Below are 47,259 nucleotides of genomic sequence, written 5' to 3'. Positions count from 1 at the left end.
CGACTAAAAGTTTAGTCTCTAAAGTTGCTTTTTGATAGCTTTTTTTTCGCCAGTGTTCATTTTGTGTTTTCATAAGTGACTGTAATTAATTGCTTAATTTTTAGTCAACCTATTTCAGGAAAGTTCAAATTATCAAACTGATGGTTACCAAGTTATACCTTGGACAGTTAATGCTAAAGAGGATATGAAGAAAATGATTGCTTGGCAAGTTGATGGTATTATCACCGATTACCCAAATAAGCTCATTGAGGTTCTGCAACTTTAAGAGTGGTCGTAATCTTGTTACTAAAACATTTGTCAAATAATCGCCAAAACGATGGTGTTTATTATTAGAATCCTCAATGCTATGTCTTTCGTGTTAGTTTGACGATTTTTAATTTTAATACTGGCATGAATAATATTAACAAACTTGAAAATCTTCAATAAAGTTTAATAAACAATTAATTATAAATTAAGTATTTACGTCGCATTTTTTTATAAGTTTCTAAACCACTTTGCCACGACGCTTTAATTTCATTTTCCGGTAATCCGGCTTCAATTTGCTGTTGTAATTTTTCTGTTCCAGCATGAATTGTGAAGTTTGAGGTATTAAAAACTTTGGACTTATCTTTAGCATGTTTATAGGCATCGATAATATGTTTTAATGTAAAAGAACGCTCAGCTTCAATATTAGATAAATCAGCACCATAACAAATTTCGTTTTTGTGTTTTGGATGCTTAGACCCGAAATTCGGTATTGGGGTATAGCTAAACTCAAAATAATTTTTATCTAAAAATGGAGCTCCATAACGTTGAAACTGAAATTCTGTTCCTCTACCAGCATTAATATTTGTACCTTCAAATAACCCTAAACTCGGATATAAAATTATAGACTGATTGTTAGGCAAATTTGGGGAAGGACGGATGGGTAAATTGTAAGTCAATTCATGATTATAATTTTTCAGTTCAACAATAGTTATGTTGCATTGAACTCCATCATTAAGCCAAGCTTCACCATTAATCATTTTTGCATATTCACCAATGGTCATACCATGTATTAAAGGAATCGGATGCATGCCTAAAAAACTACGGTGCTTTTTTTCTAATATAGGACCATCGACGTAATTCCCATTTGGATTAGGACGATCTAAAATAATAAGTGGCACATTTTGTTCGGCACAAGCTTCCATAACGTAATGTAATGTAGAAATATAAGTGTAGAACCGTACACCTACATCTTGAATATCAAAGATCACAATGTCTAAATCTTCGAGCTGTGTTTCTGTTGGTTTTTTATGTTTACCATGGAGTGAAAAAATATCTAAACCGGTTTTAGTGTCTTTACCGTTTTTTACCAATTCGCCTGCATCTGCAGTTCCTCTAAAGCCATGCTCAGGTGAAAAAACCTTTTTAACGTCAACATCTAAAAGTAATAATGAATCTACTAAATGAGTGTAATTTCTGTCTTCGGTAATTCCCTGGCTGTTATTAAAAATTACACTCGTTTGATTCGCCACTATACCGACGCGTTTTCCGTTTAATAGAGATAAATACAGTTCAGTACGATTTGAACCTACAATAATATTTTCTTTATTAGTGCCTTCAAGCTTTATGCTTTGGGGTTTAAGATCATTGCGTTTAAATTCTGCTTTTTCTAATCGGGTTTCAGACTTAACTTTATTTCCGCAAGAAAACGTAAGACAACATATCACAATAATTATCGAGAATAAAACTGTATTTTTGACATCCTTTAAAAGCATATAGTAGGTTTGAATTTTGAGTTATTTATAGCTAAACGTATAATTGGCAATAAAACGTATAAAAGTAGTGTTTCGGCACCAATAATTAAAATTGGTATCGCAGCAATTGCTGTTGGTATCATTGTAATGCTAATAGCCATTGCCACAGGGTTGGGTTTGCAACAAAAGATTAGAGATAAAGTTGTGGCATTTAATGGTCATATAGAAATTACCAACTACGATACTAATGCATCAGACGAATCTCAGGTGCCTATTTCAATCAACCAAGATTTTTACCCAAACTTTAATAGCGTTGATGGAATTAAACACATTCAGGCGGTGGCTACCAAATTTGCGGTCATAAGAACTGAGACCGATTTTGAGGGTGTTGTTATAAAAGGAGTAGGAGCAGACTATAAATGGAATTATTTTGAGGAATTTTTAGTTGAAGGCCGACTTCCAAATTACAAAAATAAACGTAATGAAGAGATTTTAATTTCAGAATATCTCGCTAATCGCTTAGGGTTTAAAATAGGTGATAAGTTCCAAACCTTATTCGGTGAGCAACTAGATAGATTGCCTCGAATTATAAATTTTGAAATTGTTGGAATTTATAATTCAGGTTTTCAAGAACTCGATGAAAAATTCTGTATTGCTGATTTAAGGCATATACAACGATTAAATAAATGGGAAGCTGACCAAATTGGTAATTTCGAAGTGTTTATTGACGATTTCTCTAAAATCGAAGAAAAAACTGAAGAGGTGTATAAGGTCATACCTTCTTTAATAAATGCCGTGCCAGTTACTAGAAAATACTATACGATATTCGAATGGATTAAAATTTTTGATAACAATACATATGGAATTATAGCCATTATGATAATTGTGGCTGGTATTAATATGATTACGGCATTGTTGGTTTTAATTCTAGAACGCACACAAATGATAGGGATATTAAAAGCTCTTGGAAGTTCTAATTGGACGATAAGAAAAGTATTTCTTTATAATGCTTCATACTTAATAGGTTTGGGGTTACTTTGGGGAAATACTATTGGATTAGGTTTACTGTTTGCTCAAAAGTACTTTAAATTATTTCCATTAAATCCAGACACTTATTATGTAAATAATGCGCCCGTCTATATCAGTTGGGATTATATTATAATGCTTAATCTAGGTACTTTTATAGCGTGTTTGTTAATGCTGCTAATTCCTTCTATAATTATTTCTAAGATTTCGCCAGTTAAGGCTATCCGATTTGATTGATAATGTGCCGTTAAATGTTTACAATTTGCAATTAACATTGCGATTATACTTTTTTAATAAAAGACATAGCCCATTGCGGAAAGACTGAACGGTATAATAACGAACTTTTAACTATATACTTTTAACTTTTCCCTTATTTTTGCAACTTCGAAAAAACAACTATGGATTACAAAGAAAATATACTTGGTACAATAGGAAACACACCATTGGTAAAGATGAACAAACTAGTGGAAGATTTACCGTGTTTAGTACTCGCAAAATACGAAACTTTTAACCCTGGAAACTCAGTAAAAGACCGAATGGCCTTGCAAATGATTGAAGATGCAGAAGCTGATGGCCGTTTAAAACCAGGAGGTACAATTATTGAAGGTACGTCTGGCAATACGGGGATGGGATTAGCATTGGCAGCCATTGTAAAAGGATACAAATGTATTTTTGTAATTAGTGATAAACAATCTAAAGAAAAGATGGATATTCTTCGAGCGGTTGGAGCTGAGGTGGTAGTATGTCCTACAGATGTAGAGCCAGATGATCCAAGAAGTTATTATTCAGTTTCTAAGCGTTTAGGAGAAGAAACACCAAATTCGTGGTACGTTAACCAATATGATAATTTGAGTAATACCAAAGCACACTATCAGAGTACAGGTCCAGAAATTTGGGAACAAACTGATGGTAAAATCACTCATTTTGTCGTAGGTGTTGGTACTGGTGGAACAATTTCTGGTGTTGGTAAATACTTGAAAGAGAAAAATCCGAATATTAAAGTTTGGGGTATTGATACGTATGGTTCGGTTTTTAAAAAATATCATGAAACAGGTGAGTTCGATGAAAATGAAATTTATCCTTATGTCACCGAAGGTATTGGTGAGGATATATTACCTAAGAATGTTAATTTTGATATCATAGATGGTTTTACTAAAGTTACCGATAAAGATGCTGCGGTTTATACGCAGAGATTAGCTAAAGAAGAAGGAATGTTTTTAGGAAATTCGGCAGGTGCTGCCATAAAAGGCGTTTTACAATTACAAGAACATTTTAAACCAGAGGATGTGGTTGTCGTGTTATTTCATGATCATGGGAGTCGCTATGTTGGAAAAATGTTTAATGACCAGTGGATGAAAGACATGAATTATATTGAATAGTTAAGAGTTTATGGCTTTATACAAGATACTAATCGTATTGAAGTTAAAATATAATTATGAATGTAAGTTAAAAAATCTTGAGTATTACTCAAGATTTTTTTGTTTTATATTTTCCTCGGGCAGTCGTAATTGGACTAATTTATTCAACAATCAAAATTAAACTATTAGCTGGTTAGGATTTGCTACGTAACTATAAAACTTGGTGCCCAAAGACCGTTAATATGCAAACTCTTTTAATTAAAATTAATCTTTGTGATATCAAATATTTGATATATTTTAGCTGAAATGCATATTTGTTCGTCAAAATGCTTTAATAAAATCCATCTAAATTTATAATGAAAGTAGAACAGCTATCTTTAAAAGATGCCACATGGGAAGGTTCTTTGTCTGAAATTAAGTTTATACCCAATATTTTTCTACTTTTTATTTCACCATTATTTAAGGAAAAGCGTGCTTTGGTCGACAAAATATTAGAGTGTTATCCAAATGCGACGATTTTAGGATGTTCTACTGCTGGTGAAATTTCTGGTATTAGTGTTTCTGATAAAACGGTATCTCTAACGGCTATAAAACTGGAAAAAGTAAATCACAAGTTAGTTAAAGAGCATGTGACGTCTATGACCGATAGTTCAAATGCTGGTATGGCTCTTGCCAATCAATTAAACGCAAAAGATTTAAAACATGTAATAGTGTTTAGTGATGGACTTAACGTCAATGGAGCAGAACTTGTCTCTGGTTTAAAAAGTGTTTTAAAGGACGTAAGTATTACAGGCGGGTTAGCTGGTGACTGTTCAGAATTTAAAGAAACATTTGTAGTTGCCAATAATACCATTACAGACAAACTTATTGTAGGTCTCGGTTTTTATGGCGATCAATTAAATGTAGGGTTTAGTTCTAAAGGAGGGTGGGACAGTTTCGGTATTGATAGACTAGTAACTAAATCTAATAATAATATATTGTATGAGTTAGATGGTTTGCCTGCATTAGAGTTATATAAATCTTATTTGGGTCATAATGCTAAAAATTTACCGAGCTCTGGCTTGTTGTTTCCATTAAGTATGCGTGTTAATGAGCACGATACCCCAGTGGTGAGAACCATTTTGGGAATTAACGAAGCAGATCAAAGTTTAACTTTCGCCGGTAATATTCCCGAAGGATCTTATGTAAGGTTAATGAAAGCAAATGTAGATAGACTTATCAGTGGTGCTGAAGATTCCGCCAGAAATGCAAACGACAGTACAAACGGCGGTACCGAATTAGCTATTTTAATAAGTTGCGTCGGGCGTAGGCTGGTTCTTAAACAATTGGTTGAAGAAGAGGTTGAAGTCGTACAAGATATTATTGGGAAAGCACCAAAAATAACTGGATTTTATTCTTATGGTGAAATAGCTCCTTTTAGCTTATTTTCTCCGTGCGAATTGCACAACCAAACAATGACCATAACTACACTCTCAGAATGATGATGTCTAATATGCACAGATTATTGCGTAGACAAATACGCAAAGCAAATTTTGACACTCAGGATTTAGAAAAATTCAATGATTTTTTTAATGTAATTAACGATGCCTATAAAAGTTTCGATGACGATGTAAGGCATATTGAATTAATTCTTGAAGAAAGTTCTAATGAACTATACAAATTAAATAAAAACTTAAGAACTGAAAAAGAAAGTGTAAAAAATGAATTAAACACCATTGTAAATACCATTGAAGGTGTAATATTTAAAACAGATTTAAATGGTGATTTTAAATATTTGAATAAGGCTTGGGAGGACGTTTTTAACATACCTATTGAAATTGCATTAAATAAGAATTATAAAGATTTATTGTTTAGTTCAATGGATCAAGATGCGTTAAGAGCAATGGAATTAGAAGCCATAAAGCAAACTGAATTCAATACATTATTTAAGCACACTACCTTTTCAAACAAAACCTTATGGATTCAGTTGCGTCTTTCTTTAACGTACGATGAAAGCGGCGCAGCAAATGGTTATATAGGAACATTTAATGATGTCACCCAATTAAAAGAAACTGAGATAAAATTAAATCGAGCTAATAAAACAAAAGACGAGTTTTTATCCACTATGTCGCACGAAATTCGAACACCATTGAACGCCGTAATTGGGATGTCCGATATTTTATTAATGGATAAATTTTTACCTGAACAATTAGAGAATTTTCAAGTTTTAAAATATTCGAGCGAACATTTATTAGCTTTAATTAATGATTTGTTGGATTTAAATAAATTTAAATCCCAAGAAATAAAAATTTCGGAAGAGGATTTTAATCTTTCAGAATTAGTACAAAACATACAACTTCATTTTAAGCAAGTTGCATTGAATAAAAAGTTAAGTTTTGAGACTATTATTGATAGTAGTATTCCCATGGTCCTTAATGGGGATAGTCTTAAGTTGTCTCAAGTTTTAAAAAATTTATTAAGTAATGCATTTAAATTTACTCATGATGGCGGAGTCGTGTTTAAAATTGAAAATATCCAAACCAAAGAGGAAACTGCTTCAATTAGGTTTAGTGTAAAAGATTCTGGTATAGGTGTGTCCTATGATAAGCAAAAGGATATATTTAAAAGCTTTGTACAGGCTAGTAATAATACGTCTACGATATACGGAGGCACTGGTTTAGGTTTGCATATTAGTAAAGAATTGTTAAATATTCAAAATAGTAATTTACATTTAGAGAGCAATATTGGTAAAGGATCTACATTTTGGTTTGATATTACTTTTAAAACTTCGAAAAAAGTCCTAACGGATGAGCACAACATTAGTTCGCAACGAGAGCAAATTGATTTAAAAGTGTTAATAGCTGAGGATAATAAGTTTAATGCTTTAATATTAGGAAAATTACTTAAAAATTGGAATGTGGATTTTGTGTTAGCAAAAAATGGGCAACAAGCTTTAGATATTTATTCAAGTCGAAATTTCGATGTTATTTTAATGGATCTTCAAATGCCAATTTTAGATGGTTATGATACCACAAGGATTATCAGAAAAATGGATGATAAAATTAAATCTACAATTCCTATAATCGCCTTAACAGCGTTTACTAAATCTGAAGTTAGTGCCAAAACAGAACGTTATAAAATGAATGGTTATATAAGTAAACCTTTTGATATTAATGAACTGCATAGCTTACTTAAACACTATAGTGAAAATAAACGGCATGTTGTATAGTTATAATCAATAGATATTTCCCTATTTTAGTACATGCAAGAAGATTTTCTTCACTACATCTGGAAACACAAAGCCTTCGATTCGTTTAGTCTAAAAACAACGAATGGAGATCTAATTAATATCGCTAATTTAGGGCGGCATAACCATAATGCGGGCCCAGATTTTTTCAATGCACAACTGAGCATTGCTGGGCAACTTTGGGCTGGCAATGTGGAAATTCATATTAAATCTTCTGATTGGTATTTGCATAATCATGAGAAAGATTCAGCTTACGATAATGTTATTCTTCATGTCGTTTGGGAGCACGACTCTGAAATTTTTAGAAAAAATAATACTCTAATTCCAACATTAGAATTAAAGCATTATGTCGATAAAAACTTACTTACTAATTATCATAGGCTTTTGCAATCGAAAACGTGGATAAATTGTGAAACTAGTTTCTCTGAAATAAATGATTTCTTATTGAATAATTGGTTAGAACGTTTATATATAGAGCGTTTGGAGCGGAAATCTGAAACGATTGAACAATTGTTGAAAAAATCTAATAACGATTGGGAGGCGGTATTATTTAAGATGTTAATGAAGAATTTTGGACTAAAAGTGAATGGTGAATCCTTTCTTAGTTTGGCAAATTCAATCGATTTTACACTCATAAGAAAACTGCAAGGAAATGTTTTAAATTTAGAAGCGTTACTTTTTGGACAATCGGGTTTGCTATCAGACGATCAGATAGAAGACGCTTATTACATAGATTTAAAGAACCGTTATGGTTACCTAAAACAAAAATTTAATCTCAATAATAACGGCGTTTCCCCTTTACATTTTTTTAGGTTAAGACCACCCAACTTTCCAACCATAAGATTATCTCAATTTGCCAACTTATACAGTTTAGAACAGCATTTATTTTCAAAAGTTATGAAGTTGAACACAAAAGACGAGATATACAATTTCTTTAATTTAGGAGTTACTGGTTTTTGGCGAACACATTATACCTTTGCAAAGTCCTCAAAAGTATCTAAAAAAGCGTTGACCAAATCGTTTATTGATTTGCTTATCATCAATACATTAATTCCGCTTAAATTTAGTTATGCGAAGTCACAAGGGAAATCAGTAGAAGATAGTATTTTTGATCTAATAAAGGAAGTTAAAATTGAGAACAACAGTATCGTAACTAAATTCTTGGGCTTAAAACCAATGGCTAAAAACGCATTGAACTCACAAGCTTTATTGCAATTAAAATATCATTATTGTGATAATAATAAGTGCTTACAGTGTATAGTTGGTAACAATTTAATTGTGAAAAATTAATTAAATACTATAACTTGCGCTAAGATATTACTATAGCTAAATTCGTTTGAGTTATACATGCGTAAATAACTTGTTTTATACGTTCTCAGCGCAATTCAAAATTATCTTTTAAAATTTAATATTTTAACTAATGAAATGGTTTTACAACCTCTTACTGTATTTTCAAAAACGAGGCTATTACGTTTGTCAGCGTATTGCTGACCGTTTGGGGATTAGAGCAAAAATTGTGAGAACGTCATTTATGTATCTCACCTTCGTAACTGTTGGCTTTGGTTTTGCATTGTATTTATTTTTAGCGTTTTGGATGCGAATTAAAGATATTGTTTATACTAAACGCTCATCTGTTTTCGACTTATAATAACCAATGGATAATCCACTTCTAAGACTTTACAGATCCAAGATATATACAGCAATAATGATGCTGGTCTTTTTATTGTGCGTCGGCGTGCTCGGTTATCGATTAATCTCAGGTTATGAGTGGTTAGATGCTATTTACATGACGGTTATTACCGTAACAACAGTCGGTTTTGCAGAAGTTATTCCACTCGATCCAACCTCTAAGATTTTTACTATTTGCTTAATCTTAACCAGTGTGGTCATCGTCGGCTACGCGATTTCAATAATTACCGATTATATTCTTAGTAGAAATAATTTTGAAGACATAAATCAACGTAAGATGCAGAAGAAAATTGATGCCATGACCAATCATATAATTATTTGTGGTTATGGACGTAATGGAAAGCAGGCAGCAAAAAAATTATTTGCCTATCAAAAACCGTTCGTCGTTATAGAACGCGATAAAGCTATTATTGACAAATATCAGGAAGAGGATATATCATTCGTATTTGGTAATGCTAACGAAGATGAATCACTATTTACAGCAGGCATAGAAAAAGCAAGCACGCTCATCTGTGCTTTGCCCAATGATGCCGATAATTTATTTGTAGTGCTTTCGGCCAGACAAATTAATCCTAGTCTGACTATTATTAGTAGGGCATCAGAAGAGACATCATATAATAAACTTAAGTTAGCCGGAGCGAACAATGTAATATTACCAGACAGAATAGGTGGTGATCACATGGCTTCGTTGGTGGTTATTCCAGACTTAGTGGAATTTATAGATAATTTGGGTATTGTTGGAGAACGCAATATTAATATCGAAGAAGTAAAAGTTGAACAACTTTATAACGCTACCCACGAAAAGACTATTAGAGACTTAGATTTACGAAAAAAAACAGGATGTACGGTTATAGGTTTTAAGGACGATAAAGGTGAGTATATTGTTAATCCAGAAGCAGATACAAAATTAGTTCCTGGTTCTAAAATTATAGTTTTAGGGCGTCCAGAACAAATCCAAAAATTAAATTCTGAATACAATATCGCTTAAGTGCCCTAATTATTTTAACGGTGTCAAACTTTAAAAACTCAATATTTTTTAGCATCTTGTCAACCTTAATAACAAAAACTAACTAATTACTACACTCATGAAGAAGTATCTTCTTATCCTTTTTGCATTTATTCTACCCTTATCAATTATTGCTCAAGAGCCTATTACCGAAGAAACAACTTCTCAAAAAATAGATAGAAACTTTAAAAATTATACAGGTTGGTTTGTCGATGGTATTTTTTGGGAAATCCCATTTGGTGAAATTGAAGAAAACGTAAAATTAAATACTGCATCAACAGACATTCAGGCGTTTAATAAAGAAATTAAAAATGATACGGTATATTTTAGTGAAATAAAAATGCCAAGTATTAAAATTGCAACAAATTTAACTGTACTATCGGGACAAAACGTATATGTTCAAGATGATGCGACGGTTGCAATACCACAACAATATATCAATGACAATCAAGAAATTGTTCTTTCTGCAAGAGCACCATATATTAGTATTCCTTGGGTATTAATAGTGTTAGTGGGAGGCGCCTTGTTTTTTACCATCTATTTTAAATTTATTAATGTCACTGGCTTCAGAATGGCAATAAAAGTTGTGAGAGGTCAATACGAAGATATTGAGAAGCATGGAGCGGATACGTTATATGGTGAAGATTCAACTACTATTGTTTCAGATGGTAAATTAATAGATACAGAAATAAAAGGGGCAGATACCTTATATGGGGATAGTACAAATAATGAAGGTGAAGATGTACTAGAAACTATCAGGGACGAAAGTGCAGAAGGTGAAGTGTCGCATTTTCAAGCTTTAACAGCAGCGTTGTCTGCAACCGTAGGTTTAGGAAATATTGCAGGTGTTGCTGTAGCCTTATCTATTGGTGGTCCTGGTGCTACATTTTGGATGATTGTAGCAGGACTTTTAGGTATGGCTTCAAAATTTGCTGAATGTACACTTGGTGTAAAGTATAGAGATGTAGGAGAAGATGGTACCGTTTATGGTGGGCCAATGTATTACCTTACTAAAGGATTAAAATCCAAAGGTATGGGAGGCTTTGGTAAAGTGTTAGCCGTATTATTTGCAATCTTCGTGATTGGAGGATCTTTTGGTGGTGGAAATATGTTTCAGGCCAACCAAGCTGCCGCACAATTTGTAAAGTTATTTGAATTAAATCCAGAATCTAATGCCGGCCTTTATTTCGGACTTGTTATGGCAGCACTAGTTGCGGTGGTTATTATTGGTGGAATTAAACGTATAGCTAAAGTTACTGAAAAAGTAGTGCCATTTATGGCTGGTATTTACGTGTTGGCGTCATTAATAATTTTAGGTGCTAATTTTACACTTATCGATGATGCGTTTGCTTTAATTTTCGAAGGTGCGTTTTCAGGATTGGGAATTGCTGGTGGTCTTATTGGTGTAATGATTCAAGGTATTAGAAGAGGGGCATTTTCAAATGAAGCCGGTGTAGGTTCTGCTGCAATTGCGCATTCCGCTGTACGGACAAAATATCCGGCATCAGAGGGTATTGTAGCACTTTTAGAACCATTTGTTGATACTGTGGTTATTTGTACAATGACGGCGCTAGTAATTGTAATCACCAATTTCGACGGTGGCTTTATGCAGTATGGTGTAGAGATTACAGAGGGTGTAGAAATTACAGCTACAGCCTTCGATTCTGTTATTCCTCATTTTTCAATTATATTAACGGTAGCAGTAATATTATTTGCATTCTCAACTATGATATCTTGGTCGTATTACGGTATGCAAGGTTGGGTGTTTTTATTTGGTAAAGGGAAAATTTCAGATTTAGCTTATAAAATATTATTTTTATTCTTCGTAGTAGTTGGTGCTTCCATTAGTTTAGGAGCCGTTATAAATTTCTCAGACGCCATGATTTTTGCGATGGTTGTTCCTAATATCATTGGTGTTATTATTTTATCACCAATTATAAAATTAGAATTAAAAAAATACTATAAAGCTATAAGTGTAAAAGAAGAAGCTATTGAAGATGGGGCAGAAGATCTCAATGAAATTTTATAACTAAAATTAACTTTATATGAAATCCCATTTCCAGTTTTCTAATCAACAACGGAATGGGATTTTTTTATTGCTGGCAATTATACTGATTTTGCAATGTGCTTATTGGTTTGCGCCAAAACTATTTGCTGGTTCAAAGAATGAACATCCTGAAAATAAAAAAGAGCTTGAGATCTTTAAACATGAAATCGATTCGTTACGCTTAGTTGAAATTGAGAATAAGAAACCTAAAATTTATCCTTTCAATCCCAATTACATTACAGATTATAAAGGATATACTTTAGGTATGACTAATGAAGAAATTGATAGGCTTCACAAATTTAGAAAAACAAATCAATGGATAAATTCCGCAAAGGATTTTCAATCGGTAACTAAGGTGTCAGATTCATTTTTAGCAACCATTTCTCCTTATTTTAAATTCCCTGATTGGGTAACTAATCCAAAACCAAAGACTTCTTATAGTAATTCATATTCAAATTCAGCAAAACCAAAAACGTATAATCAAAAGGTAGATTTGAATTTAGCAACGGCAAGTCAGCTGAAAAAAGTCTATGGAGTAGGCGAAAAATTATCAGAACGTATTATAAAATATCGAGATAAATTTAAAGGAGGTTTTGTGTCTAACGTACAACTAAGTGAAATATACGGATTATCACCCGAAGTTATTGAACGCATTAATTTTGATTTTACAGTAAAAACACCAAGAGCAATTGAAAAGTTTAATATTAATACGGCAACAAGAGATGAGTTGGTTACTATTCAATATATTGATTATGAAGTGGCCAATAATATAATAGAAGAACGCACTTTAAGAGAGGGCTTTAAATCTTTGGAAGAATTAACAAATGTTGAAGATTTTCCCATCAAGAAAATCGAGATAATTAAGCTATATTTGCATCTATAATAAACAACAATTTATGTCTAATTTATATTTTACAGAAGAACATCATTTATTCAGGGAAAGTCTTAGAGAATTCTTGAAAAAAGAGGTAGTTCCACATATTGATAAATGGGAAGAAACGGGTCATATAGAACGCTTCATTTGGAAAAAGTTTGGTGATATGGGCTATTTTGGTCTCGCCTATCCCGAAAAATATGGCGGACTCGATTTAGATTTATTTTATACCGTTATATTTTTAGAAGAATTACAGCGCATAAATTCTGGTGGGTTTGCTGCAGCGATGTGGGCGCATGCCTATTTAGCAATGACGCATCTTAATAAAGAAGGAGATGATGCTATAAAAGAAAAATATTTGGCCGATAGTATTGCAGGAGACCAAATTGGTTGTCTATGTATTACAGAACCATTTGGGGGAAGTGATGTTGCTGGGATGCGTACAACGGCCGTCAAAAAAGATGATACCTATATCATTAATGGTTCTAAAACTTTTATCACCAATGGCGTTTATAGTGATTATTTAGTAGTTGCTGCTAAAACCAGTCCAGAATTAGGAAATAAAGGCATCAGCATCTTTGTAATGGATAGAGATACTCCAGGCATTTCGGCAACCAAATTAGATAAGTTGGGATGGAGAGCTTCAGATACTGGGGAAATTGCTTTTGATAATGTGGTTATTCCGGCTTCAAATTTAATGGGTGAAGAAGGAAAAGGTTTCCCATATATTATGCAGCATTTTTCTTTAGAAAGATTGATTATGGGTGTAAATTCTCATGCTAGAGCTGAATATGCGTTAGAATATGCAAAACAATATATGTCCGAACGTACAGCTTTTGGAAGGACTATTGATAAGTTTCAAGCGTTAAGACATACTTATGCTGATTGCGAAACACAAATGGAAATTTGTAAACAATTTAATTATTATGTGGCAAAACGTTTAGATATGGGAGATTATGTTGTAAAAGAAGCCACGATGTCTAAATTACAATCTACAAAAATGGCGGATGACGTTATATATCAATGTCTCCAATTTTTAGGTGGATATGGTTATATGGAAGAATATCCATTGGCACGTATGTCAAGAGATAGTCGATTGGGGCCAATTGGTGGAGGAACTTCAGAAATCTTGAAAGAAATTATTGCTAAGCTCGTCATTGATAATAAAGATTATAAACCAGCTACTTAAAATGGTTTTTAATTTGATTAAAACTAGAATCCTGCTGTTACGCAGGATTTTTTTTGCTTAAAATGGAATAATAATAGTAGGGTTGAGTTATATTTATTGTCAATCAAACATACCGAATGAGTTTTAAAACCTTTTCAGAATATTTATTATTGGAAAAAAAATATTCCAAACATACCGTTTTAGCGTACACTCGCGATATAGAAAGTTTTCAATATTTTTTAAAACAACATCACAATTCTGAAAATGTAAGCGAAGTTGGTTACTCTGAAATTAGGCAATGGATTGTGGATTTAGTCGATAATAATATCTCTAACCGTACCATTAACAGAAAAATATCTTCGTTAAATACCTATTACAAATTCTTGCTTAAAACCGAAGACATTTTGGTAAATCCTTTAAAACAACATAAAGCTTTAAAGATAGGTAAGAAGGTTCAGTTGCCATTTTCGGAGACGGAATTAAAAACCGTTTTGGAAAATTCAATTGAAATCAACGATTTTAATAGTGCAAGAAATCAGTTTATAATTGAATTGTTTTATGCTACCGGAATTAGACGTATCGAACTCGTAAATTTAAAGGTGGTGGATGTAGATATGAATAACAATCAAATAAAAGTACTAGGGAAACGTAACAAAGAAAGATATATACCTTTAATAAGTTCATTATCGAAGTCGTTAAATGGCTATTTAGAATATCGAAAGCGTTTACCAGTAATAGAAGATTCTGAGTTGTTATTTTTAACAAAAAATGGTCTTAAAATTTACGAAAAACTTGTCTACAGAATAATAAATAAGTATTTTAGTGAAGCATCTACGAAAGCAAAATGCAGCCCTCACGTATTACGGCATTCGTTTGCAACACACTTGCTTAATCAGGGTGCGGACTTAAATACAGTAAAAGAGCTTCTTGGACATACAAGTTTAGCGTCTACTCAAGTTTATACACATAGCAGTATAAACGAATTAAAAAAAGTACATGCTAAATCACATCCTAGAAATCAACGATAATATAATTCGCCAAAGGTGTTTAGTTTTTTACGATCTAATACCTAGGTTAAATTTTAATATACTAAAATTTATGAAATATTAGTATCTAGTCAAATAAGAAGATTCTTTAAATACTAGAACAAATGTTACATATTATTAATTATAAACCATAAAAAATAATCACATGAAAGTAAACACTCAATCCGTAAATTTCACAGCAGATGGGAAGCTAATAGATTTTATTCAGAGGCGTATGGATAAATTAGATATGTATTATGATAAAATAATTCAATCCGATGTGTATTTAAAAGTTCAGAAAACTAGTGATAAAGAAAATAAATTATTTGAAGTTAAATTAAATGTTCCTGGAGATAGTTTCGTAGTGAAAAAACAATGTAAAACGTTTGAAGAGGGCGCAGATGCTGCGATTGCCTCTTTAGGAAGACAGATTCAAAAACGAAAAGAAAAATTAAGAGCACATAATTAGAGAATTTTTTTCAAAAAATGTTTTGATTAAATAAATAAAACATTACATTTGCAGTCCGTTAGAAATAGCGGACTTTTTTTGAGTCGATTTTCAACGATAAAAAAGTAAGAAAAAGCCGATGTAGCTCAGCTGGCTAGAGCAGCTGATTTGTAATCAGCAGGTCGTGGGTTCGAGTCCCTCCATCGGCTCTAATTTCCTGAAAGTTCAGGAAACTCAAATTTTAGATTTGAGAACGTTAATTGAAATTTTTTTTTGAAATTTTAAGTGTTATATTTGAAATTTCTAAAATGTTTGGGGAGATACTCAAGCGGCCAACGAGGGCAGACTGTAAATCTGCTGACTACGTCTTCGCAGGTTCGAATCCTGCTCTCCCCACAAATAATTCTTAATAAAGAGTTGTCAAAAGGTGACTTTTGTGAAGCTTTTTTTTAGAATTAATGGATCGGGTTTCTGATCCAGGATTACTGAGTGTAATAAGGCAGCTTTCGTTTTAAGTGTGTATTTAAAAGAAGGTTGATAAAAGCAAAGTGATCTAGAAATGAATTTGAAGTATTGATTACCTTTCAGAATGTAAAAATTTTGATAAAATGCGAGAGTAGCTCAGTTGGTAGAGCGTCAGCCTTCCAAGCTGAATGTCGCCGGTTCGAACCCGGTCTCTCGCTCAAAAACGAGATCGGACTAAAGAGTGATGATAAATGTAGTTGTTGTGAGTTTGGTTTTTCGTTCAAAAGTTCCTGCGAAGGCAGGAATCTCATTCTTTGCGATGGGGATGTAAACACTTTACGCCGGTGTAGCTCAGGGGTAGAGCGTTTCCTTGGTAAGGAAGAGGTCACGAGTTCAATTCTCGTCATTGGCTCTTTTTTCTGAGTTCAGAATAAGAAATAACAATTGAACACTAATATTAAATAAGATTAAAATAAATTAAACATGGCAAAGGCAACTTTCGATCGTTCAAAACCACACTTAAACATTGGTACTATTGGACACGTAGATCACGGTAAAACAACTTTAACTGCTGCTATTACTAAAGTATTAGCTGATGCAGGTTTATCTGAAGCAAGATCATTTGATCAAATTGATAATGCACCAGAAGAAAAAGAAAGAGGTATAACAATTAACACTTCTCACGTAGAATATGCAACTGCTAATCGTCATTACGCTCACGTTGACTGTCCAGGTCACGCGGATTACGTAAAGAATATGGTTACTGGTGCTGCTCAAATGGACGGTGCTATCTTGGTTGTTGCAGCTACAGACGGTCCTATGCCACAAACACGTGAGCATATCTTACTTGGTCGTCAGGTAGGAATTCCTCGTATCGTTGTATTCATGAATAAAGTGGATATGGTTGATGATGAAGAATTATTAGAATTGGTTGAAATGGAAATCAGAGATTTATTGTCATTCTACGAATATGATGGTGATAATGGTCCTGTAGTAGCAGGTTCTGCTTTAGGTGCACTTAATGGTGAGCAAAAGTGGGTTGATACTGTAATGGAATTAATGAAAGAAGTCGATGCTTGGATTGAAGAGCCTGTTCGTGATATGGATAAGCCATTCTTAATGCCAATTGAAGATGTATTCTCAATTACAGGTCGTGGTACTGTTGCAACTGGTCGTATTGAAACTGGTGTAGCAAATACAGGTGATCCTGTTGAAATCATCGGTATGGGTGCTGAGAAATTAACATCTACTATTACTGGTATTGAAATGTTCCGTCAAATCTTAGATAGAGGAGAAGCTGGTGATAATGCTGGTATCTTATTAAGAGGTATTGAGAAGTCTCAAATCTCTAGAGGTATGGTAATTACTAAGCCAGGTTCTGTAACACCACACGCTAAGTTTAAGGCTGAGGTTTATATCCTTAAAAAAGAAGAAGGTGGACGTCACACTCCATTCCATAATAACTACCGTCCTCAGTTTTACGTGCGTACAACTGATGTAACTGGAAACATTGCGCTTCCTGATGGAGTTGAAATGGTAATGCCTGGTGACAACTTAACAATTACTGTAGAATTGATTAACACAATTGCAATGAACGTAGGTTTACGTTTCGCTATCCGTGAAGGTGGTAGAACAGTTGGTGCTGGTCAGGTTACTGAAATATTAGACTAAACAATATAGTTGAAATAATTAATTAAGGTGTCTCGATATTTCGGGACGCCTTGATTATTGTTTACGGGTTTAGCTCAGTTGGTAGAGCACTGGTCTCCAAAACCAGGTGTCGTGAGTTCGAGTCTCTCAACCCGTGCAAAAGTATAAATGGATTATTTAATAGTCCTTAATAAAGATATTATCAAATGGCAGGATTAACAACATATATAAAAGAATCGTTTGAAGAGTTAAAGAATAACGTGTCATGGACTCCATGGCCAGAAGCTCAAAAATTAACGGTTATAGTTGCTGTGTTTTCAATACTATTTTCACTAGCTATTTGGGGAGTTGATACTGTTTTTAGTAAAGCGGTAAAAGCTTATTTCGATTTGATTCACTAACAATTATACAAGAGAAGAAGATGTCTGATAAAAAGTGGTATGTTGTTAGAGCGGTAAGCGGTCAGGAAAATAAAATCAAAAGCTATATTGAAAATGAAATTTCAAGATTGGGTTTAGAAGATTTTGTTGATCAGGTTTTAGTACCGACAGAGAAAGTGATTCAAATTCGTAATGGAAAGAAAATAAACAAAGAAAAAGTTTACTTTCCAGGTTATATAATGATTCAAGCCAATTTAAGTGGTGAGATTCCTCACATTATTAAATCGATTACAAATGTAATTGGTTTCTTAGGTGAAACAAAAGGTGGTGATCCTGTACCATTAAGAAAATCTGAAGTTAACAGAATGTTAGGTAAGGTAGATGAATTATCTGTTGAGGCTGATGCCAATGTAGCGATTCCATTTACAAAAGGAGAAACTGTTAAAGTTATCGATGGACCTTTCAATGGTTTTGATGGTACTATCGAAAAAATTAATGAAGAAAAGCGTAAACTAGAAGTAATGGTTAAGATTTTTGGAAGAAAAACACCATTGGAATTAAGTTATATGCAAGTAGAGAAAGTTTAATAATTGTTACATAAAGAGCGCTTATCTATGCTTCCAAATATAGATAAGCGTAATAAACATTAAGAAATGGCAAAAGAAATAGACAAAGTAGTTAAGCTACAAGTTCGGGGAGGTGCTGCGAATCCATCGCCACCGGTAGGACCCGCTTTAGGTGCCGCTGGAGTTAATATCATGGAGTTCTGTAAGCAATTTAATGCAAGAACACAAGATAGACCAGGTAAAGTTTTACCTGTGGTAATTTCGGTTTTCAAAGACAAATCATTTGACTTTGTAATCAAAACTCCACCAGCAGCAGTACAATTATTAGAAGCGGCCAAAGTAAAGAAAGGATCAGGAGAACCAAACCGACGTAAAGTAGCAAAAGTAACTTGGGATCAAGTAAAAGCGATTGCAGAAGATAAAATGGTAGATTTAAATGCCTTTGAAATCGGATCAGCTATGAAAATGGTTGCAGGTACAGCAAGATCGATGGGTATCACTGTTAAAGGAGGAGAAGCTCCAAACTAAATTTTTTAGAAATGGCAAGATTAACAAAGAAGAAAAAAGAAGCGCAAGCAAAGGTAGATAATAATAAAATCTACTCTCTAGAAGAAGCTTCAGCATTACTAAAAGAGATTACGTACACTAAGTTTGATGCATCAGTAGATTTAGCAATTAGATTAGGTGTAGATCCACGTAAAGCCAATCAAATGGTACGTGGTGTGGTTTCATTACCTCACGGTACAGGTAAGGATATGAAGGTTCTTGCGCTTGTTACTCCAGATAAAGAAGCAGAAGCAAAAGAAGCGGGTGCTGACTATGTTGGATTAGATGAGTACTTACAAAAAATTAAAGATGGTTGGACGGATGTTGACGTTATCGTTACTATGCCAAGCATTATGGGTAAGTTAGGACCATTAGGTAGAGTATTAGGACCAAGAGGTCTTATGCCAAACCCTAAAACAGGAACAGTAACAATGGATGTCGCTAAAGCAGTTGCAGAAGTTAAAGCTGGTAAGATAGATTTTAAAGTAGATAAGACAGGTATCGTACATGCGCCAATTGGTAAAGCATCGTTCAGTACTGATAAAATTATTGGTAATGCCAAGGAATTATTATCTACCATTATGAAGTTAAAACCAACTGCTTCAAAAGGTGTTTATGTAAAGAGCATTTATATGTCGAGTACAATGAGCCCTAGTATAGCAATTGACACAAAAATAGGATAGTAGTTAAACTTAGAACATTATGACAAGAGAAGAAAAATCCCAAGTAATTGAAGAGTTGACTGCTCAATTAGCAGATAATACAAATATCTATTTAACAGATATTTCAGGATTAGATGCCGTAGCAACTTCAAATTTAAGAAGAGCGTGTTTCAAATCTAACATTAAGTTAGCTGTAGTTAAGAATACCCTTTTAGAGAAGGCAATGGATGCATCGGAAAAAGAATTCGGTGAGTTACCAACGACTTTAAAAGGTAATACATCAGTAATGTATTCTGAAACAGGAAACGCACCTGCTAAAGTAATAAAAGAATTCCGTAAAAAATCTGAAAAACCTTTATTAAAAGGTGCATTCATTGAGGAGTCTATTTACATTGGAGATGATTTACTAGATGCATTAGTTGATATTAAGTCTAGAGAAGAACTTATTGGTGATATTGTAGGATTGTTACAGTCTCCAGCTAAGAATGTAATCTCAGCACTTAAATCTAGTGGTGGTACCATCGCAGGAATCGTTAAAACATTATCTGAAAGAGAAGGATAATCGATTAAGCACACACAATAGAATATTAAAATATAACACACAATTATTAAAATTAGAAAAATGGCAGATTTAAAAGATTTCGCAGAACAATTAGTTAACCTTACAGTAAAAGAAGTTAACGAATTAGCAACTATATTAAAAGATGAGTACGGTATTGAGCCTGCTGCTGCTGCAGTAGCTATGGCTGGTCCAGCTGCTGGAGGTGGAGACGCTGCTGAAGAGCAAACTGAATTTGATGTTATCTTAACTGCTGCAGGTGGTTCTAAATTAGCTGTAGTAAAATTAGTTAAGGAATTAACTGGTTTAGGTTTAAAAGACGCTAAAGGTTTAGTTGATGATGCACCAAGCCCAATTAAGGAAGGTGTAGCTAAAGACGAAGCTGAAGCATTAAAAGCTCAGTTAGAAGAAGCTGGTGCTGAGGTAGAGCTTAAGTAAGCTTACCCATCTACATTACAAGGTTTAGGTTTATCCCGCATTTTTTTGCGGGATAAGACTTAGACCATTTTGTGTATATAAACGTTATATGCATTTTTTAGTTTTTATTTATTAAAATCTCGTTCATAAATGTTAGCAAAAAAGGCTGAAAGAATTAATTTCTCTTCTATTGTAAATAGGACAGATTACCCAGACTTTTTGGATATCCAAATTAAATCCTTCCAGGATTTTTTCCAATTAGAAACGAAGTCAGAAGAAAGGGGTACTGAAGGTTTGTACAACACCTTCATGGAAAACTTCCCAATTACAGATACACGTAATCAATTCGTATTAGAATTCTTAGATTACTTTATTGATCCACCTAGATATTCTATTGAAGAATGTATCGAGAGAGGATTAACTTACAGTGTGCCTTTAAAAGCAAGATTGAAGTTGTATTGTACAGATCCTGAGCATGAGGATTTCGAAACTATTGTTCAAGATGTGTATTTAGGTACTATTCCTTACATGACACCTAGTGGTACTTTTTGTATTAACGGTGCAGAACGTGTAGTGGTTTCTCAGTTACATAGATCTCCTGGTGTCTTTTTTAGCCAGTCTTTCCATGCTAATGGTACTAAATTATATTCAGCAAGAGTAATTCCTTTTAAAGGCTCTTGGATAGAATTTGCTACAGACATTAACAGTGTAATGTATGCTTACATTGATAGAAAGAAAAAGTTACCTGTTACAACTTTATTCAGAGCTATCGGTTTTGAACGTGATAAAGATATTTTAGAGATTTTTGACCTTGCTGAAGAAGTAAAGGTGTCAAAATCTGGATTAAAAAAAGTTATCGGTCGTAAATTAGCAGCTCGTGTATTAAATACATGGCACGAAGATTTCGTTGATGAAGATACTGGTGAAGTAGTATCTATCGAACGTAACGAAATTGTATTAGATCGTGATACGGAAATCGATAAAGATAATATTGAGGAAATCCTTGAAGCTGAAGTAAAAACTATTCTTTTACATAAAGAAAGTGCACAACAAGGTGATTACGCAATTATCCACAATACCTTACAGAAAGATCCAACAAATTCTGAAAAAGAAGCTGTTGAGCATATTTACCGTCAATTACGTAACGCAGAGCCGCCAGATGAGGAAACGGCTCGTGGTATTATTGACAAATTATTCTTCTCTGACCAACGTTACTCTTTGGGTGAAGTAGGTCGTTACAGAATGAACAAGAAATTACAGTTAGATATCGGAATGGACAAACAAGTATTGACCAAAGAAGATATTATAACGATTATAAAATATTTAATTGAGTTAATTAACTCTAAAGCAGAGATTGATGATATCGATCACTTATCTAACCGTCGTGTACGTACAGTAGGTGAGCAGTTATCTTCTCAGTTTGGTGTTGGTTTAGCTCGTATGGCACGTACTATTCGTGAGCGTATGAACGTTCGTGATAACGAAGTATTTACACCAATTGATTTAATTAATGCTAAGACCTTATCGTCTGTTATTAATTCATTCTTTGGAACGAATCAGCTATCTCAATTTATGGATCAAACCAATCCTTTAGCAGAGATTACGCATAAGCGTCGTCTTTCAGCTTTAGGACCAGGTGGTTTATCAAGGGAAAGGGCAGGTTTTGAGGTACGTGATGTTCACTATACACACTACGGACGTTTATGTCCTATTGAAACGCCAGAAGGACCGAACATTGGTTTAATTTCTTCTTTATCTGTGTTTGCGAAAGTAAATGCTATGGGATTCATCGAAACACCATATCGTAAAGTGGAAGATGGTGTGGTTGATATTAAAAACACACCAACATATCTAAGTGCTGAAGAGGAAGAGGATATGTTAATTGCTCAAGCTACAATCAATGTAGATGACGATGGAAAAATATTAGCGGATAAGATTATCTCTCGTCAAGAAGGTGATTTCCCTGTAATTGATCCTTCAAATGTAAATTATACTGATGTTGCACCAAACCAAATTGCATCGATTTCAGCATCTTTAATTCCTTTCTTGGAACATGATGATGCCAACCGTGCATTAATGGGATCTAACATGATGCGTCAGGCCGTGCCATTATTACGTCCTGAAGCACCAATTGTAGGTACTGGTTTAGAACGTCAAGTAGCTTCAGACTCTAGAGTTTTAATTAATGCTGAAGGAGCTGGTACGGTTGAGTATGTTGATGCACAGAAAATAATCATCAAATACGAACGTTCGGAAGAAGCTGCTATGGTAAGTTTCGATAGCGATACTAAAGAATATCCTTTGGTGAAGTTTAGAAAAACGAACCAAGGGACCTCTATCAATTTGAAGCCAATCGTTGAGAAAGGTGATAAAGTGGCAAAAGGACAAGTACTTTGTGAAGGTTATGCTACTGAAAACGGTGAATTAGCCTTAGGTAGAAACATGAAAGTAGCCTTTATGCCTTGGAAAGGGTATAACTTTGAGGATGCTATCGTTATTTCTGAAAAAGTAGTTAGAGAAGATGTGTTTACATCTATTCATATCGATGAATACTCATTAGAAGTTAGAGATACAAAATTAGGTAATGAAGAATTAACTAATGATATTCCTAATGTATCTGAAGAAGCAACTAAAGATTTAGATGAAAATGGTATGATTCGCATCGGTGCGGAAATCAAACCGGGAGATATCTTAATTGGTAAGATTACGCCAAAAGGTGAATCTGATCCAACGCCAGAAGAGAAATTATTAAGAGCAATTTTTGGTGATAAAGCAGGTGATGTAAAAGATGCCTCTTTAAAAGCATCGCCTTCATTGAACGGTGTTGTTATCGATAAGAAATTATTTGCCAGAGCCGTTAAAGATAAACGTAAAAGAGCTCAAGACAAAGAAGATATCGAAAAGCTGGAAGATGCTTACGATAACAGATTTGATGATCTTAAAAATATCGTTGTTGAAAAATTATTTAACATCGTTAATGGTAAGACAGCTCAAGGAATTTATAATGATTTAGGTGAGGAGATTATTCCAAAAGGTAAAAAATACACCTTAAAGATGTTAAATGCTGTAGATGATTATACGCACTTAACTTCAGGAAAGTGGACGACAGACGATCATACAAACGAACTTGTTGCCGATTTAATCCATAACTATAAGATTAAGGAAAATGACCTTCAAGGATCGTTAAGACGTGAAAAGTTTACTATTTCAGTTGGTGATGAATTACCAGCAGGAATCATCAAACTTGCTAAAGTTTACATCGCTAAAAAGCGAAAACTTAAAGTAGGCGATAAGATGGCAGGTCGTCACGGTAACAAAGGTATTGTTGCACGTATTGTACGTCAAGAAGATATGCCTTTCCTTGAAGATGGAACTCCAGTTGATATTGTATTAAATCCACTTGGTGTACCTTCTCGTATGAATATCGGACAAATCTATGAAACTGTTCTAGGTTGGGCTGGTAAGGATTTAGGTAAAAAGTATGCCACTCCAATTTTTGATGGTGCTACATTAGATCAGATTAACGCGTACACAGATGAAGCTGGTATTCCAAGATTCGGTCATACTTATTTATATGATGGTGGTACAGGTGATCGTTTCGATCAACCGGCGACAGTTGGTGTAATCTATATGATTAAGCTTGGACACATGATTGATGATAAAATGCACGCACGTTCTATTGGACCGTACTCATTAATTACGCAACAACCACTTGGTGGTAAAGCACAATTTGGTGGACAACGTTTTGGTGAAATGGAGGTTTGGGCACTTGAAGCTTATGGAGCATCAAGTACACTACGTGAAATCTTAACCGTAAAATCAGATGATGTAATTGGTAGAGCAAAAACTTACGAAGCAATCGTTAAGGGTGAGCCAATGCCAGAACCAGGACTTCCAGAATCGTTCAACGTACTTATGCACGAGTTGAAAGGTTTAGGATTGGATATTAGATTAGAAGAATAAATTTATAGTTGACAGTCTCAGTTTACAGTAGGCAGACTTTGCTAACTGAAAACTGCGACTGCGACTGAATACTATAAAGAAATGGCAAGAAAACAAGATAAGAATACAGTACAGAAATTTAATAAAATTTCTATTGGTTTAGCGTCACCTGAGTCTGTTTTGGCAGAATCTCGTGGTGAGGTCTTAAAACCAGAAACTATTAATTATCGAACTCACAAACCAGAAAGAGATGGTTTGTTCTGTGAGCGTATTTTTGGTCCTGTAAAGGATTTTGAATGTGCTTGTGGTAAATATAAAAGAATACGTTATAAAGGTATTGTTTGTGATCGTTGTGGTGTAGAAGTAACAGAAAAGAAAGTTCGTAGAGATCGTGTTGGTCACATTAATTTGGTGGTGCCAGTTGCGCATATCTGGTATTTCCGTTCGTTACCAAATAAAATAGGTTACCTTCTTGGATTACCATCTAAGAAATTAGATATGATTATCTATTATGAGCGTTATGTGGTAATTCAGCCAGGTATTGCCATGAATGCTGAAGGAGAACCAATTCAAAAAATGGATTTCCTTACGGAAGAAGAGTATCTAAATATTTTAGAATCGATTCCACAAGAAAATCAGTATTTAGATGATACGGATCCTAATAAGTTCATCGCTAAGATGGGTGCGGAATGTTTAATAGACCTATTGGCAAGAATTGATTTAGATCAATTATCTTACGATTTAAGACATAAAGCGAATAACGAAACTTCTAAGCAACGTAAGACTGAAGCTTTAAAGCGTCTACAAGTTGTTGAAGCCTTTAGAGATTCAAATTTAAATAGAGAAAATAGACCTGAGTGGATGATCATGAAGGCTGTTCCTGTAATTCCACCAGAATTAAGACCTTTAGTGCCTTTAGATGGTGGTCGTTTTGCAACTTCAGATTTAAATGATTTATATCGTCGTGTAATTATTCGTAACAACCGTTTAAAGCGTTTGGTAGAGATAAAAGCACCGGAAGTGATTTTACGTAATGAAAAACGTATGTTGCAAGAATCAGTAGATTCATTGTTTGATAACACACGTAAATCATCAGCAGTAAAAACAGATTCTAACAGGCCCTTAAAATCATTATCAGATTCACTTAAAGGTAAGCAAGGACGTTTCCGTCAAAACTTACTAGGTAAGCGTGTTGATTACTCTGCACGTTCTGTAATTGTTGTTGGACCAGAATTGAAATTATTTGAATGTGGATTGCCAAAAGGAATGGCAGCTGAGCTTTATAAGCCTTTTATCATCAGAAAGTTGATTGAAAGAGGTATCGTAAAAACGGTTAAATCTGCAAAGAAAATTATAGATAGAAAAGAACCTGTAGTTTGGGATATCTTAGAGAATGTTTTAAAAGGACATCCAGTTCTTTTAAATCGTGCTCCTACGTTACACCGACTTGGTATTCAAGCGTTCCAACCTAAGCTTATTGAAGGTAAAGCAATTCAGTTACACCCATTAGTGTGTACGGCTTTTAATGCCGATTTCGATGGTGACCAGATGGCGGTTCATTTACCATTAGGACCAGAAGCTATTTTAGAATGTCAGTTATTGATGTTGGCTTCACATAATATTTTGAACCCAGCTAATGGTTCTCCAGTTACTGTACCTTCTCAGGATATGGTTCTTGGTTTATATTATATGACCAAGTTGCGTAAAACTGATGAAGACTATACTGTAAAAGGTGAAGGATTAACGTTCTATTCTCCAGAAGAAGTTACTATTGCTTACAACGAGAAACGTGTAGACTTAAATGCCGGAATTAAAGTAAGAACTTTCGATTTCAATGAAGAAGGCGAGCTTACTAAACAAATTATAGAAACGACTGTAGGTCGTGTACTTTTTAATGAAAAAGTACCTGCTGCAGCTGGTTATATTAATGAGGTATTAACTAAAAAATCATTAAGAGAAATTATTCATGGTATTCTTAAAAAGACAAGTGTACCTGAAACAGCTGATTTCTTAGATGAGATTAAAACATTAGGATACAAATTCGCCTTTCAAGGTGGATTATCATTCAGTTTAGGTGATATTATTATTCCAGCTGAGAAGCAAGGCATGATTGATTCAGCAAACAAGCAAGTTGATGGTATTATGGGTAACTATAATATGGGACTTATTACCAACAACGAACGTTATAACCAAGTTATTGATATTTGGACTTCAACAAATGCTGAATTGACAGAATTATCAATGAAACGTATCCGAGAAGATCAACAAGGATTTAACTCGGTGTTTATGATGCTTGATTCTGGTGCAAGGGGTTCTAAAGAACAAATTCGTCAGTTAACTGGTATGCGTGGATTAATGGCTAAGCCTAAAAAATCTACAGCTGCTGGTGGTGAAATTATTGAAAATCCAATTCTTTCTAATTTTAAGGAAGGTCTTTCAATTTTAGAATACTTTATTTCTACTCACGGTGCACGTAAAGGACTTGCAGATACGGCTCTTAAAACTGCCGATGCAGGTTACTTAACACGTCGTTTAGTAGATGTATCTCAAGATGTTATCGTTTATGAAGAGGATTGTGGTACTTTAAGAGGGATTGAAGTTTCTGCACTTAAGAAGAATGAAGAAATTGTTGAAAAATTAGAAGCTAGAATTGTTGGTAGAACATCTTTAAATGATGTTTACAACCCATTAACTGAAGAGTTATTGGTAGAAGCTGGTGGCCATATTGATGATATTATCGCTAAGAAAATTGGTGATTCTCCATTAGATTCAATTGAGGTTCGTTCACCATTATCTTGTGAAGCCAAGAAAGGTATCTGTGTGAAATGTTACGGTCGTAATTTAGCTACAGGTAAAATGGTTCAACGTGGTGAAGCTGTTGGTGTAGTAGCCGCGCAGTCCATTGGAGAACCAGGTACACAGTTAACGTTACGTACATTCCACGTGGGTGGTATTGCAAGTAACATTTCTGAAGATAATAAATTAACAGTTAAGTTTGATGGTATTGCAGAAATCGAAGATTTAAAGACTGTAAAATCTAAAGATAACGAAGGCAACGAAGTTGATGTAGTGATCTCTAGAACTTCAGAATTGAAATTAATTGATGCCAAAACAGGTATTGTTTTAAGTACTAATAATATTACGTATGGTTCATTTATTTATGTGCAACCAGGTGATAAAGTGAAGAAGGGAGATGTGATTTCTCAATGGGATCCATATAATGGTGTAATTATTTCGGAATTTGCCGGTAAGGTGCGATATGAAAACATTGAGCAAGGTGTAACATATCAAGTCGAAATTGATGAACAAACAGGTTTCCAAGAGAAAGTAATTTCAGAATCTAGAAACAAGAAGTTGATTCCAACGTTATTAATTGAAGATGATAAAGGTGAAACTATCCGTTCTTACAATTTACCAGTAGGTGCTCACATTATGATCGATGATGGTGATAAAATTGAAATCGGTAAGATTTTGGTTAAAATACCTCGTAAATCGGCTAAAGCTGGTGATATTACTGGTGGTCTTCCTCGTGTAACGGAATTATTTGAAGCACGTAACCCATCTAATCCAGCTGTTGTAAGTGCGATTGATGGTGTGGTTTCATTTGGTAAAATTAAGCGTGGTAACCGTGAGATTATTATCGAATCTAAATTAGGTGAGGTTAAGAAATACTTAGTGAAATTATCGAATCAGATCCTTGTACAAGAGAATGATTATGTAAAAGCAGGTATGCCTCTTTCTGATGGTTCTATAACACCAAATGATATTCTTAACATTAAAGGCCCTTCTGCGGTACAACAATACTTAGTAAATGAAGTACAAGAAGTATATCGTTTACAAGGTGTGAAGATTAATGATAAGCATTTCGAGGTTGTAGTAAGACAGATGATGCGTAAAGTTAGAATTATTGATTCTGGTGACACCATTTTCTTAGAAAACCAATTAGTTCATAAATCAGATTTCATTGAAGAAAACGATAAGATTTTCGGAATGAAAGTGGTTGAAGATGCTGGTGATTCTCAGAACTTAAAGTCTGGTCAAATTGTAACGGTAAGAGATTTAAGAGATGAGAATTCTAGTCTACGAAGAGAAGATAAGAATCTTGTAACTGCTAGAGACGCTAGTCCTGCGACTGCAACTCCAATATTACAAGGTATTACAAGAGCTTCGTTACAGACGAAGTCGTTTATATCTGCAGCATCGTTCCAAGAAACAACAAAAGTTCTTAACGAAGCGGCTGTAAATGGTAAAATAGATTCTCTTGAAGGACTTAAAGAAAATGTAATTGTGGGTCATAGAATACCTGCAGGTACTGGAGTTAGAGAATATGAAAACATCATCGTTGGTTCTAAACAAGAATTTAATGAAATGATGAAGGCTAAAGAAGAGATGAATTTTAATTAAATGATGCACGGATTTTATCGAGCCGAAAGCGAAGTAAAATCTAATAGTCGAATTTATTCTGAATTTAATTCAGGATCTCATTCTTAAGTACATATAACAGATAAAAGCCTTCAAGTTATTAAACCTGAAGGCTTTTTAAATTTCAATTTTTACAGGGTTATAAAAACCTTTTAGATATTAAATTAACTAACATAACGATATTCCCTCTTTACTTGGGAATTAAAAGATTTAAAATATAGACTTCCACTTTCGTGGAAGCTTAACAAAAATTAAGATGGCAGACGAAAAAAAGAATCCTCAAAAAAAAGGACAAATAAACATAGAATTAGACGAAAAAGTAGCAGAAGGTACCTACTCTAACCTAGCGATTATCAATCATTCTGTTTCAGAGTTTGTAGTTGATTTCGTTAGTATTATGCCTGGTACACCGAAAAGTAAAGTTAAGTCACGTATAATTTTAACACCTCAACATGCTAAACGTTTATTAAAAGCTTTAAGTGATAATGTTGACCGCTTTGAAAAAGCTCATGGTGAAATAAAGGATTACGAACAACCACCAATACCGCTCAATTTTGGTCCAACGGGACAAGCTTAATAATTAATTCGAATTTCAATTAAACGACATATTTAGTGGTACTAGAATCTTATTTTTAGAGCAAGGATTAAGACCATTTAAATTTTGTCGAATTAGATAAGCATAAAGTTTTGAGAGGATCTTATTGGATAATATAATTATTACATAATTATCATTCAGCATAAACTTTTCGCAAAAAATTTCATTTAAAAAGTGACTATAAAATTGTCAATACTTTTATATATTATTCTTAATATTTAATTTCCCAGACTTTATAGTCTGGGATTTTTTTTGACTTGAAATTAGAATGTCATGTTATTTTTGTTACAATGATAATGTCTCAAACAATTATGCAGAACTTCTAATATTGATTCAAAATTTATATATGCTTATCTATTTTATAATCTTACAATTCTAGTTATATTCCTTAGCTCGAAGAGTCCAACGTTAGCTGTTATTTTTGAATCAGCAGTTGTGAGGTATTTATGTAGTTAATCAGTCCCACAATATTTCTTCTAATTTAGGTCTGATATTCGTGAATTTCAATTTAGAATATCAATATATGGCTGTCAAATTTAGGACTGTAATTGAATTATAAAAGTATCAATCATGTATAAATAGTACTGTAACTATTTGATTATTAGTTTAATTTTATTAAATTTATAAATCCTAATACTTTCCCTAATACGATATTTAAGACACACTGAAATTTTTTAATAGTATTTATACCCTTATGGTTATTCAATAAATTCTGGTGTTGTTATGTGATTTTAGTCTCATAATTCCACTTTAATTCTTAAATAACTTAAACCAATGTATGTAACAGTTATTTAGTTCAAAAGGTCTAAATCTATATACTATGAATCTCAAGCGCACTACGATTATTCCGTTGGATGATGCCGCTCTGGCAGAATCTATATTTAAATCTTTTATTGAAAAGGAAATGATGATCATTATGGTCATTATTGGTGATACTGAAACCGTAAGGGACGCGATTACCAAAGCCGATAATTTGGCACTACTTTCTTATTTTAAAATGGAACGTTGGGTACTCTGGATTAGAAACTACAATACCTTATCCGATACCTTTAAAGTACATCTCAAAGCTTCTGATGCCGAACATTCCGATGAAGAATACGACAACATAAAATGCTTCTGTTTTTCGCCAATACTAGATCAAATTGATGGCATTATTCTTAAAAACGGCCAACTATCCTATGCTAGTTTACAACAATCCTTTTTTCGAGCCCAATCTCATGATATTCCATTTGTCACCTCGTAAAATATACGCAATATGATCGTTTTAAAGTATGCCATAACACTTGTTCTATTCAGTATTTATACAACTGCGAATTGTCAAATTATCACCGTGTCCGAAAGTTACAAAGGAGATAAGCGGGTAGTTGAAATTGATAAAGCACAAATTATTGAAATCAACAGTACGCTAGAAATACAGGTTTCAAAAGAAAAACTGTTACTGGCTATAAAAAGTCAATTTCCACAGTTAAATGAAACCGTAGAATTAGAATCCCAATTAATTCGCTTGCAACAAGCATTGCGAAATCAAAGTGCTGTAATTTCAATTTTAGAAAACCAAATGCCTTCGGCAGAAGAACAAAAAACCTTTTTTGAGATTATGGATGGTTTTTTAACTGAGGTTCAATCGGACCCTATTTTATCAAGTCGATATGAAGAGTTATCTGCAGAATTTTTTACAAATGAAGCTTTTGTCAGAGGAAATTCTTTGGAATCTTACATTATTTCAAACTTAAACAATGACATTTCAACTATTAAAGCCGAATTAAAAACGATTGAAACCAACCAATATAACGTCAGTGTTGTAGCTTATAAGAAAGATGTAAGTGGCGGTGATCGCGTTCATATTCAGAATTACGATACGTATTCAAACCGTGACTTTTTTACTGTGGAACGTTGGGTCACAAGTCTCTCTGCCGAAGATCAACAACAATTGGAGGCTTTGGCCGAAATTGCAAAAGAAAATAATGAACGGGAATTTCAATTGTTTCAAACACTTAAAGCGAAATTAATTGACGAGTTTGGAAGTCTTTCATGTGTTATAGCGTTTAAAAATAACAGTATCGATTTAATACAAAATATGGAACTGAATGATGTGATTCCTGTCGAAATAAAAGTAAAAATTTCAGCTTTACAATCTGCAATCCATCAATTTGAAACGCTTTATCAAATACTAAAAACAGATTTACGTCAATGGAATATTGGTGTTTTGTTGCAAATTAAGAATCGAGCATTGTCCGTAGTTGATAGCCTGAAAAATATAGATACAAATATTTCAGATTTCAAAACCTTACTAAGCCAAACCGATCTTGCTGCTGATTTTTCGCCGTTGTTGAACGAATTTAACACTTGTTATATTGAAGTTCAAACCAACATCAAAAAACTTGAAAACGGAATATCTTTACTTTTTGGATTACAAACCAATTACATAGCCAACAAATCCATAGGTGATGAGGTGCTTTCTTTTTCATTGGACAATCTTCCTGATAAAGGTTTCATCAACCTTAAAGACACTGGCAAACGACAAAATGGAGATGAATTATTGATTGAAGCCATTCTGAGAATTCCATCAAAAGTTGAAAACACACCTGAACAAATTTTTACGCTAGAGCAACGGGAATTTACCATACAATTAATTGGTGCACGCTCAGAAGTAGCCGTAGGTTTAATTTTTGCGAATCCGTTTAATAAAGATGATCTTAATCTTCAATCCAATCGTGATTTCTTTTATGCACCATCAGCGTCAATATTACTTAAATTCGGTTCCAGTAAATCGTATTTCTACAACGAGTTTATTGATTTTGGCGTTGGGCTCAATTTCGCTTCGCCCGATTTTAATACAGACGGTTCGCCAGAATTTGGTGTCGGACTCATCACAACGGCTTTTAAAGATATTATTAGTATCGGCATAAATTATAATACCACTATTGATAATTTCTACTGGTTTTTTGGTATCAACCTTCCATTTAATCTTCCAGGATTGCCTGTTAACACTATAAAGAACTAGCCATGAGCAAAACAGCAAAAATAATTGGAGTAAATCGAGAAACGTCGTCTATAGACTATATTGTTCCGAAAACCCTCGATCAGAAATATGAATTAAAATCATATATAGAAGTTTCAGCTACACGTTCACAAAATGAAGTCAACACCGTTAATTTTGATGAACACGATATTGTGGCACTTCAATTTTCCGATAATACCGAATGGATAGGACATCCTGAAGATGTTCAGGATATTTACGGAAAAAAAGTATTGGCCAAGCGTTCGCTTTCTAATGAAGACTATGTTTTTGACATTCAATTACTTTCAGAAAACGAGAATCGAGGGATCATAGACCGCGCTATAGTAAAAGTTTTTAGTGTATTTAAGCCTAAGGTCACTAAAAAAGATATAGCGAAATTGGGTATTAAAGAATTAGCTAAAGCCTACGATAAACGCGTACAATCCCATCCGGGTTTGTATCAAATCGATTCAAAATTTACAAGAATAGAAAACACGAATAACTTTAATAATTCAAAACCTGTTCTGTTACTGTTACATGGTACGTTATCCACGGCCATTGATGCGTTTCATAAATTGAATGATAATAACGAAGCATGGCATGACATAATTGGTATATATGAAAATCGCATTTTTGCTTTAGAACATTATACACTTTCAGTGAGTCCACTTCAAAATGCTTTAGATTTTCTTAAAGAATGTCCCAAAGAATGCAACTTAGATATTCTGAGCCATTCTAGAGGTGGTTTAGTTGCCGATATTTTAGCCAAATGCGATCGTAGAAATCCGATTATAGGTTTCAGCACTACAGAGATTGGCATTTTAGATGATGAAGAAAATGAAGAAGGCAATCAACAGATAATGACAGCCATTAATGAATTGGCTAAAAAGAAAAAAATAACGGTCAATAAAGTGATTCGTGTGGCTGCACCTGCAAGTGGAACAACCATTTTGTCACGTCGAGTTGATCATTTTTTCAATTTGTTTTTAAATGCTGTAGTATTAGCATTTGGAGCAGGAAATCCGATTTATCATGCCGTAAAAGCATTTTTGTTAGAAATGGTTAGTCAAAAGGAAAATCCAGAAGTACTGCCAGGTTTAAATGCTATGATGCCTGAATCGCTCTTCCAAAAAATGATGAACGCTTCCGATACTGCGGTTGTAAGTGATTTGTACAATATTGCAGGAGATGCCGATGCCAAAGGGATTAATTTCAATTCCTTAAAAGTGATATTAGCGAATTTGTTTTATCGTGCGGATAATGATTTGGTAGTGGATACGCAACGTATGGAACACGGTATTAAAAGAAAAAATGGTATTTATAAGTTTCTGGCAGAAGGTGATACGACGAATCATTTCAATTATTTTTCGGCTAATAATTCAAGTAAAGCCATATTGGAAGCTCTTAATGCTAACGAAAACAATCCTACCATTTTATTTAAAAAACACATTTACACCGAAGGTGAACGTGGTATTTTGCTCGATCCATTATCAATGGAAGGTTTTAAGAAAAAGCCAGAGATCATTACCAAAGACATTGTAATTGTTGTGCCCGGAATTATGGGTTCAACGATTGCCAATAATAATGAAGAGCAATGGGTAGATATGCCCGAATTGAACCGCGGAGCCATTGTTAAAAAGTTAGGTATCAATGCGAAAAATGTCGCAGCTAGTGGTATTATTAAAAAATACTATTACGGATTAGCCGATCATTTATCTGAAAAATACGATGTCTTAACTTTTCAGTTCGATTGGCGAAAGTCAGTAAAAGGTGCTGCAGAAGATTTAAAAAATCAGTTGGATGAGTACCTTCAGTCGAGTAGTTCAAAAATTCATATTATAGCACATTCTATGGGTGGTTTGGTAGTTAGGCAATGTATGATGGATTATGCAGACACCTGGTCTAAGTTCAAGGAAAATGTACACAACAGATTCATAATGTTGGGTACACCTTGGTTAGGGTCTTATTTAATTATGGAGGTGCTAACTGGTCATGCTAAGCGTGTAAAGCAATTGGCGTTTATAGATTTTAAGCATAATCGAAAAGAACTTTTAGAGGAGCTTTGGAAATATCCAGGCATATTTGAGTTATTACCCATTGAGGAAGATGAAGTGAATCGACCTTTCTGGCATCAAACATTTTGGAAAACATTGAATGCCAAGACCAATTTAAAACATATGCCAGATCCAAAGGACAATGCAGAAGCTTTAAAGGATTTTAAAATATATAGAGATAGTATCAGAACATTTTTGAATACTGAATTGGATAACGACGATTTCCGGAATATTTATTACATCTGTGGCCAATCAAATCAAACCGTTTTTGATTATGAATTTAAAGATCGTTGGCTTTCAAAAACGGATAAATTAGTCTATAAAGCCACATCACATGGAGACGGTAGTGTGACTTGGAAAACGGGAATTCCCAAACAATTGCTCAATACCCCAAATTTGTATTACACACATACATCTCATGGCGATCTAGCAAATGAAGATTATATATTTCATGGTATATCAGATATTCTAGAAACTGGCACCACCAACAGATTAAGCAATCAGCAACCAGCATCCCGAAGTGGTGAAATTATCTCTGAAGTATTTGAATCTCCAGAACCACTTTACGATTCCAAAGCCGTTGTAGATGCTTTATTTGGTACCCACAAAGCGGTTGAACCTGAAACCGAATTTTTCAATGTTAAGATTATTCATGGAGATTTAAAAATGTCGTCATATCCAGTAATGGTTGGGCATTTCTTTATGGATCTTATTTTAAGCTCAGAAAAAGCCTTAGACTCTTATTTGGATAATCGTTTATCCCAACGTCTAAGCATTGGTTATTATCCTGGTGAGATTGGCGAAAGTGAAGTGTTTTTTAACCTAAAAACAAAACCAAAAGGAGCTATTGTATGCGGACTGGGAAATACAGGTAGTTTAACATCTTATGTGCTCTCTAAAACCGTGAAGCAAGCCGTACTTAAATATGCCATGTTTATGCGCGATAACTATACGTTGCCTAGTGCTAAAAAATATGCAACGGGTATTTCATTTGTGTTAATGGGTATAGGCTATGGAAAATTGCCAATTGAAGATTCCATGAAAGGGATTTTATTGGGCGTTGCCGAAGCCAATGCACAAATTAAAGAAACAGGTGAAGGCTTAAAATTAATTAAGGATATTGAAATTGTCAACTATTATGAGTCTGTGGCCAGTGAGGCATATTTTAGCTTATCAAGATTGTATAGAACGGATAATAGAGTTTCATTTACTTACGATAGAGGTATTGCCACAAGACCAGGTGCAAAAAAGAAAAAAACATTCGCAAATTACGGTTATGATTGGTGGTTTAATCTTCATATTAATAGTGTAAAAGAAATTAGGAAATCGAACCAAGAGGATGAAAAGGTAAGTGGATTTCGATATTTTGCGTCTAATGGATTGGCAAGAGTTGAACATGAAATGGTTGGCATTGGGCTGAATAAAATTGACCATTTATTGGCAGAAATGTCAGTATCTTCAAATTGGGATGAACGGTTATCAAAATCTTTATTTGAAATGTTGATTCCGAATGATTTTAAAAACACCTTCAGAAATCAAAATAACCTCGTTTTAAAATTAGATAAATTCGCCGCCCAAATTCCATGGGAACTATTGCACGATTGTAGAACTACGGAAATTCCTGCTTCAGTTACTTCAAGTTTTATACGACAATTGATTTCTGAAGAGACCACGCGTTTTAATCAAGTTGGATTTCATAATAAGGATGCCCTTATTGTTGGTGATCCTGTATATGATCAAGAAGGCTTGTCACCACTTCCAGCGGCAAAGGCAGAAGCTGAATGGGTTTCCAGTAAACTGACAAAGGAATCGTATAATGTTAATTTGCTTTTAAATTCTAACGCTAAAAATATTATGATGGAATTGTTCAGCAGGCATTATATGATGATGCATTTTGCAGGACACGGTATTTACGATCCAGAAAATAATAATATTGGTATTGCTATAGGAAGCGGTATTTGCATTGATCCTGCAATGATTAATCAGTTAGGTTATGTGCCAGAATTTGTATTTATTAACTGTTGTTTTTCGGGAGTTGTAAATGCTCAAGATGATAAATACAGTCAAAATCGCTATCGTTTAGCTGCCAATATTGGGACACAACTGATTGAAATGGGAGTTAAGGCGATTGTAATTGCAGGTTGGGCCGTGGATGATTCTGCAGCCAAAGTGTTTTCAGAAACATTTTACGAGCGTATGCTTCAAGGTTATGATTTTGGAAGTGCTGTACAATTCGCAAGATTCGAATGTTACCAACAACATAAACATAGCAATACTTGGGGAGCTTATCAATGTTATGGCAACCAATTCTATAAATTTAATGATCGACAAAAATTAGATCGAAATAATCAGGAATATGTGGTAAGTTCTCAAGTCCACACCGATTTAGACAATTTATTGATTTCCATTCGTGATAAAAAAGAAGAAGAAAAATCAGCATTGGCCAAACTCGATGCTTACATTGATAGGGCCGAAGCGTCAAAATTATTGGACGCTATGGTACTGGAAAAAGAAGCCCTGATTTATGATGAATTAGGTAATGTTGAGGTCGCATTTCAGAAATACAAAGGCTTATTTCAGTTTGATAATGGTAATTATTCTATAAAGGCATTAGAGCAATATTGTTTGGTGCAATCTTACCGTTTAGAAGGAGTTATTGAGTCAGCCGTAAAATCTAAAAAGAAAGATGCGGTTGGAACGGCCATTTTAGAATATCTCAATGAAATTAGATTACTCACCCTCGCAGGTCGAAATGCGAGCCGATTGAATATTGTAGGTAATGCTTATAAACTTACCGCAAAACATTTAGATGATAAAGAAGAAATAGACCAACTAAAAACCGCTTATAGTTATTATAATGAGGCGATTGAAATGGCGAGTGATAAATACAGCGGACAATATTTAGACGCTTTATCCAATATGCTACTCGTTGGTCACATTTTAGAAAATTTGGGGGATAAAAAACTGCTCGACCGTTTAAAAACTAATAAGGCTTTCACAGAGGTTACCGATTTAGTAAAGCACTTAACAGATTACCGTCAAGAATTGGATGATTTTGACAAGGCTGATCTCGACATTTCTGTGCTAATTGGCATGACAGAAATAAGCTATGCAATATTACTGATTTCAAAAACTAACGAGACCAATCACGATCAAAAGATATTGGGTTGGTACAAAGAAATATTCAACCAAATATACAGTCCAAGATATATTAAAATTGAAATGTTACAAATCGATTTCTTGTTGCACTATGTCAAGGATAATGACATAGTGGAATGTTTGGAGGCTATAAAAATAGAATTAAATAACCTGTTAAAGAATTAACTCTATGGCGACATTATACTTAGGGAGTTGTGATAAACGACGACGACCAACAAACCCAAAGGAATTTTTAAAGCCTTACCATATTGATGGTTTGCTGTTAGATAAAGTGACTTTTCGTGATGACGATAGAACAAAGTGGAGGTCTTTTAGGGAGGGCACTGACGATGCTGTAGAAAACTTGCAAAGATTTCTATTTAAAGCTGGTTTTATGCCGCGCGCAGCTTTCGATGGTGTTTTTGGTTACGTAACCCAAGCTGCAGTAAGACTGTTTCAAGAATATGTTCGGACTATGGAGAACTTTAAAACTATGGTTCCAGATGGTATTGTTGGAAGTGGCACCATGAGTCATGTTGACCGTTGGAAAAATGAAAACAAAGTTTCAGAATGGGGAAGTTTTACGGGTGAAAATCCTACAGAAGCCTATACCAATTGGATGCAATTATTGCATAAGGCAAAAGACCATTATACTAATAATCCTGGTCCAATATTAAAACATTTGAATGGATTACGAAAAACTTATGCCAGCATTAAGCCAGCAGATTGGAAATTCGATACAAATGATATTCATCTTATTGGCATCAGACGAAAACAGACAGAAAGTGCTGTGAGACGTGAGAACGATGATTTATTTATTTTGCTTATCAATGGTATGGCATTTACATTTTGGGGTTCAACTGATGCAAGCGTAAATATGGCAGGAAGAAAACATGAAGCTTTTTTAATAGAAGGGCAACATCGCTATCGTTTTGGCTGGCACAAAATATCTGTGGAACAGAAAATATACAGAGCATTAAAGCCTTTAGACTCGAGAGGCGTAATGATTATTAGGGATTGGGATGATGATAATGCGTATACCGATAAAGATATTAAAGTGAAAGATCGAAACGGAAATTTGAAAGGGATGCTGGTAAATCCGTCGATCAATATTCATTGGACAGGCATTGGTCATTCTAATTTTTCAGCAGGTTGCCAAGTTATTGCAGGAAAGAGTTATTTGAACCATAAAAATGAACTACAGGATTGTTCAAAATTTGCATCCACAAGTTATGGAGGACTGACCACTTCCAACAAAAGAACCAAAGGAGCCTACAATGTGTTTACCGATTTAGTATTGTGCTATGCACCAGATAAGGTTACTGATTTACACTATACATTAGGGCGTGAAACTTCACTAGAATGGTCTGAAAATTTTGGAGCGCAATATGCGTCAGATACATTGAAACGGTTGAAATCCGTGTGACAGATTTATAACTTTTAACAGAAAAACCGAGTATTATGAATAGAACAATTAAACATTTAACACTTGTGTCATTTAGCTTGCTTTTCACTTGTTGTTATTCCGTTAGATTAAGAAGTATTAACGGCGATATGCAACCAGATCCATTAATGCTAAGGGATGATTATTATAGAGGTAAAGAAGTGGTAGAGCTTGATACAGTAATTAAGATTGATATAACGTCTAAAGATTTTACCTATTTAATAAAAGAAACGGAAAAATGTAAATCAGGACAACTTCATACCATTGAATTTAAAAACACCTTTGGCGGATCGCTTTTAAGTGTAGTAACCTTTGGTAGAAAACGAAAGATGAAGGTAAAATACGTTTGTACACAACCAACAAATTAAAGCTATGGCCACTACGAAAACACACTCGCTAAACAAGTGGGACACTTTACATAACAACGGACCATTTCCACTAAAAAAACTTTATGTAACAGAATTAGAAGGTGATGGTAATATGCCCGATAAAATAGACCGTTATAATGATGCTGCTAAAGAAATACAGCGACTGATAAAAGAATCACAGGAGGCTAACCATGGTTTTAGGGGATATGGTTCAGCATGGTCTATGAATCATATTGCGAGCCATAAAGACCGAATGCATTATAATGGTTTTATGAATATTCATATTCCTATAATTAAAGAAAATTGTCATACGAACACCAATTTTGAAGCCTCAAATTTGTTTTTATTTGAGTGTGGTACAACCATTAAACGCATATCTGAAGTCCTCTCAGCACACGGCAAATCTTTAAAGACTACTGGCGCAAGTAATGGACAAACTATTGCAGGCTGTATTTCAACGGGAGTTCATGGTTCTGCATTACAAGTTGGTGCAGTGCAAGATTATGTTGTGGGGCTCAATTTAATTATTGGGCCAAATGAGGAAGATGTGGTGTATATAGAACGCCACACCGAACCAGCATTGAATGATGATTTTGCGAATCACATAAATTGTAGAATTATTAGAAATGATAAACTTTTTAACGCAACTTTAGTCAGCCTTGGTTCATTTGGTTTTATACATGGTATAGTTTTGGAAGCTGAACCGCGATATTTACTAAAACGTTATGTAAAAAAAATTAATAAAGCAACAGCACTAAAATTATCAGATACCTTAGATTTTAAAAATTCGATATTCAAAATCCCATTAGAAACAGATTCCGAGGGTCACGGTATTACTCCATATCATTTTAAAGTTTTCATAAATCAATATAGCAAAGAATCGGACTATGTGGTGGAGTTAATGTATAAGAAACCGTATGTTTCAGATTATAAAGATCCGTTCCCAATTATCAAACAATCTTTATATCGTGATTTAATTCATCTATTTACTAAGATGGCAGAAAATTTTCCAAAGAGCATCCCCTGGTTGGTTAAACGTTTGGAAAAAACAATTTTACCACAGGTGGATGAAGAGTTGATTGGCACATTACCTCAAATCTTTTGGGACGCACCGTACCAAGGGCCAGCCTTTGCGTGTTCAGTTGGAGTGGATTATAAAAATTCTTCGAAAGCATTAAAATTGATGGCAGAAATAACCACAGAAGAAGGTCCGATTCCTGGGATATTTGCTATGCGTTTTGTAAAACAATCTAAAGCGACTTTAGCATTTACCAAGTTTCCGGTAACATGTATGTTAGAAATTGATGGTGTGCTGTGGAATAAGACCAATAAAATTATGAGCCTGACAGAATTTTCAAGACGAATGATTGAAGTATTAAAACAGAACAATATTCCGTTTACGATACATTGGGGAAAAAATAGTGATTGGACTTTTCCTAATTTGGTAAATCACATGTACGAGTCATCTGAGATCAATGAATGGAAGGCTTGTAGAAGTGCATTATTAAGCGAGGATATGATGGAATTATTTTCAAACAAATTCTTAAGAGATATTGGTCTAGCAGATAGAGAAAGTCACGTAAATGAAGATTTAATTACCTTCTTATGAGATTTAATCGAGACTAGCCATTTCGGACAAACATAGACCTAATGATATAAGATTCATAATAATTTTGCCGTAATTAACGAAATCCATCAATGCTTAAATTGATGGATTTCTTTTATATTCGTTTTGGCAGTCTTTAATTTGATCGTATCCGATAAAATTAATACCGTAATTATTAGCCTTAAAAACAACAATCCAACAGCGATAATACATTTTGTGAAATCAAGTAATTTAGATGCGTCAAAGCAGACTATTATAAATAACTACATACAAATCAATAATATAATAATCTCGAAAGAAGGAATGGCGCAATTACCAACAGGTGCTATATTGGAGATTGAAGCGTTGATTTCAATGAGTATAATCGAAAAGTAAAACAAAATCAAACAGATACGCGCTAACGTGCGAGGGAATGAACCGAATTTATCTTTAATAGACGTATTCAAATCTTCTTTAGAAATATGTAATCTAAATGGTTTTCGATCTTGTAGTTATGACTGATTGAATTGCTCTCATTCGAACTTGTAGGTTCGTAAAAAAAATCATAATTATTTTTAAGAAAAAGTAAGTTTCTAGTTATCTTAACAATAAGCCAACCTCCTTCAACAAAAAAATAAAAATTTTTAAAATTAACATACTCGAATCTACTGTTTCTCAACTATGCAATCAAGGTAGTTTTTTTATGTCCTATTTTAAAAAAGTTATAATTCAGTTATTTGTTGATATTAGTTTCTAAATAATTATGAAATGAAATCATTGCTACAAATTACTTCAAAATTATCTATTCAAAATACCGACTTACATTATCATTATTTGATAAACGATGTTAGATTAGGGCTTGATTTAGCCTTAAAGCATAAAAGAATAACTAAAAATCAAGATGCTTATAATCTTCTAAAGATGCTAAATGAGGAAGCAAAAAAGCTACCAATGTCTATTTGGGAAGAAATAGACTTGCAAGACCAATTAACAGCTTACAATATTGGACTTGATGCCCTTGAAATTATAGAAGAAATGATTGGAGAATAAGTATGATAAGGTTAAAAAAGTGTATAAAAGGCATCACGCTTGCCCCTAATTTGGCATCTAAAAAAAACGCTCTAAAGTTAGTGCTTTAGAGCGTTTATCGTGGAGTCGGAGACAACGACCAAAATTTTATCTTTTCTTTATTTATAGGGCTTTCAAAAGGTATCATTTTTAGAGGTCACCGTATTGGTCTCGATTTAACAAAGTTTAACGTTTGGCTTTAAATTTGAATGTCAAAATAATTCAGATCATATTAATCCTAATGTATTATGGTGTTAACATTATGAATACATATTTACGATTTGAAATTATACCATGAAAAGTGAATTATAATACACTTTTCGTCTGATTTTAAATTAACGTGTCAAAAATATATTTAATAGTGCAATAAACAGCATTTTATGTGTTCATAATAATTTGAGTATCGATTATTCTCATATAAAAACATTATAATTATATTGTATCGCAATACGCGATATTATGAAAAACTATTATAACAATTTAAAGCCATAGGGTAGCTTAATTCTCTTAAAAATATCCATTTTTAGTAGAGTAGGAGTAGTTCCGTAACACAAACACACACAAACAAACACTTGACGAGAATTCGAATATTAATCAGTCCGAAATATCTGAATGTTTATTCCGATCAAAATATTCAGGAATAATTAATGTAAGTCTTAAGCGTGTGCACGTTTGGAATTTATTTATTTTAAGAAAAACAAGCCACAGGCAAAGTATAATGATATTTTAGTTGAATATTACTTTATTCCTATTGTTTGCTTTAATTATTATAACCAAACGAATGCGGTTGTATAGCACTTAAACTTAATGTATGGAAGTGAAAGTTAAAACGATAAAATCTTAACGATATCTTATTTTAATCAATATACCAAAAAAAACAATTAAAATCCTTTGAAAAAGAATGAGTAAATGGATAAGGTTGATTAAACGCAGCTTTCCTTAACATAAAAGTATAAACTTATAGGAAACATTAATTTATTCAAATTCTAATATTTATGAAGCTTTAATGTTTCTATGTATGAACATGTAGACTAACTCTTATATGTAATTACTAATTACATATAGAGTTATGCATGCTATGTTAACTTCTGGTGACACTTATAATTGTTAGGTTTTTATATTTGTAAATACTATTTTTTTTCTTTTTAATATCTCATAACTCAAATTAAGTTATAAGAGTTTTTTTATATAATTAACAGCAAAACGTTCGTGTTATTATGTTAAGGGTAGTTTTACGTATTGAAGACTGCGATAATCAAAAATTTTTATCTCTTTTTTTGCGTATTTCATATCTATTGTTATATTTGTACTATGTACGAACATAAGAACATACAAGAATTTATAGATAAATTCGATCATAGTAGTCCTATTCCGCTTCACATACAAGTGGAAGAGCTCCTTTTGGAAATTATTAAATTACCTGATTATGCCAACGGAAAATTATTACCCAAGGAGTTAGATTTAGCTAAAAGCCTAGGTATTTCTAGAAGCACAATTCGTCAAGCGAGTAACAGATTAGCTGAGAAAAACCTAATTGTTAGAAAAAAAGGAATCGGCACGAAAATCAATAAAGAGATGTTGGTCACTAGATTAGATAGTTGGTCAAGTTTCAGTAAGGAAATGCTAGAGCAAGGTAAGACCTTGGTAAATTACGAGTTTAAGTTAAAAAAAATAATGTCTGATAAAACGGTGAGTTTTAAATTAGGAATCGATATTGATACACCAGTTTATAGATTATCAAGGGTTAGGGGTATAAAGGATGAGTCCAAAGTTTACTTCATCTCTTACTTTCACCCAAAGATTAATTTAGATGAAAAATCAGACTTTTCTAAACCTCTTTATGATTTAATTGAGTTATCTAGCGGATATATCGCTACCGTTAGTAAGGAAGAAATATCAGCTATTATCTCTAATGATAAGCTTTCTGATAAACTTAATGTAGCTATTGGAGATCCTATCTTAAGGAGGGAAAGAGTAGTTCTAGATAGAGGTATGTCTCCTTTAGAATATAACATTGGGTATTATAAAGCAGATAATTTTATTTATTCGGTAGAATTGAGAAGGTAATTCTGCTTCTGTATAAATGCAAATTGAGCATTTTTAATAAAAAGTTTTAACATTTAAACATAACATCATATGAAAAAGATTTTAGCAATCTATTGCTTGGTTCTTCTTGTTTCTAACTGCACGGAAGACGCAACAATTAATGCCGATGGATTTAAAGAATTTCCAGTGAATATCAATGGAAATTGGACAATAGATAGAGCCACTCAAAATGGCAATGATATCAGCGAGAAATTAGATTTTGAAACTTTTACTCTAAATCTAGATTATAACGGTGATCAGCCAACAACGTTTTCTATACCAGTTTTCAACATTCCTTTCGGAACTGAATCTTTGTCTGGAACTTGGAAGTTTGATGATATTACTTATCCTACGAAATTAATTTTTACAGGTAATGATGGTAATTCTAGCGCTATAAATTTAGTAACCGTTCCTTTAACTTCAGAAGTAAATAATTTCAGTTTAGAGTTTAGTTCTGGCTGTGATTCAAATATCTATGTCTATTCATTCAAAAAGAATTAAACACAACCAAAATGAAAAAAGTATTTATAATTTTTAAAAGACGGAGAGTCTTAAGAGTTCTTTTATTATTTGCATTCTTAATATTTACAATGTGTATGACTATAACTGGAGTCATACAACCACATAGTGCAACAGTTGGTGAAGAAATAAGCGTAACAGTTAATGTGCGTATTCAACCTCAAGAGTCAACAGGGTATAATTTTATATTTGGTGTTTTAGCACCAGTTTCCTGGAATGTTGAAGAAAATGCAACCGTAACCTATTCGTCTCCAGTGGGCAATGGCACTTTAAGATTAGCCACTGATGCCGATATTGCTACAAATTCCATGCTTACTTGGTCAGAAGAAATCGAATCAGTAGTTGGTATAGGAGAGAATTATGGACTTGTAAAATGGACTGTTTTTATATCTGAGTCACCTGTAAATGTTGAAGATGGTGTTACTGTTGATGGACAAGTTAGTTTAGCCTTAACAGTTGGACAAGAAAATATTAATACTCAGATGGGTTACTTAGTTGCTAATTCTGGATATGGTATTGGATTAGATTTTGGGGATGCACCAGCTTATAATGTCAACTTTACACCTTGCATTGAAATCAGTGGAGCGGATAATAATCTAATTAATTTATGTGGTCCTGCGCCATACCCTGTAGTTGTAAAGCCTAACGTTAGAACATTAAAAGATATAATTAAAATCAATTTTGATGCAGCCAAAGGAGATACAAGTCTATTTGATGTGGAGCAAGTTTATTTTTGTGGCACTGCATTAGTTGATGGTGTTGAGGTTTCTAATTGTGGTGTGAACAATGCTAATATTATGGATAATATAGGGGGTAATCTTTGGGAAATAACATTTTGGCCCAATTCATTTTTTGGTGCCGATCCTAACTCTGTAATTTCTGATATGACTTATACTTTTCAAAATGAAGTAGGTGATATTATTATTCAAGATCCAGACACTCTTGAAGACTTTATACTAATAGAAAACTGCGACTAACCACCAAAAACAACTTTTATGAAACTCAAAATAATTAGCCTTTCCATAATATTAACTCTATTGGGCAATGCTTTAATGTTTGCTCAAATAGAAATTAAAGGAACGGTAAAATCAAAAGTGGATGGACAACCACTGTCAGGATCAAATATCCTGATAAAAAACAAAAAATCGGGAACCATAGCTGATTTTGATGGAAACTATGTTTTAACAGTTAACAGTACGGAAGACGTGTTAGTTTATAGTTATCAAGGTTTTAAGTCGAAGGAAGTATTAGTTGGCAATCAAACTATTATTAACGTCGAATTAGAAGAAGATATTACAAGTTTAAATGAAATAGTCGTAATTGGATATGGAAGCTCTAGCAAAAAGGATTTATCAGGTGCTGTTTCCTCAATAAAAGCAAAGGATTTAGAAGCTAGTAAGGTGACCACTCCAGATGAATTTGTCCAGGGTAGGGTATCAGGATTATTGTTAACTCAAACTTCTGGTCAACCAGGTGCAGCAACCTCTGTAAGAATTAGAGGTAGCAGCTCTATAAATGCAGGAAGCGAGCCTTTATATGTAATTGATGGCTTCCCTGTGGATAGTAATAGTGATAATGTTGGAGGTAGTGTTACAGAAGGTCCAAATTTAAATGCACTTTCTACAATTAGCCCATCAGATATAGAATCCATAGATGTATTAAAGGATGCTTCTGCAACTGCTATTTATGGATCGCGTGGTGCTAATGGTGTTATAATAATTACGACAAAACGAGGTATAAATGGTAAGGCTCAAATAAATTATGATACCTATTTAAGTGTCAGTCAAGTAGGAAAAGAGTTAGATGTGCTAAATGCAGGTGAATTTGCTTTTTATATTAACGAGGCTCGTTACAACAATGGCGATCCAAGATTTTATACAAACCCTTTCTCATTTGGTGAAGGAACGGACTGGCAAGGTGAGATATTTGGAGTTGCTTTTACTAACAATCATGACCTTTCCATAAAGGGAGGAAATGAAAAAATTAAGTATGCACTTTCGGCTTCTTATATGAATCAAGAAGGTATTATTATTGAAACAGATTTCACACGATATAATTTTAGAGCCAATTTAGATTTTAAAGCCTCCGATAAATTAAAAATAGAAAACTCATTTAGTGTCTCTAGAAGTGATTATAATAGTGCGAGAACAGATACGGATGGTGGATTAGGCGTTAGCAGCGCAGTAACTGGGGCGTATTTATTTAATC

At 33.7% G+C, this 47,259-nt stretch carries 35 protein-coding genes, 5 tRNA genes and 1 pseudogene (1 of these 41 only partly in view); 40 read left to right on the top strand and 1 reads right to left on the bottom strand.

Going from position 1 to position 47,259, the window contains the following annotated elements; genetic code table 11:
- Positions 1 to 145: 145 nt before the first annotated feature.
- A pseudogene (locus tag QMA06_RS12680) lies at positions 146 to 265 on the top strand (glycerophosphodiester phosphodiesterase family protein); the annotation flags it as partial.
- A gap of 175 nt (positions 266 to 440) precedes the next feature.
- On the opposite strand, the gene QMA06_RS12675 reads toward QMA06_RS12680, so the two are convergent.
- Complete coding sequence (locus tag QMA06_RS12675) at positions 441 to 1,739, bottom strand: exo-beta-N-acetylmuramidase NamZ family protein (RefSeq protein ID WP_290207232.1); 1,299 nt, start codon at positions 1,737 to 1,739, stop codon at positions 441 to 443.
- Between the two features lie 9 nt (positions 1,740 to 1,748).
- Between QMA06_RS12675 and QMA06_RS12670 the strand changes: the two genes are divergently transcribed.
- The 39 genes from QMA06_RS12670 to QMA06_RS12480 form a co-directional block, all read left to right on the top strand.
- Positions 1,749 to 2,981, top strand: a complete 1,233-nt coding sequence (locus QMA06_RS12670) for an ABC transporter permease (protein WP_290207231.1) — start codon at positions 1,749 to 1,751, stop codon at positions 2,979 to 2,981.
- A 161-nt stretch (positions 2,982 to 3,142) separates the two neighbouring features.
- Entirely contained in the window at positions 3,143 to 4,123 is a 981-nt protein-coding gene (locus tag QMA06_RS12665) for a PLP-dependent cysteine synthase family protein (RefSeq protein ID WP_290207230.1), read from the top strand.
- A 335-nt stretch (positions 4,124 to 4,458) separates the two neighbouring features.
- Positions 4,459 to 5,583 carry an FIST signal transduction protein gene (locus QMA06_RS12660; RefSeq protein WP_290207229.1) on the top strand — a complete coding sequence of 375 codons (1,125 nt, stop codon included), beginning with the start codon at positions 4,459 to 4,461 and terminating at the stop codon, positions 5,581 to 5,583.
- A 23-nt stretch (positions 5,584 to 5,606) separates the two neighbouring features.
- Positions 5,607 to 7,310, top strand: coding sequence for a PAS domain-containing hybrid sensor histidine kinase/response regulator (locus tag QMA06_RS12655; RefSeq protein WP_290207228.1), 1,704 nt, complete (start codon positions 5,607 to 5,609; stop codon positions 7,308 to 7,310).
- A gap of 33 nt (positions 7,311 to 7,343) precedes the next feature.
- Positions 7,344 to 8,618 carry a DUF2851 family protein gene (locus QMA06_RS12650; protein ID WP_290207226.1) on the top strand — a complete coding sequence of 425 codons (1,275 nt, stop codon included), beginning with the start codon at positions 7,344 to 7,346 and terminating at the stop codon, positions 8,616 to 8,618.
- Between the two features lie 130 nt (positions 8,619 to 8,748).
- A complete protein-coding gene (locus QMA06_RS12645) occupies positions 8,749 to 8,976 on the top strand; it encodes a PspC domain-containing protein (RefSeq protein WP_215924728.1) in 228 nt (75 codons plus the stop codon).
- Positions 8,977 to 8,982: 6 nt separating this feature from the next.
- Complete coding sequence (locus QMA06_RS12640) at positions 8,983 to 10,005, top strand: potassium channel family protein (RefSeq protein ID WP_290207225.1); 1,023 nt, start codon at positions 8,983 to 8,985, stop codon at positions 10,003 to 10,005.
- A gap of 97 nt (positions 10,006 to 10,102) precedes the next feature.
- Positions 10,103 to 12,052, top strand: coding sequence for an alanine/glycine:cation symporter family protein (locus QMA06_RS12635; RefSeq protein WP_290207224.1), 1,950 nt, complete (start codon positions 10,103 to 10,105; stop codon positions 12,050 to 12,052).
- A 16-nt stretch (positions 12,053 to 12,068) separates the two neighbouring features.
- Complete coding sequence (locus QMA06_RS12630; protein ID WP_290207223.1) at positions 12,069 to 12,953, top strand: ComEA family DNA-binding protein; 885 nt, start codon at positions 12,069 to 12,071, stop codon at positions 12,951 to 12,953.
- Between the two features lie 13 nt (positions 12,954 to 12,966).
- Entirely contained in the window at positions 12,967 to 14,133 is a 1,167-nt protein-coding gene (locus QMA06_RS12625) for an acyl-CoA dehydrogenase family protein (protein ID WP_290207222.1), read from the top strand.
- A gap of 116 nt (positions 14,134 to 14,249) precedes the next feature.
- A complete protein-coding gene (locus tag QMA06_RS12620; protein WP_290207221.1) occupies positions 14,250 to 15,140 on the top strand; it encodes a tyrosine-type recombinase/integrase in 891 nt (296 codons plus the stop codon).
- A gap of 163 nt (positions 15,141 to 15,303) precedes the next feature.
- A complete protein-coding gene (gene hpf, locus QMA06_RS12615; RefSeq protein ID WP_290207220.1) occupies positions 15,304 to 15,606 on the top strand; it encodes a ribosome hibernation-promoting factor, HPF/YfiA family in 303 nt (100 codons plus the stop codon).
- A gap of 114 nt (positions 15,607 to 15,720) precedes the next feature.
- Positions 15,721 to 15,794, top strand: a tRNA-Thr gene (locus tag QMA06_RS12610).
- Positions 15,795 to 15,899: 105 nt separating this feature from the next.
- A tRNA-Tyr gene (locus QMA06_RS12605) sits at positions 15,900 to 15,981 on the top strand.
- Positions 15,982 to 16,195: 214 nt separating this feature from the next.
- Positions 16,196 to 16,268, top strand: a tRNA-Gly gene (locus QMA06_RS12600).
- A gap of 122 nt (positions 16,269 to 16,390) precedes the next feature.
- A tRNA-Thr gene (locus QMA06_RS12595) sits at positions 16,391 to 16,462 on the top strand.
- A gap of 71 nt (positions 16,463 to 16,533) precedes the next feature.
- Positions 16,534 to 17,721 (top strand): elongation factor Tu, encoded by a 1,188-nt coding sequence (gene tuf, locus QMA06_RS12590; RefSeq protein WP_290207219.1) that lies wholly within the window; start codon positions 16,534 to 16,536, stop codon positions 17,719 to 17,721.
- Positions 17,722 to 17,784: 63 nt separating this feature from the next.
- A tRNA-Trp gene (locus QMA06_RS12585) sits at positions 17,785 to 17,857 on the top strand.
- Positions 17,858 to 17,906: 49 nt separating this feature from the next.
- On the top strand, positions 17,907 to 18,101 hold the full coding sequence (gene secE, locus QMA06_RS12580; RefSeq protein ID WP_290207218.1) for a preprotein translocase subunit SecE: 195 nt from the start codon (positions 17,907 to 17,909) through the stop codon (positions 18,099 to 18,101).
- A 20-nt stretch (positions 18,102 to 18,121) separates the two neighbouring features.
- Positions 18,122 to 18,667 (top strand): transcription termination/antitermination protein NusG, encoded by a 546-nt coding sequence (nusG, locus tag QMA06_RS12575; RefSeq protein ID WP_290207217.1) that lies wholly within the window; start codon positions 18,122 to 18,124, stop codon positions 18,665 to 18,667.
- 66 nt (positions 18,668 to 18,733) lie between these two features.
- Positions 18,734 to 19,174, top strand: coding sequence for a 50S ribosomal protein L11 (gene rplK / locus QMA06_RS12570; protein WP_290207216.1), 441 nt, complete (start codon positions 18,734 to 18,736; stop codon positions 19,172 to 19,174).
- A gap of 11 nt (positions 19,175 to 19,185) precedes the next feature.
- Positions 19,186 to 19,875, top strand: a complete 690-nt coding sequence (gene rplA, locus QMA06_RS12565) for a 50S ribosomal protein L1 (RefSeq protein ID WP_290207215.1) — start codon at positions 19,186 to 19,188, stop codon at positions 19,873 to 19,875.
- Positions 19,876 to 19,894: 19 nt separating this feature from the next.
- Positions 19,895 to 20,416: a 50S ribosomal protein L10 gene (rplJ, locus tag QMA06_RS12560; protein WP_290207214.1), complete on the top strand. Its 522-nt coding sequence runs from the start codon at positions 19,895 to 19,897 to the stop codon at positions 20,414 to 20,416.
- Between the two features lie 60 nt (positions 20,417 to 20,476).
- Positions 20,477 to 20,851, top strand: a complete 375-nt coding sequence (rplL, locus tag QMA06_RS12555) for a 50S ribosomal protein L7/L12 (protein ID WP_290207213.1) — start codon at positions 20,477 to 20,479, stop codon at positions 20,849 to 20,851.
- 129 nt (positions 20,852 to 20,980) lie between these two features.
- Positions 20,981 to 24,793 (top strand): DNA-directed RNA polymerase subunit beta, encoded by a 3,813-nt coding sequence (rpoB, locus tag QMA06_RS12550; RefSeq protein WP_290207212.1) that lies wholly within the window; start codon positions 20,981 to 20,983, stop codon positions 24,791 to 24,793.
- Positions 24,794 to 24,874: 81 nt separating this feature from the next.
- Positions 24,875 to 29,176, top strand: coding sequence for a DNA-directed RNA polymerase subunit beta' (gene rpoC, locus QMA06_RS12545; RefSeq protein WP_290207211.1), 4,302 nt, complete (start codon positions 24,875 to 24,877; stop codon positions 29,174 to 29,176).
- 274 nt (positions 29,177 to 29,450) lie between these two features.
- Positions 29,451 to 29,771 carry a DUF3467 domain-containing protein gene (locus QMA06_RS12540; RefSeq protein ID WP_290207210.1) on the top strand — a complete coding sequence of 107 codons (321 nt, stop codon included), beginning with the start codon at positions 29,451 to 29,453 and terminating at the stop codon, positions 29,769 to 29,771.
- A gap of 838 nt (positions 29,772 to 30,609) precedes the next feature.
- Positions 30,610 to 31,032, top strand: a complete 423-nt coding sequence (locus QMA06_RS12535; protein ID WP_290207209.1) for a hypothetical protein — start codon at positions 30,610 to 30,612, stop codon at positions 31,030 to 31,032.
- A gap of 12 nt (positions 31,033 to 31,044) precedes the next feature.
- A complete protein-coding gene (locus QMA06_RS12530; RefSeq protein WP_290207208.1) occupies positions 31,045 to 32,793 on the top strand; it encodes a hypothetical protein in 1,749 nt (582 codons plus the stop codon).
- A gap of 2 nt (positions 32,794 to 32,795) precedes the next feature.
- On the top strand, positions 32,796 to 38,168 hold the full coding sequence (locus QMA06_RS12525; RefSeq protein ID WP_290207207.1) for a DUF7379 domain-containing protein: 5,373 nt from the start codon (positions 32,796 to 32,798) through the stop codon (positions 38,166 to 38,168).
- A gap of 4 nt (positions 38,169 to 38,172) precedes the next feature.
- Positions 38,173 to 39,408: a peptidoglycan-binding domain-containing protein gene (locus tag QMA06_RS12520; RefSeq protein ID WP_290207206.1), complete on the top strand. Its 1,236-nt coding sequence runs from the start codon at positions 38,173 to 38,175 to the stop codon at positions 39,406 to 39,408.
- Between the two features lie 35 nt (positions 39,409 to 39,443).
- Positions 39,444 to 39,794 carry a hypothetical protein gene (locus QMA06_RS12515; RefSeq protein ID WP_290207205.1) on the top strand — a complete coding sequence of 117 codons (351 nt, stop codon included), beginning with the start codon at positions 39,444 to 39,446 and terminating at the stop codon, positions 39,792 to 39,794.
- Positions 39,795 to 39,798: 4 nt separating this feature from the next.
- Entirely contained in the window at positions 39,799 to 41,403 is a 1,605-nt protein-coding gene (locus QMA06_RS12510; RefSeq protein ID WP_290207204.1) for an FAD-linked oxidase, read from the top strand.
- Positions 41,404 to 41,616: 213 nt separating this feature from the next.
- On the top strand, positions 41,617 to 41,775 hold the full coding sequence (locus tag QMA06_RS12505) for a hypothetical protein (protein ID WP_290207203.1): 159 nt from the start codon (positions 41,617 to 41,619) through the stop codon (positions 41,773 to 41,775).
- A 372-nt stretch (positions 41,776 to 42,147) separates the two neighbouring features.
- Entirely contained in the window at positions 42,148 to 42,429 is a 282-nt protein-coding gene (locus QMA06_RS12500; protein WP_290207202.1) for a hypothetical protein, read from the top strand.
- A 1,329-nt stretch (positions 42,430 to 43,758) separates the two neighbouring features.
- Positions 43,759 to 44,514 (top strand): GntR family transcriptional regulator, encoded by a 756-nt coding sequence (locus QMA06_RS12495; RefSeq protein WP_290207201.1) that lies wholly within the window; start codon positions 43,759 to 43,761, stop codon positions 44,512 to 44,514.
- A gap of 69 nt (positions 44,515 to 44,583) precedes the next feature.
- Positions 44,584 to 45,033 carry a DUF5004 domain-containing protein gene (locus QMA06_RS12490; RefSeq protein ID WP_290207200.1) on the top strand — a complete coding sequence of 150 codons (450 nt, stop codon included), beginning with the start codon at positions 44,584 to 44,586 and terminating at the stop codon, positions 45,031 to 45,033.
- Between the two features lie 11 nt (positions 45,034 to 45,044).
- Complete coding sequence (locus QMA06_RS12485) at positions 45,045 to 46,028, top strand: DUF4961 domain-containing protein (RefSeq protein WP_290207199.1); 984 nt, start codon at positions 45,045 to 45,047, stop codon at positions 46,026 to 46,028.
- 18 nt (positions 46,029 to 46,046) lie between these two features.
- A protein-coding gene (locus tag QMA06_RS12480; RefSeq protein ID WP_290207198.1) for a SusC/RagA family TonB-linked outer membrane protein crosses the window boundary here: on the top strand, positions 46,047 to 47,259 show its start. The gene runs 1,919 nt beyond the window's last position; 1,213 of the gene's 3,132 nt are visible here — the first part of the coding sequence; its start codon is at positions 46,047 to 46,049; the stop codon falls past the right edge of the window.

The organism is Winogradskyella bathintestinalis (genome assembly GCF_030407435.1).
Lineage (GTDB): Bacteria > Bacteroidota > Bacteroidia > Flavobacteriales > Flavobacteriaceae > Winogradskyella > Winogradskyella bathintestinalis.
Note: the sequence above shows the minus strand (reverse complement) of the source record. Positions and strands in the feature narration are given on the sequence as shown.

What these genes read in the sequence shown, in the direction of transcription:
- QMA06_RS12675 (WP_290207232.1), bottom strand. Translation starts at nt 1,739, where the DNA reads ATGCTTTTAAAGGATGTCAAAAATACAGTTTTATTCTCGATAATTATT.
- QMA06_RS12665 (WP_290207230.1), top strand. Translation starts at nt 3,143, where the DNA reads ATGGATTACAAAGAAAATATACTTGGTACAATAGGAAACACACCATTG.
- QMA06_RS12660 (WP_290207229.1), top strand. Translation starts at nt 4,459, where the DNA reads ATGAAAGTAGAACAGCTATCTTTAAAAGATGCCACATGGGAAGGTTCT.
- QMA06_RS12650 (WP_290207226.1), top strand. Translation starts at nt 7,344, where the DNA reads ATGCAAGAAGATTTTCTTCACTACATCTGGAAACACAAAGCCTTCGAT.
- QMA06_RS12645 (WP_215924728.1), top strand. Translation starts at nt 8,749, where the DNA reads ATGAAATGGTTTTACAACCTCTTACTGTATTTTCAAAAACGAGGCTAT.
- QMA06_RS12640 (WP_290207225.1), top strand. Translation starts at nt 8,983, where the DNA reads ATGGATAATCCACTTCTAAGACTTTACAGATCCAAGATATATACAGCA.
- QMA06_RS12635 (WP_290207224.1), top strand. Translation starts at nt 10,103, where the DNA reads ATGAAGAAGTATCTTCTTATCCTTTTTGCATTTATTCTACCCTTATCA.
- QMA06_RS12630 (WP_290207223.1), top strand. Translation starts at nt 12,069, where the DNA reads ATGAAATCCCATTTCCAGTTTTCTAATCAACAACGGAATGGGATTTTT.
- QMA06_RS12625 (WP_290207222.1), top strand. Translation starts at nt 12,967, where the DNA reads ATGTCTAATTTATATTTTACAGAAGAACATCATTTATTCAGGGAAAGT.
- QMA06_RS12620 (WP_290207221.1), top strand. Translation starts at nt 14,250, where the DNA reads ATGAGTTTTAAAACCTTTTCAGAATATTTATTATTGGAAAAAAAATAT.
- hpf (WP_290207220.1), top strand. Translation starts at nt 15,304, where the DNA reads ATGAAAGTAAACACTCAATCCGTAAATTTCACAGCAGATGGGAAGCTA.
- tuf (WP_290207219.1), top strand. Translation starts at nt 16,534, where the DNA reads ATGGCAAAGGCAACTTTCGATCGTTCAAAACCACACTTAAACATTGGT.
- secE (WP_290207218.1), top strand. Translation starts at nt 17,907, where the DNA reads ATGGCAGGATTAACAACATATATAAAAGAATCGTTTGAAGAGTTAAAG.
- nusG (WP_290207217.1), top strand. Translation starts at nt 18,122, where the DNA reads ATGTCTGATAAAAAGTGGTATGTTGTTAGAGCGGTAAGCGGTCAGGAA.
- rplK (WP_290207216.1), top strand. Translation starts at nt 18,734, where the DNA reads ATGGCAAAAGAAATAGACAAAGTAGTTAAGCTACAAGTTCGGGGAGGT.
- rplA (WP_290207215.1), top strand. Translation starts at nt 19,186, where the DNA reads ATGGCAAGATTAACAAAGAAGAAAAAAGAAGCGCAAGCAAAGGTAGAT.
- rplJ (WP_290207214.1), top strand. Translation starts at nt 19,895, where the DNA reads ATGACAAGAGAAGAAAAATCCCAAGTAATTGAAGAGTTGACTGCTCAA.
- rplL (WP_290207213.1), top strand. Translation starts at nt 20,477, where the DNA reads ATGGCAGATTTAAAAGATTTCGCAGAACAATTAGTTAACCTTACAGTA.
- rpoB (WP_290207212.1), top strand. Translation starts at nt 20,981, where the DNA reads ATGTTAGCAAAAAAGGCTGAAAGAATTAATTTCTCTTCTATTGTAAAT.
- rpoC (WP_290207211.1), top strand. Translation starts at nt 24,875, where the DNA reads ATGGCAAGAAAACAAGATAAGAATACAGTACAGAAATTTAATAAAATT.
- QMA06_RS12540 (WP_290207210.1), top strand. Translation starts at nt 29,451, where the DNA reads ATGGCAGACGAAAAAAAGAATCCTCAAAAAAAAGGACAAATAAACATA.
- QMA06_RS12535 (WP_290207209.1), top strand. Translation starts at nt 30,610, where the DNA reads ATGAATCTCAAGCGCACTACGATTATTCCGTTGGATGATGCCGCTCTG.
- QMA06_RS12530 (WP_290207208.1), top strand. Translation starts at nt 31,045, where the DNA reads ATGATCGTTTTAAAGTATGCCATAACACTTGTTCTATTCAGTATTTAT.
- QMA06_RS12525 (WP_290207207.1), top strand. Translation starts at nt 32,796, where the DNA reads ATGAGCAAAACAGCAAAAATAATTGGAGTAAATCGAGAAACGTCGTCT.
- QMA06_RS12520 (WP_290207206.1), top strand. Translation starts at nt 38,173, where the DNA reads ATGGCGACATTATACTTAGGGAGTTGTGATAAACGACGACGACCAACA.
- QMA06_RS12515 (WP_290207205.1), top strand. Translation starts at nt 39,444, where the DNA reads ATGAATAGAACAATTAAACATTTAACACTTGTGTCATTTAGCTTGCTT.
- QMA06_RS12510 (WP_290207204.1), top strand. Translation starts at nt 39,799, where the DNA reads ATGGCCACTACGAAAACACACTCGCTAAACAAGTGGGACACTTTACAT.
- QMA06_RS12500 (WP_290207202.1), top strand. Translation starts at nt 42,148, where the DNA reads ATGAAATCATTGCTACAAATTACTTCAAAATTATCTATTCAAAATACC.
- QMA06_RS12495 (WP_290207201.1), top strand. Translation starts at nt 43,759, where the DNA reads ATGTACGAACATAAGAACATACAAGAATTTATAGATAAATTCGATCAT.
- QMA06_RS12490 (WP_290207200.1), top strand. Translation starts at nt 44,584, where the DNA reads ATGAAAAAGATTTTAGCAATCTATTGCTTGGTTCTTCTTGTTTCTAAC.
- QMA06_RS12485 (WP_290207199.1), top strand. Translation starts at nt 45,045, where the DNA reads ATGAAAAAAGTATTTATAATTTTTAAAAGACGGAGAGTCTTAAGAGTT.